The organism is Billgrantia zhangzhouensis (assembly GCF_021404465.1).
In the GTDB taxonomy this organism is placed as follows: domain Bacteria; phylum Pseudomonadota; class Gammaproteobacteria; order Pseudomonadales; family Halomonadaceae; genus Halomonas; species Halomonas zhangzhouensis.
On record NZ_JABFTT010000016.1, the window covers coordinates 1 to 57,671 of the forward strand.

Sequence of the window (57,671 nt, forward strand, 5' to 3'; positions counted from 1 at the left end):
TCGACGAAGGCCTCGATGGCTCGGACCGGGTTGTCCTCTGCGACGAAATCATCCAGAAGCTCAGGGAACAACGTGGCTTGCGATCGAGACTCTCCTGCAACGAATCGCTTCATCGGCACCTACACGAGCAGTCACAGGGAGAGTATAGCGGGAGCCGCGTTTTCACACAGCCTCGGCCGATTGCCGCCTTAATCAGTCAATACACGTATAGCATGTGCCGGGCCGGGTGATGATCCCCAATTTTGCTACGCTGGCAGAACGACAGCGGGCGAGACGACTGATGGCCTTCCATAACCCCGACCCAAAAATGCGTGACATCGAGCGGCGCAATGCCCGGCTGCGCGCCGCTTTTTTTGCCAAACTGTTTGGCGGTGCCAGGCGCGGATTGCGCAAGGCCATGTCATGTCTTCGGCTCCGTCACCGTCGGCGCCAACATCGAGGCTGAAGGGACAAACGCATGAATCGCCTAGACAGGGATGTTCAAGTATTCGAAGCCCGTGCAACCGATGCCGACCTCGACGACCTGCGCGCGCGACTGGCCGCGGCGCGGCTACCGGAGACCGAGACGGTCTATCGCGCCGCGCCCGATCCTCGCCGCTGGGATCAGGGTGTTCCTCTCGCCGATCTTGTCGATCTCGTGAACTACTGGCGCACCGAGTATGACTGGAGATCGTTCGAGGCGCGCCTTGACCGTATCGGCCAGTTCCGCACGACGATCGATGGCCTCGGCATTCACTTCCTGCACCGTCGATCCGCCCGTGCCGATGCCACACCTCTGATCCTGACGCACGGCTGGCCAGGCAGCATTGTCGAGTTCATCGATATCGTCGACGAGCTGACAGAGCCGAAGGAGCCAGACACGCCAGCTTTCCACGTCGTGGTCCCGTCGCTGCCGGGCTTTGGCTACAGCGACAAGCCGACCACTACCGGTTGGGGCGCCGGAAAGATCGCGGCCGCCTGGGTGGAGCTGATGGAAAGGCTCGGCTACGACAAGTTCGTCGCCCATGGCGGCGACTGGGGCGGTGTCATCACCACGGTCCTCGGTGGCAGGTTCCCGTCACAACTCCTCGGCATCCACTCGACGTTGGCGCAGGCACCACCCGGTCTGGTCATGGAGGGGCTGACAGCGGACGAGCGCAAATGGGCCGAGGACACCCGTGACTTCTGGCTCTACCGCGCGGCGTATGCGAAGCAGCAGGCGACCCGACCGCAGACCATCGGCTACTCGCTCGTCGACTCGCCCGTCGGGCTTCTGGCCTGGATCCTCGACAAGTTTGCCGAGTGGACGGATACCGACGATAGCCCCTTCGAGACGATTTCCCGAGACCGCATTCTCGATGACGTCACCCTCTACTGGCTGACACGGTCCGGCGCCTCGGCGGCCCGCATCTACTACGAAAGCCACGGCGGTGTTAATGCGCTCGACCCCGAGCTGCGGGTCGATGTTCCCTCAGCCATCACCATATATCCCCGCGACATCGAGAAGTGTCCGCGCCCCTGGGCAGAGCAGCGGTACCGGCAGATCGTGCGATGGAGGACGGCCGAAAAGGGAGGGCACTTTCCTTCGCTGGAGGTGCCGGGGTATTTCGTCAAGGACCTGCAGGAGGGCTTTGCGGCGGTGCTGGCTGTTAATCGGTAAAGCGGCGGGGGCGCGTGGGCCGTGAAGAGGCCGCCCAGAGCGGGGCGACAACCTGACACGACGAGAAGAGCCAGCGCACCGCGCTGGCTCTCGTCTTTTTGGGATTGCGTTGACGTAGGTCTCTGGTGTGGGGCGGGCCGGCGATCTGCGAGGCTCTGGTGTATCTATACGGCGCACGGAACCGTATTCATAAACCGTTGGCCCTGCGCTCCGATAATGGCCTCGTCTTCAGCAGCCGACATTATATCGCGACGGTGAGTACTACGGACTCACCAGGAGTTCATGACGCCCTACACGCCGGAGAAGAACGAGCTCGTTGAGCGCTTTTGCAGCCCTTGAAGGAAGAGCGCATTTGGCAATATCGGTTCGAGTCGTTGGGCTAGGCCCGAGCAGTCATCAGCCGCTGGATACAGCACTAGAGTCACATCAGTTGTTGGGCTGTGTGGCACACCGGGCATTAGCTGCGTAGGTGTGCAGAAACCAAGGGGCATTATACCTGCAAAAGGCCGGGTCGTAGTCACTAAATATTTGTAGTGTAACAATTTTTTGATTATAGCCAAATGGGCAACGAATAAGACTTAAACAGCCATGGTCTAAGGGTGATGAGACGGTATAGTTAATCCAGTAGATACCGTCTTGCAGACTTTGTGGAGTCATCAAGCAACCGTGATGACCCTTATACTTACATAGACGGATAGTCCTAAGACCAGCACGACCGGCAAACAGCACGCCCTACTGTTCAGCGCAAGGAGATTGGTTTACATGGATAATCATGATTACCGATTCAAGCCTTACACCCGCAACAGTATTAAAAGCGCACCGCAATGGAAACTATTAACGCCGTCACAGCAAGAGTCGGTTCTTGCAGTTTCACGCGTTCTACCTTTTCGAGTCAATGCTTACGTTCTAGATGAGCTTATTGACTGGAGCAATATTCCAGATGATCCCATTTTCCGCCTAACGTTTCCGCATCGCGAAATGCTGAAAACTGAAGAGTATGAATTACTTCGCAATATTGAAAGTGGGCGTTCCGCAGGAAGCGAGGGGGAGCTCATAAAACGTATTCGAATGAATATGAATCCCCATCCTGCTGGGCAGCTTACACACAACGTCCCCTATCTTTATGGACAGCCTATCAAGGGCCTACAGCATAAATATCGGGAAACCGTGCTTTTCTTTCCAAGTGCAGGTCAGACCTGTCATGCCTATTGCACGTTCTGCTTTCGCTGGCCGCAGTTCGTTGGTATGAACGAACTTAAATTCGACGCAAAAGATGCTCGGGCTCTTGTTGACTATTTGAAGGTTCACAAGGAGGTGACGGATGTTCTTATTACCGGTGGCGACCCGATGATAATGAATGCTCGTTCTCTGGCTGGCTACATTGAGCCTTTGTTGTCGGCTGATCTTTCTCATATACAGAATATTCGCATCGGCACAAAGTCCGTCGCGTACTGGCCACAACGCTTCGTTAGCGATCCCGATGCAGATGATGTCATGCGGCTGTTTGAAAAAGTCGTTGCATCAGGAAAGAATCTTGCTGTGATGGGGCATTACAACCATCCCGCCGAATTGCGCCCGGCGATAGCTCAACAAGCTGTTCGCAATATCATCGCTACCGGTGCAACGGTCCGAATGCAAGCACCGTTGATTCGCCATATTAATGAAGACCCAGCAGGTTGGGCAGAGCTCTGGACTGCCGGTGTAAAACTCGGAGCGACTCCCTATTACATGTTCGTCGAGCGAGACACTGGGCCTCGAAGCTACTTTGAGGTGCCACTGGTCAAGGCTTATGAAGTCTTTCAGCAGGCTTATCAGCAGGTGTCGGGCCTAGCGCGGACAGTTCGCGGACCATCAATGAGCGCTCATCCTGGAAAGGTGGTGATAGACGGAATCGTAAAGTTGGCCGGCGAGAAAGTATTCGCGCTGCAGTTCTTACAGGCGAGAAATCCTAATTGGGTGCGCCGGCCTTTTTACGCACGCTTTGATCCGCATGCAACTTGGCTAGACCAACTACGGCCAGCATTTGGCGAGTCACGTTTCTTTTTTGAGCAGGAAGCTCATGCCGAGGTCAGCAGTATCATTTCCTCCTCGGCTTGGGATGACTCAACTATTTCTAATGCAAGCAATAGTGGCGTCGATAAACGCGCTTCTGTCTCGTGAGGAATTGATATGGATTCGTCAATCTTTGAGGTATATGCGCTTCGCTACGCAATGCATGAGGGTCGCAAAGCCAGTGAGAATTTCTTATTCCACGAGGACCAACATAGCAGTCCGATGCCTTTGTCCTTTTACCTGTGGGCAATTAAGGGCCTTGGTCGCACTGTTGTTGTCGACACGGGATTCGACGAGAGTATGGCCCGCAAAAGAGGTAGGACGTTTTTGCATAGTCCGAAAGACCTACTCTCCGACATCGGCATCAAGGCCGAAGATGTCACTGACGTGATCATCACGCATATGCACTATGACCACTGTGGCAATCTTGGACTGTTCCCAAAAGCCAAATATCACATACAAGAAGCTGAGATGGCTTACTGCACAGGTCGCTCAATGACCTATTCGCTTCTACGGAGGCCGTTCGAGTCGAAAAATATCAAAGATGCTATTGATTGCCTCTTCCAAGACAGATTGATCGTCCATGATGGAGACGTTGATCTTGGGGATGGTATCCGCTTGCATAAAGTTGGGGGGCACACGAAGGGCATGCAGATCGTCAGCATCCCAACCCAGCGAGGGAACATAGTTCTCGCCAGCGATGCTGCCCATTTCTGGGAAAACATTCACCTGCGAAGTCCTTTTCCAATCGTTGTAGACGTCCAACGTATGTTCGCTGCCTATGACGTCATGGAGTGCTTAGCGGATGGCCCCTTTCACGTCATCCCCGGACACGACCCGAAGGTGCTTGAGATATTTCCGCGTCTTCCCAATAATGCGGATATTGCCATATTGCATGCGGAGCCTGTAGAAAATCATGGGTTGAGCCCGATTGCTAAAGGAGAGAACCAAGAGGCTGCAACGGTTAGTCGGATTGCCATCGTGGGGATGGGGCCGCGGGGCATAAGTGTGCTCGAGAAACTCATCAAGTATATTGATGAGGTCAGTCTAGACGGCCAAGAAGTAGAAATCATGATGATTGATCCAGGTCCCTGTGGTGAAGGCGCTCATTCTTCAGGTCAGCACGAGGATCTACTGATCAATACCGTGGCTTCACAGATCAGTATTTTCGGGCTTGATAGTCTGGTTAATGGGGCCCACGGCCCGTCACTTACTGAATGGGCGCGGCAAGCTGGGTATCGCCGCATCGGTAACCGCTATCGCATATCTAACTCCGGTGAAGGTGATGCAATTAGCGACGCGGACTATCTTCCAAGAAGATTGCTGGGTCAGTATTTGGGGTGGGCGTTCGAGCAAATGACATGTTCTCTACCGGAACGAATCCAAATTAGGCACATCCGCCGTCGCGTTCTTGATCTTCGAAAGATAGACGACGAAACCTTTTTGCTTGAACTCGACGAAGGGCCCCAACTCCTTGCGAATTACATAGTTCTTGCCACTGGTCATGGAACTCGATCGCCCACGGAAACTGATCTCAAGTACCAATCGTTTGCCAGCACAGCTGAAAATATTAATCCGAGTGCTGCTTATTACAGATCGCCATACCCCACTGAAAACCTGGCCACTATCCATGAGAGGGCGTGCGTTGCCATCCAAGGACTTGGACTGACTGCCTACGATGTGATTTCCTCCCTTACCAGTGCACGTGGCGGATGGTTTCGCGAAACCAAAGAGCGACTCGAATACATACCGTCCGGAAACGAACCCAGAATACTGCTTGTCTCTCGCAACTGCTTGCCATTTGCTGCAAGGGGGATCAACCAGAAAGGATTGACTGGAAGCCACCAGGCGGCATTCTTTACACTAAAATCTCTTGACTCTCTACGCCATACCGCGATCGTTGCTCGTGGTAGCCCTCGTCTGAACTTCGAACATGAAGTGCTACCACTCATTAAGCTAGAGATGGCTTATGCTTACCGCTTGGCCCTACAAGATGGAAAGGTCGACCCCGCAGAGTTCGTGCCATCCGACGAGGAATGCGAGGCTATAGATAGATTGCTTGATCCGCTCGCATACGAGAAGTTTTCGTCGCTAGAGCACTTTCGCGACTACTTCCGTCGGCAGGTCGAAGAGGATCTCAGGCATGCCTGTCTCGGGAACCTAACTAGCCCAGTCAAAGCGGCAGCTGATGTGCTTCGAGATACACGCGAAGCCTTGCGTGCTGCAGTGGAGTTTGGCGGCCTTACCCCTTCATCTCACCGTGTTTTCGTTGAGTCCTTCGTTCCAACAGCGAACAGAATTTCTTTCGGGCCACCCAAGCAGCGGAACGCCGAACTGTTAGCACTGATGGACGCTGGAGTACTAAGCGTAGCCGGCGGCCCTGGCAATGAAATTGAGTTGGATCGCGAGCGCGGGCAGTTTTGCATCGTTAGCCGGTTAGGAAAGGAACCAGCACGAGACTATGCTGATGTGCTGATTTCAGCCCGTCTAGATGTGTACTCACCGCTTACGGACTCCAGCCCTCTATCCAATAATCTGCTGGCTAGCGGCATCGCCCGGCCTTACCTCAACGGCGACTATCATCCAGGCGGGCTCGACATTAGCCAGGATCTCAAAGTCATTGACTCAAAGGGCTGCGTTCACGACCGCCTCTGGGCGATCGGAATCCCGATTGAAGGCCCGCATTTTTATACGCATGCCCTGCCGCGCTCCTCTAAAGCGTCCCGGTTTTCTCTCGACGCTGAGCAGTGTGCTCTGCAGATAGTGGAAGTGCTTTCACGCAGACATGCCTCGCCTTCGGTAATGAATCAGATGGAAGAGGAGCATAAGCAAAAGAACCAGTTACAACCGGCTCGCACCGAGGAAGTCACTAAGAAAATTGCTTGATAACCCATCGCTTACTATCGATAAGCGCAATAAGAGGGCTCCGACATGAAAACGTACCGGCCGTCCCATGCTATTGATAAACCGTTGCCGGCCCTACATGAGTTGCACCCCAGCTTGGCTGCCCTCACGTTGTCGTTGGCATCTGCAGTGGCATTGGGCATCACGCGGTTTTCCTATGGTCTGTTACTACCGCCAATGCGAGAGGACCTTAACTGGAGCTACACTCTAGCGGGGTCTCTGAACACAAGTAACGCTGTAGGATATTTGGCCGGTGCGTTGATTGCGCCCTTGGTATTGCGCTGGATTGGCGTGTCACGCTTGCTGACATTGAGCACAGTGTTAGCTGGCATCTTCATGCTCCTATCGGGCACCACTTTGGTAGCTGATGTGCTTCTTGTCTTGCGGGTATGCTCAGGGGTGGTGAGTTCCTTTATTTTTATAGCAGGAGGTGTATTGGCTTCCAGAATAAGTTCGATGCACTCTAAGCGCTCGGGCCTCCTATTAGGTATTTACTATGGCGGCACAGGGTTGGGAATTGTACTGTCTTCATTATTAATCCCTGTCCTTTTAAATGCTGCCCAGGTATATGGGCATGCCCATACGTGGCAATGGACGTGGTACGGGCTAGGCCTGCTTTGCTTTGTCGCAGCAGGGCTGATGGCACCGCTGGCTAAGGCGATCAGCAGCAGTCCGGGTAGCTCACCCCAGCGCCACCAATACGATCTGCGTCGCTTCAGCTGGGCGTTAGGGGGCTACTTCCTATTTGGGGTGGGCTGCATTGGGTACATGACTTTTGTGGTCGCGTTGCTGAAAGAGCAACAGATGCAACCCTGGCTCATAACTCTTTTTTATTCAGTATTGGGTGTTGCTGTGATGGCTTCTTCTCGCCTTTGGGCGGGTTTGTTAAGCCGATACAAAGGTGGTCAAGCGCTAGCCATCCTGAACGCGGTTTTGGCAGGCGCGACACTTTTACCAATCCTAGCTGGTTCTGTGCCATTGGCTTTCTTATCAGGACTGGTGTTCGGTGGCGTCTTCATGTCCGTCGTCGCTTCAACAACAGCCTTGGTGCGGCACAACCTGGATGAACAATACTGGTCGGCCGCTATAAGCGCTTTTACTGTGGTTTTTGCATTCGGTCAGATTATCGGGCCGCTGCTTGTTGGTTGGTTGGCTGATGGGCCCGGTGGACTAGAGCAAGGACTCGCTGTATCAGCTGGTGCATTGGCTGTTGGCGCCCTTTTGGCCTGGCGGCAAAAGCCACTGAAGTAAACGGCTCGAATAATATCGCATAAAACAAGAGAGACTTCCATGAAAGAACATACAGGCGGATGCTTGTGCGGTGCAGTGAGATACGCTTTTACCGGTGAGCCTCGATTTGTCTCATTATGCCACTGCACGCATTGTCAAAAGCTAAGTGGCGGAAGTTATACAATCAATCTCCTTATACGAGAACAAGATTTTAAGCAACAGGGAGCAACCGCGTTGTTTGAAGACAGTGGTGATAGTGGACACCCAGTGCAGCGCCATTTTTGCGGAGACTGTGGATCACACATCTTTGCAAAAATTGCATCAGCTCCAGGAAAAATCGTGCTAAAGGGAGGGACTCTCGATCACCCCAACGACTTTACCCCGCAAGCTGAAATATATACATGCCGAGCTTCTGAGTGGCTGTTGCCTGTTGAGAACACGCAACGCTTTGATCTAGGCATATAATCCAGCCGGCTATGCGCCGGGTTTATAAGCGACGAATCTGAAATGAATAAGGAGATGGTAATGAACGAAGCACAGTATGATGAAGAATTAAAGTCCGCGCTTACCGCTGCTGTTGGAACGACATACGTACAAGGTGGCATCAAGCGTACCGTCCTACAAAAAGCACAGTTTCCCGAGGGCTACACTATCAATTTTAATCTGATTGAAGTCCCGGCGGGTAATAGCGCAGCTCCGCATGTCCATCCTGGATTGGAAATTACCTATGTGCTTGAAGGCGAGTTCGATCTCGTTACACAAGGCAAGCCGGACCGCCGTTTTACTCCAGGTATGTCTTACATGGTCTCTGATCAAGATGTTCACTACGCCAGGGTGTTGAGTGATATTCCAATGAAACTACTTTGTGTTTTTGTCAACAAGGAAAGCGAGCCGGTAGCCCGAGTAGTCGGAAAGGCAGAGGCGCGTTAGTAGGTAGATCCCAAAAACCTGCCAATGCGGCAGGTTTTTGGGCAATTTGTTACGAATCATCCGGATAACGGATTCACCGTACGGAGTGCTAACATGATTCTGCACGACTACTTTCGATCCTCGTCCGCTTTCAGGGTTCGCATTGCTTTGAATATTAAAGGAATCGATTATGAAACTAAAGTCCAGGACCTAGATCAGCAGTCCAATCGATCAAAGGGTTATTTAAGAGTGAATGGCTTCGGATTGATACCTGCTATAGAAGATGGCGAAGTGCGTATTGCCCAATCAGGAGCTATCATCGAGTACCTTGAAGAAAAATTTTCCAGCCCGGCCTTGCTGCCTCTTGATCCAGCTGGGCGAGCCCGGGTCAGAAGCCTTTTTTATCAAATTGTATGCGATACCCATCCTCTCACGACTCGGAGAGTGGCTAGCTACCTCCAGCAGAATATTAATGCGACACAAAACGATGTTAGCATGTGGAAGTTGGCTTGGCTGCGTGACGGGCTTATGGGTATGGAGGAGGTGCTCGCTTCTAACTCCACCGGTGATTTTTGCCACGGTAACCAGCCCACACTTGCTGACATCGGGCTGGCTCCTCAAGTCTATTCGGCATTATCGCTGGGTCTGCGGCTTGACGACATGCCGACCGTCTCTCGGATTTACTCGATGTGCTTAGAGCTTCCCGCTTTCCAAAGGGCGCATCCGGACAACTGCTGAGATCAGCGACTACAGAGGGAAGCAGCGCCGTGCGGAAGATGACTAATGAGTATCGTGCAGGTGCCTACAGTGCCACACTTGTTTAACTCCCTGGCCAGACTCCAAACATTGTTGCGCTCATTGTTGCGCTCCGGATCAGACGTCGAAGCGTGCCCCTAACCCAGCGCGGCTTAGCAAGCACGTAATTCACCGTAGGTAGGGCGGCGATCGGTATGGGGTTCGTCATTATGCGAGTCCAATCGACGAAGCCGATCTATAAGACGAGTTAGAGTTGGTTCGGCCGGCCTGTCCCTCAGAAGTAAATATGTCGACAGTCGATATTGTGGGTCAGCAAGTGGTCGGCTGCGAATAAGGGTATCCCGGCTGGTTTGCATCTGCGACTCACCAATCAGTGCCAAAGCATAGCCAGCCGAAACCAAAGACATCATCAGGCTAAACGAAGCTACACGTTGCACAGGTAGAGGTAGTCCCAGAGAGTTCTGTAGAAAAAGCTTTTCAATTTGAGCGTTGTAGCCTGCGCAGCTTTCTGCATGCCCTAGCAGAAGCGGGTACCTCAACACATCTTCGGCACGAATCTGTTCGTAGGCTAGTAACGGATGATCAACAGGCATAGCTACATGCAATGGCTCTGTCCATGCCAGCTCAGTACGCAATCCATGGTTACGGTCGCTACTTTGACAAAGTCCGCAATCGTAAAGATCATCGCTTAAGCCCTTGACCTGATGAGCAAGCGATACCTCGTCAAAATGGATTCCCAGGTCAGGCTCTTCCAGACGAGTCAGAGCGACCAACGAAGCGAGCCTAGGTGTAGAAATCCCATCCGACAGCGCAATACGCAACCTTCCATCGCAACCTGCCGCTGCGGCACGTATCCCGTCGCGTGCCTGCTCCAAAAGTAAAAAAACCCGCGGGGCCTGCTGAAGCAACGAGGCGCCAGCTGGCGTCAAGCGCGTGCTACGCGTCGTACGAGTGAAAAGTTGTGCACCAACGTCTTCCTCAAGCTCCTTGATCGTCCTCGAAAGAGGAGATTGGTCTATGTGTAGCTTCTCTGCGGCTCGTGTGAAGTGCAATTCATTAGCCACAGCCAGGAAACAGCGCAGGTGTCTAAGCTCCATCACGATGTCCTTTGTCAGCAACCTAGTGCCAAGCTACGTGGGCTTGCGCAGTCTCAGCAATTGTCTAAAATGACAAAATAGATTCCATTTAGGACACTGCTTATGCAATTCGCAATCGCCGTACCGAAAGGGGCTCTTGCTGCCAGCGTTGGCGCTACGCTGGATGTTTTGACGGTGGCAAGCCGCTGTGCATGCGCTCAAGGGAAGCCACCGCTCACGTGGGGAGTGTTTTCTACTCAGAGACAGGTAGCGCTTTCAGCGGGCATGACTCTGCCTGCTCTGCCTCTCGAAGAAGTGAGGAACTTCTCGAATGCGATATTGGTGATTCCAGGCATTGGGCTGGATCATCCAGCACTCAACGCCGAAGCCGATATAGTGGATCGCTTCCGTGATTCTAATATTTGGCAAAGACTGCTTTTGGCAGATGCACATGTGTTCGCAAAGCTGGCACGTGCCCATCATGATGCTGGAGGTGCGGTCGCTGCGTCTTGCTCTGGTGTTTTGCTATTGGCTCAGGCTGGCATTCTCGATAGCCGAACAGTAACAACCCACTGGAGACTCGGCGGATTCTTCCAGAGACACTTTCCTAAGGTGAAAGTCGACACCCGACAGATGCTTATTGATGACAAGAACGTCATCAGCGCCGGTGCTGCTATGGCGCAGATGGACCTCATGCTTTACCTAATCCGTAAGCAGGTGGGGCGTAATATTGCTGATATGGCAATGAAATATTTTCTAATTGACTGCCGTCCCACTCAAGCCCGCTACAGGGTATGGGACCACTTACGGTCGGGTGAAGACGACGTGACTTCCCGTTTCGAAACGCTGATTGAAACTAGCTTGCCGGATGTGCCTACGATCGCTGAGGCAGCAAAAATTTTAAATCTAACCCATCGAACCTTGGCTAGGCGCATCGTTAAAGCAACAGGATCAAGCCCTCAAGTGCTTATCAATGCAGTCCGTATGCGTCATGCCCATCGCTTGCTGGCTACCGGTAGTCTCACGCTAGATGAAATTGCATACCGTGTCGGATATGCCAATGTTTCGTCGCTTTGGAAGTTGACACTTAAGATGGAGCAGACAACTCCGGCATCGCTTAAGCGAAAGGTATCGGTCTCGGGTGAGTAACTACCCGTTTGGCAAATAGCTCTGATTTTTGGACCTGCCATTCTTTCATCGCTGCAATCGGTGATTGGTGGTATAAAGGCTTCTGCGGGTTATGAGGGCCGGGGCAGGGCATCACTACCAGCTTCCTGACCAGCGTTGGCACCTCACGCCGCTTGAGCATGCGGTTCGTGCCAGCCTGGGTATGGTTACCGCTCCTTCCGTGAAACAGAAGCGGTAGCTACCATTCAGTAGTGGCCATGGAAGGTGGGACGGCTCACCCCCTGCGCCTTCGGATAGTCTGGAACAAAGTATTAACGGCTTCGATGTCCTGCAGAAGCTCGTCTGGTTGCGTGACAGCTCGCTGCTGGCCAGCTGCATGGGAATGAGCACGTACATTGCGACAACATCTATCATGTAAGCGCTGTACTTCGCGGTACTCTGCTTCCTGCACGATCATAACGCCATTGAGCCGGCCGACCGAGATGCCGTCGCGAAAACGCACTACCGTTTCATTGAGGACTGTATCCTCAATTCCTACCTCTATCGTGACGCGAAGATCATCATAGGCATTTCGGATAGCGAGTCGCTCCTCATCCCCAGGTGGATTGATAAAGTTTTCTGCAATTCGCTGATGGTCGGCACGATGTTGTGTAATGCGATCACGGTGCTTGCGCATGTCATAAGGCAATCCGGCATCAATGTAGCCAGGTCCTTCTGCACGGTAACTTATTGATTTTACGTTTGGTGTTAGCTGAGCGTCTGTGCCAAGCGTGATCAGCTCTCCAAAGAAGACCGCATCGTGTGTGAAAACAATGACTTGTCGGTTGGCGGCCTCCTCAATGATCCGTCGCGCGACGGCGGTCCGGTGGTTGTGGTCAAGGCTCGAAACCGGGTCGTCAAGTACAATCCCGGAAGAAGAGCCCGACTGGTGGAGTTCTGCAAAGAAGTACGCGAGCGAGCATATGCGTTGCTCTGCCTCACTTAGCACGAGATGCGGATCGAGCTGACTTGCATGGAGCAGGATTCCAAGTCGTACCGACCCTGCATCACCAGTGGAACTGATTCCGGCTCGAATGTGGTAAAGATCCAGCTTCCTAAGTTCTTCATTCATCCTGCTGGCCAGCGCTTCACTGACGTACTTCTTGGCGAGTTGGCCTGCAAATAAGCTAATTGGGCGGGAGTTGCCGATATCTGCAAGGCAGCTCTGAAGCTTCGCTTTGTGGGCGAGATTATCGACCACCTGAGCAATGCTCTCAATATGCTCAGAAAGTAGTCTCCGAGCTTCCAACTCCTTCAGGCGAAGTCGTTTGGCCGTAAGTGCTTCCGCATTGAGGTTGGCGCGCAATGCGGCCGCCTCGGCGCGTAAGATATTCGCGATTTGCTGGATCGAAGCAGTCGGATTCGCGCTGCGATACGCTGGTCTGTTCTGCCATTCCCCAGTCTCAATGGCGGTTCTGAGCCACTGAAGGCGGGAGACCAAGTCTTCCCGGAAGGTCCGAATGTCGTCCGGCAGCGTCGCTATGCGACCACCCAAGCTATCCGACATGACTTGAGAAACGGTGAAGGTGACGGTCGCTTGGCCGACGTCTCTTACGATCTGTTGCCAGGCGTTGCGCGCGGCCTGAGCGGCTTCGGCCGCTGTGTCCCGGACATAGCGATCGAAGCGGTGCAAGCGATCTTTCGCTTCTGGCGTCAACTCCTGCTGACAAAGCAGACATACCGCACCATTGTCGGTGACCGGAAAGGCTTGTCCAGGATACGCGATGCTAGTCGAGTATTCTCGGGCGGCGTTGAATAGAAGCGCCCAAGCGCCTTGGCCAGTTCCGGGAAGCAACGGTGCGGCATCTTCCGCCTGCAGAAAGGCAGATGCAGCACTCTCGGCCGTCTCGGCTTCCAACAGCCTTTGATGTGCCGTCCTTGCGGCGTCGATCGAGTCATTGGAGACAGTATTTGCGGCAGCGGTAATGTTGTTGGCAAGGTTCTCGACATTCGTCGCGGCGTTGTCCAGAAGTGTTGCTTTGACTGTGGGGTCTGCCTCGTTGATCTCTTTAGGTAAGCACGTTAGTTCTGCTTGCTCCTCTTGAGTAAGCGTGCCTAGTGCGCGCGCCTGTTCCAAATTCATGGTGGAGCTGATCGGATGAATTGCTTGGCCGGCCTCGGTGTCGGCGGGAATGATGTTGAAAGGTGTAACATCTACAGCAAGCCCTGCGATTTCTGCCTCAAGTCGTGGGCGTAGCGCCTGGTTGATGCCGTTAGCCAGCTGCTTGAGGTAGGTGAGGGCGACCGGCTGAAAGCTGGCCGCTTCCCGTGCCTGAAGATAATGGCGCGCGCAGTCGCCATCGAAGACGGAGATGGCCCTCAGTTCGGTGCGCGGAACATGGCTGCGTTGACCGCTCCAGAACTCTTGTTCGGAAGTGTCATCCACTTCGAAGTCGATGGTGGCGCTCGGCGTAAGCTTCTGAAAATCAGGGTCATAGGCGTTGGCGTAGACTGTGCCTGGGCTCCTTGCTCGGCACGCCTGCTTTAGCACGCGCGCATAGCCAGACTTACCGGTGCCGTTACCACCGTACACGATGGTGAGCCCATGTGGCTGGAACTCCAGAATTTGGTCGCTCGGTATTTTTCCAACGTTAAGAAGCGTATGTAGTGACGTGAGAGCGACAGTCCTGTCCTGATTCGCCTCGGCAGGAAAATGGTCTGCGGTGAACCGGATCGGCTGCGGAGTAGGCTCGATCTCGCTGCTGATTCCGTGGTGCTGCTTAGCGAGATCAAGGATCTCGTCCAGGTCTGCTTCGGTCCAGCCTCCCTGAACACAAAGGCGTCGCAAAGCATCTTGACGCCATGGCGGCAGCCTATCCGCCCATGGAAGCACTTCCTCGTATATAGCCATACCAAGCTCCGTATCCACAGAGGGTCAGCATACGGTTTAGCGCGCGATCAGACCAATTGTTGCATCCGGTTGGCCCGATCCAGCGGATTAGCTTGCCTCACCCCACCCGCACCCTCTCCCCAATCGCCTCAATAATGCTCTCGCAGAACCAGCGCTGTGAGGGGGAGCGGCTGGCCTGGGCCTGCCAGTGCAGGGCGACTTCGAATCCGGGTACGTGAAAGGGCAGTTCGTGGATGGTCAGCGGTGACTCTTCGGTGAAGCTGGCGGCGACCTGCAGTGGCATGGTCGCGATCAGATCGCTGTCGTGCAGCACCTTCGGCAGCACCGAGAAGTGCGGTATCTCCAGGCTCACCTTGCGCTGGATGCCGTGCTGACGCATCACCTCCTCGGCAAGGCCGTGCCCGGAGGAGGAGGTGACGGCGACGTGGCGGGCGGCGATAAAGCGCTCTCGCGTCAGGGGGCCTTCTCCGAAGCGTTCCTGGTTGAGCAGGCACACGTAGCGATCCCTCAAGAGTACGTGGCGCGCAATCGCGGCACCGGTCAGCGGCCGGCTGCAGATCAGCGCGTTGACCCTGCCGGCGGCGAGCCACTCCTCGGCGTGTTCGATCTCCAGTGGTACCACTTCCAGCTCGGCCTGGGGCGCCTGCTCGTGCAGGCGGCGCATCAGCTTCGGCAGCAGTGCCATTTCACCCAGGTCGGTCAATGCCAGGCGGAAGCGTCGCGTGCAGGTGGCGGGCTCGAAGTCGCGGCTGCTCTCGATGGCATCCTGAAGCTGCTGCAGGGCGTCGCGCAGGGCAGGGTAGAGCTGGCGAGCGGCAATGGTGGGTTCCATGCCTTGGCGGGTGCGCACGAACAGGCGATCCTCGAAGAGCTCGCGCAGCCGGGCCAGCGCATAGCTGACCGAGGGTTGGGTGACATAGAGGCGCTCGGCGGTGTGGGTGACGCTGCCGGTTTCGTACAGCAGTACGAAGGTGCGCATGAGGTTGAGATCGATCTGGTTCATTACATAGATAGCTTTTATTTTTGATAGAAAGAGTATCGATTTGCTTGATTGTAGCAGGCACGACTAGCGTGAAGGCACGCCCCGAACAAGGACAAGGATCCAGCATGCCGAGCGTTCACGCCGTCACCTATTCGCTCCTGCGTCATCAGGGAATCACCACCGTTTTCGGTAACCCTGGCTCCAATGAGCTGCCTTTTCTCAAGGGCTTTCCCGAGGATTTTCGCTATGTGCTGGGGCTGCACGAAGGCGTGGTGGCGGGGATGGCTGACGGCTATGCGCTGGCCAGCGGCCGACCCGCATTCATCAACCTGCATGCCGCGGCGGGCACCGGCAATGCCATGGGGGCGCTGACCAACGCCTGGTACTCCCACTCGCCGCTGGTGATCACCGCCGGGCAGCAGGCGCGCTCGATGATCGGCGTGGAGTCGATGCTGGCCAACGTGGATGCCCCGCAGCTGCCGAAGCCACTGGTGAAGTGGAGCTACGAGCCGGCCTGCCCCGAAGACGTGCCCCGGGCGCTGAGCCAGGCCATTCATAGCGCCTCGCTGCCGCCACGGGGGCCGGTCTATGTCTCGATCCCCCACGACGACTGGGATCGCGAAGCGGGTGATGACGCGGCACTGGTCATAGAGCGCGAGATCGCCCACGCCGGGGTGCCATCATTCGAGCAGCTCGAGCGCCTGGCGCAGCGGCTCAATGCTGCCGAGAACCCGGTGCTGGTACTGGGGCCGGAGGTCGATGCGCGCCAGGCCAACGGTCTGGCCGTGGAGCTGGCCGAGCGACTATGCCTACCGGTTTGGGTAGCGCCTTCCGCCTCGCGCTGTCCGTTTCCCAATCGACACCCGTGCTTCCGCGGCGTGCTGCCGGCGGCCATTGCCGGCATTACCGCCCATCTGGAAGGGCACGATCTGATCGTAGTGGTCGGGGCGCCGGTGTTCCGCTATCACAAGTACGCACCGGGGCGTTATCTGCCCGAAGGGGCGGGCCTGGTGCATGTCACCGGCGATGCCAACGAGGCGGCTCGTGCTCCCATGGGGGATGCCCTGGTGGGCGACGTTCACGCCACGCTTGAAGCACTTCTGCCGCGCATCGAACAGAGCGCACGGGCCATGCCCGAGCCGCTGCCCAGGCCGGCAGCAGTGGAAGACGGCGAGGGGTACCTGGCCCCGGCCAACGTGTTCGACACCCTGGACGCGCTGGCGCCGGAAGACGCCATCTACGTCAAGGAGTCGACCTCGACGGTGGAGATCTTCTGGGAGCGCGTGGGCATGCGTGAACCCGGCAGCTACTTCTTCCCCGCCGCGGGCGGGCTCGGTTTCGGCTTGCCGGCGGCGCTCGGCGTACAGCTCGCCCAGCCCCGGCGACAGGTGATCGGCGTGATAGGCGACGGCTCCGCCAGCTACGCCATCACCGCGCTGTGGAGCGCCGCTCAGTATCGCATTCCGGCGGTGCTGATCATTCTCAAGAACGGCACCTACGGCGCCCTGCGCGGCTTTGCTCGGCACATGAAGGTCGACGATGCGCCGGGTCTCGACGTGCCGGACATTGACTTCTGCGCCCTGGCCCGCGGCTACGGAGTCGAGGCGCGTCTGGCCGATACCCACGAGGCTTTGGTCCAAGCGCTGCAAGAAGGCTTTGCGATGGATCGCCCACTGCTGATCGAGGTGCCGACCCTGCCCACCTGAGCCCGCATCACATCACCACTACAACGATAAGAGAGGACACGCCATGAATCACGCCATCTCCCGCAGCCTGCTCGCCGCCTGTGCGGCGGGCATCGTCTTCAGCGCGCAGGCCGACACCCTGCGCATGTCCCATTTCTGGCCGGCCAACTCCGACGTCAACAAGGAGATCTTCGAGGCCTGGGCCAAGCACGTCGAAGAAGCCACCGGCGGCGAGCTGACCATCGAGAACTACCCCTCCCAGACCTTGAGTCGCTCCGAGCAGGCCTACCAGGGTACGGTGAACGGTATCTCGGATATCGCCATCACCATGCAGGGCTATACCGCTGGCCGCTTCCCGCTGTCGGAGATCGTCCAACTGCCGGGGGTTTCCGGCAGCGCTCCCCAGGGTGGCTGCATTCTGCAGACGCTGTACGACGAGGGGCACATCGCCGACGAGTACGACGACGTGAAGGTGCTCTACCTGTTCACCACCGGCCCCGCTTATCTGCACACCCGGGGCCATGCCATCGAGACGCCCGATGACCTGCGCGGCCTGCGCATCCGTCGTCCCAGCGACGTGGCCGGGGAGATCCTCGAGCGTCTGGGGGCCAACCCCGTTGGCATGCCGGCGCCGGACATCTATACCTCGCTGCAGCGCGGCGTGATGGATGGCCTGAGCTTCCCCTGGCAGGCGATGAAGACCTTCGGCATCAACGAGCTGGCCGATCATCATCTCGAGGTGCCTTACTACACCGGCGTGGCGGTGGCAGTCATGAATCATGCGAGCTACGAGCGTCTTTCGCCGGAGCAGCAGGCTGCCATCGACGAGGTCAGCGGCATGGCCTGGACCCGTCGGGCCGGCGAGGTGTATGCGCGGCTGGATCGAGAGGGGCGCGATGAGGCCGAGGCTCAGGGCGGCACCATCAACACGGTGGAAGACCCATTGAACGATCCTGAGTGGTCGGGTCCGTTCAACGAGGGAACGGAGGCCTACCTGGTTCGCCTCGAGCAGCGCGGTATCGACAATGCGCGCGAGGTCTACCAGCGGGCGCTCGAACTGCGTGACGAGTGCCCCGTGGAACCAAATTAAGTGCGCGACTAAAGTCCCAACCCGATACGGGAAAAGTCCAAGTAATCCCGCTGATATTGCCTTATGCAGCCGTTAGCTTCGGGGAAAATGAGAGCGGACAATGCTGAAAACAACGCAATGGAGTGACCCATGACGACTCTCGGATTGCTGATCGGCGGCCAGGCCAAGGCTGCCTCTGGAGAAAGAACGTTCGAACGTCGCAACCCGTTCACGGGTGAGGTGGCGACCACGGCGGCGGCGGCTTCGGTGGAAGATGCCAAGGCGGCGGCGGATGCCGCGGGCCGCGCCTTCGCGACCTGGTCGCAAACGGGCCCCGGCGAGCGGCGCGGCAAGCTGCTCAAGGCGGCGGAGCTGATGGAGGCGCGCCAGGCGGAGTTCATCGAGCGCATGGTGAACGAGACCGGCGCCACGCCGGGCTGGGCCGGCTTCAACGTGATGGTGGCCGCCGGCATGCTGCGTGAGGCGGCGTCGCTGACCACCCAGATCCAGGGTGACGTGATCCCTTCCAACGTGCCCGACAACCTGGCCATGGGCATTCGCGTGCCCTGCGGCGTGGTGGTCGGCATCGCGCCGTGGAACGCGCCGATCATCCTCGGCACCCGGGCCGTGGCCACGCCGCTGGCGTGCGGCAATACGGTGATCCTCAAGGCTTCGGAGCAGTGCCCGGCGACCCATCATCTGATCGGTGAGGTGCTGGTGGAGGCCGGGTTCGGTGACGGCGTGGTCAACGTGGTCACCAATGCGCCCCACGAGGCCCCGCAGATCGTCGAGACGCTGATCGCCCACCCCGAGGTGGCGCGCATCAACTTCACCGGCTCCACCGGGGTGGGGCGGATCATCGCCGAGAAGGCGGCGCACCATCTCAAGCCGGTGCTGCTGGAGCTGGGCGGCAAGGCGCCGTTCCTGGTACTGGACGATGCCGACCTGGATGCCGCGGTGGACGCGGCGATCTTCGGCGCCTTCTTCAACCAGGGGCAGATCTGCATGTCCACCGAACGACTGATCGTCGATGTCTCGGTGGCCGACGCCTTCGTCGACAAGCTGGCCGCGCGTGCCGCGGCGCTCAAGGCGGGCGACCCGCGTGGCGAGGGCAATGCACTGGGCACCCTGATCAACGCCGAGTCGGGCCAGAAGCTCAACGCGCTGCTCGACGATGCCGAGAGCCGCGGTGCGCGCCTGGCCGCCGGTGGCCGGGCCGATGGGGTGATCATGCCGGCCACGGTGGTGGATGGCGTGACCCCGGCCATGCGCCTCTACAGCGAGGAGTCGTTTGGGCCGGTGGTGGCGGTGATCCGGGTCGAGGGCGAGGGGGAGGCCATCCGTATCGCCAACGACAGCGAGTACGGCCTCTCGGCGGCGGTGTTCAGTCGCGACACGGCGCGGGCGATCAAGGTCGCCGGGCGCATCCAGTCGGGCATCTGTCATATCAATGCGCCGACGGTGCACGATGAGCCGCAGATGCCCTTCGGCGGCGTCAAGGCCAGCGGCTACGGCCGCTTCGGCGGCAAGGCGGGCATCGAGGAGTTCACCGAGCTGCGTTGGATCACGGTGCAGCTGGGGCCGCGGCACTACCCCATCTAGGCTCGCCCGAAAACTGGCTGCGCTCGGCCATACGGCGTTAAAAATCGGCTCAAAGTACACATTTACAGCACGTAAACTCGTGTGCGAGCCCAGTCCGTCTTCACGCCGATTTTTGCCTTGCGACCCACATGGATGTGGGAAGTGCGTTGGCCCGTAGGGAACGGGCCTAGCCCTGGCCTTCGCTCGCCGAGTTTTCAGACAGAGCCTTGTGTCTCTCCGGGCGCTTGCAGTGGGCATCAGCCTCCCTTGCGGGCAGCGATGATACGGTCGAGAAGGTCGAGCAGCCACTCGCGCTCGCCTTCCTTCATGAAGCTGTCGAAGCTGTCTTCGCCCGCGGAGACCTTGCGGTTGAGCCGCTCGGTGAATTCCTTGCCCTTGTCGGTGAGGTAGAGGGCATAGGAGCGCCGGTCGTTTTTCGACTTGCGCCGTTCCACCACCTCCATGCTCTCCAGCTTGTCGATGGCCGCCACCATGGCGGAGCGGTCCACGTTCAGGGCCGTGGAAACCGCCGACTGGGTCAGCCCCGGGTTGTGATAGATGATGGCTAGGATGCTGAACAGTCCCGGCGTGATGCCCTCCTGCGCACAGGCTTCGAAGAACACGTCGAAGTAGACGAGCTGCGCCCGGCGTAGCTTGTAGCCGAGGCGGGATTGCAGCATGGAGTAGTCGATATCGTTCTGGTCGTCGTTGCTCATGAATATTTGGGTCCTGACCTGGATAGCCACGAGGCGGCAAGCAGCAAACAGCCTATCGGATACCGGGCGACGAAGCCTGTCACGGTCTCCAACTTTAGTCGTGACTCGGCCATGGAAATCGTCAAGGCGAAACGGTGTTATGACCGTATCTTTTTGATACTGAATGCTTATTCCACCTTTCTTCGGCTCCTTGGAAATAATGTTATTGTGGCAAAATGTTTGACATGACAACAGTTTAAAAAAATACTGGACTCCATGTTACCAAGGCTCCCATGCCGAGGGTAGCGAGATGCCCCTTTCGATCCTGATAACGATCACAAACAGCAGGAGCGCCCATGTCTTCCTCCTTTCGCGATGTCCGTCTGGGCACTGCCACTGCCAAGCTGATCCTGCGCGATGATGGAACCCAACTTCTCACTGTCGAGGAACCCCTCGGCGACTACCCCGATACGCTGCTCGAGTGCCTGGAACGCTGGGCCGACGAGACGCCGGAGCGTACCTTCGTGGCGCGGCGCGACGGTGCCGGCGAGTGGCAGCGCCTGAGCTATGCCGAGACCCTGGCGCGGGTACGCCGCCTGGCGCAAGGGTTGCTGAACCACGGCCTGGGCGTCGAGCGGCCCCTGGCCATCCTCAGCGGTAATTCCATCGAGCACCTGCTGCTGTCGCTGGCGGCGATGTACGTGGGCATTCCCTTCGCCCCCGTCTCGCCGGCCTATTCGCTGGTCAGCCGCGACTATGGCAAGCTTCGCCATATCGTCGAACTGCTGACGCCGGGCCTGCTGATGGTCGACAAGGCCAAGGACTTCGCCCCCGCCCTGGCGGCGGCGCAGCCGGCCGACTGCGGCTGTGTGGCGGTAGAAGCCGAAGGCTTCCCCATGGGCACCTTCGACAAGCTGCTGGATACCCCCGTGACCGCGGCGGTGGAGGAGGCCCGTGCGGCCGTCGGCCCCGACACCATCGTCAAGTTCCTGTTCACCTCAGGCTCCACCGGCATGCCCAAGGGCGTCATCAATACTCACCGCATGCTCTGCGCCAACCAGGAGATGCTGGCCTCGCTGATGCCCTTCATGCGCGACGAGCCACCGGTGCTGGTCGACTGGCTGCCGTGGAACCACACCTTCGGCGGCAACCACAACGTCGGCATCGTGCTCTACAACGGCGGCAGCCTCTATATCGACGACGGCCGCCCTGTGCCGGGCGAGTTCGAGAAGACCATCGCCAACCTGCGCGAGATCGCCCCCACGGTCTACTTCAACGTGCCCAAGGGTTTCGAGATTCTGGTGGACTACCTGAAGCGCGAGGATGCCCTGCGCGAGACCTTCTTCTCCCGGCTCAACCTGATGTTCTTCGCCGCGGCGGGGCTCTCCCAGCACATCTGGGACGAACTCGACCGCCTGGCCATCCAGACCCTGGGCTGCAAGGTGGGCATGCTGACCGGCCTGGGCGCCACCGAGACCGCCCCCTCGGCGATGTTCGCCTCGCTGGAGGAGTCCCGTTCCGGCGTGGTGGGCCTGCCGGCGCGCGGGGTGACGATCAAGCTGGTGCCCAACGGCGGCAAGCTGGAGTGCCGGGTGAAAGGGCCCAGCGTGATGCCGGGCTACTGGCGCCAGCCCGAGGTCACCGCCAGGAGCTTCGACGAGGAGGGCTTCTACTGCCTGGGCGATGCGGTCAAGTTCATCGATCCGGACGACCCCCAGCGCGGCATGCGCTTCGACGGGCGCATTTCCGAGGACTTCAAGCTCGACACCGGCACCTGGGTCAGCGTCGGGCCGCTTCGGGCGCGTATCATCGAAGCCGGTGCCCCTTATGTGAAGGACGTGGTGATCGCCGGGCTCGACCGGCCCTATGTGGCGGTCATGGTGTTCCCGGACCTGGAGAAGTGCCGTGAGCTGGCGGGGCTGGGCAGCGAAATCGATGCCGCCACGGTGCTGGCCAGCGAGCCGGTGCACGAGCGCTTCCTGCAGATGCTGCGGGACCTGGACGCCCACAGCACCGGCAGCTCCACCCGGGTGCGGCGCCTGGTGCTGCTCGACGAGCCGCCGCGCCTGGATGCCCACGAGATCACCGACAAGGGCTCGATCAACCAGCGGGCCGTGCTGGAGAACCGGGCCGCCATCGTCGAGGCGCTTTATCGCGAGCCACCGCCGCAGGGCGTGTTGCGGCTCGATTGAATCTGCAGAGTAACGGCATGAGCGATACCCATATGAACAATAACAACAGCAAGGCATGTGGTTCCGCGGTCGATGCGAGGGTGCTGCAGCGCTTCAGCCACGAAGTGCTTGGCCTGGCCGAGATACCCAGATGCCCGGCATCGAGAAGCTGGCTGCACGAAGCCGTTCAAGGCTTCGCTAATGTCGTGAGCTTCGATACGGCGTGGTGGGGGCAGGTGTATGTGTCCGCACAGGACGCGCCAGCGAAGAACCTGATGCATGGCAGCCTGGGTCTGAGCCCTTCGTTCGCCGAGGAGTGGAACGACATCTCCACCCTCGACCGATTCGCGAACGCTTCGATCTCTCGGTTGGGCCAGGCCGTCAGGGAGTGTCAGGGCGACTGCCCGGAGGAGGCGAAAACGGCGGTGGGAGCGTTCTGCGAACGGCATGACATCTACCATAGCATGGCCGTGACGCTGGATTTCCCTCCCAGCGGGATGCTGTTTTTCGTGTCGATCAACCGAGGCAAGTCCCGATTCGGCTTCGACGATGTCGATGCTCTGCTGATGGAGGAGTTCGTCCGGCACCTGGCTCGCTGTTGGAAAGCCTATTTGATGGCGGTTCGTTCCGATGGCATGTCGAACTACTGGGACGACTATGCGCTCTCGAGCAGGAAGGGGGAGCTGCTCTACATCGGCAGGGAAGTGGGAGCGGCCCTCAACGAGGAGTATGCCGGCTGGCAGGGCTCCCGCCTGCCGGGCAATCTATCCGACATGCTGGGACATGCGCCCTGCACCTTGTCGCCGGGAAGTCGGAGGGGAATCGTGGTGCAGCCCTGCGGTGAGCTGGTCTCCCTGACGATGTGCTCCCGCCGACACGCTTCCCTGCTCGCTCCGCGGGAGCTCAGTGCCGCGAGGCTCTACTCCCAGGGCAGTTCCTACAAGGAGGTGGCCCGTACGCTGGGCGTCACTCCCGCCACGGCCAGGACCTACCTTCGCAATGCCTATGTTCGACTGGGGGTCAGCAACAAGGTGGAGCTGATCCGGCGCTTCGTCATCCCGGCGGCGAGTGAGCCAAGCGCTGCCTTCCCCCAGTCCAACCTTCCCGTACGGTTAGAAAAGCTTGGAGATGGACCCCACCAGCGTCGCCGAGCAGACGTTGCTGGCGCCGAAGGCGGAGGCGCACTCGGATCTGGAAAGGTCGGTGTCGATGTAGGCCAGGCGCCAGTCCAGTCCCCACTGGCGCTTGCCGATACCGATTTCCCAATCGTAATAAGTGCTGCGCCGGGAGCCGTCATCGTCGACATAAATATCGCGGCTTTGATCCGTCAGGCCGTAGCGGAAGCCCAGCGTCGTCTCGTGAGGGAGGCTGTGTTCATACTCCAGCCAGGCGATGGTGCGCTTGGCATCGGGCTTCATGTCGTCGCTGTACTTGACGCCAAGGGTGACGCCGTAAGCGCTGAGTGTCGCGATCCACTCGCCGAAGTTGAACTGGTTGTCCCGAGGGTATTCGAACTCGATCCGAGTGAAGGAGCCCAGCAAGTTCTCAGTGATGGGGCGGGTAATGCCGAGGTAATAGGCAAATTCCCGGTTGGCCTCCGTGCCGAAATCGATATTGGAGGTGAAGATGCCGGCATGACCTCCGCTCTTGCTGTGGACCAGGGTGGCATCGAGCCACAGGGCGGAGTCGTTGCTCGTCATCGAGACCCCGCCGGCGCGATAGTCACTGAGGGCCTTGATATCGAGATAGAGGGAGAAATCGTCATTGATTTCCCAGGCATGCGCAGAGAAGGAGGCGGCGCAAAAAACGCCGGTAGCCAGCCAGGCCGATGTCTTGTTCATGTCTTTCTACCTTGTTGTTGAAATTATCGGGTCGTGACAGGTCGAGAGCTTGTGGGGAGCACTGGGGAGTCTTGAGCCCACAAGGGGGCGAAAAGCCTCCCCGATAGAAGGCCTCCCGAATGCGTGGTGCTTCGCTGCAACTAAGGGGTGAGGTGTGAAATCTTCTCGAGGAAGGCCAGGGTGTCGTCTTCCCAGCCTTCGGCATCGGGCGTGTGGCTGAGTTTGACGATGACCGTTTGGCTCTGCGGGTCGATGTAGACGAACTGGTTGTAGATGCCGATGGCCGAGTAGGCGTCACGGTCAGGGAAGGTCCACCACTGGTACTGATAACCGATGGGGGCGTCTTCCGAGATGCGCTCGTAGCCGGGATCGGAAACGGTGGCGCTTTCCACCCAATCTCTGGATAGCACCTGGACGCCGTTGGCTTCGCCCATGTCGAGCATCATGAGGCCGAAGCGCCCGAGGTCTCGCAGCGTGGCGTTGAAGCCGGCGCCGTAGAACTCGTTCCCGACGGGCTCCGGGCCGTCCATGATCCAGTAGGCGTCGAACTCCATGCCGGCGGGCTGCCAGAGCTTCTCCGTCATGTAGTTGGCCACCGTCGTATTGACGGCACCCTCCAGCACACAGCCGAGCACGCTGGTATCGAGGGTGGAGTAGTTGAACCTTTCGCCGGGCTCGTATTGGCGCTCGGAGGATGAGGCCGCGTAGTCGCACCAGCGGTAGCGGTAAGCGACCAGGGCGTTGTCGTGCACCTCGGTGAGCTGGGTGCTGCCCCCGAATTCATATATCTCTTCCCAGGCCACCCCGGAGCGCATGCGCAACACGTCGACAATGCTGACATCCTCGTAGCCGCTGCCAGCCAGGGCCGGTACATAGTCGACCACCTTGTCGTCGAGGCTGGCGATGCTGCCATCCTCGACGGCAAAGCCGATCAGGGTAGCGAGGATCGACTTGGAGACCGAGAAGACGGCGTGCGGGGTCGCCTCGTCGAGACCGTTGCGATAGCGCTCGTAGGCGATCTTTCCATCCTTGAGAACGAGCAGGCCATTGGTTCTCGTCCCTTCCAGAAACGCCTCGAGGGAAACTTGCTCGCCCTCCAGCGTGAAGGTTTCGTCGATCTCCATCGGGCTTTCTTCCAGGCCCCATGGGGCGGGCGGGGCCTCCACGGCTCGCGTGGAGAACATCTTGTCCAAGGACTGGAACGTCAGGTGGTTGAGGTCGGGGTAAAACATGTTGGCCCGGGAGTTGACCAGCGTTTCCGTTGTCCACTCGCTGTCGGGCGCTTGCGAGGGGGATGCCAGGGCAACGGTCGAATAGAGTGCGGCCAGTGCAGCAAGGGCGATGACGTTGTTCTTGTAGGCGCTATGCATGGGTCGTCCTTTCTTGGGTGGAGGGGGACGAGGGTCATGCTAGGGAAGGGAAAGTCGAAAAAAACCTCTGCAGATGCAGGGGGAGTCGCCCAAGGGGATGCCGAGTGGCTCAACCAATTCTTTGAAGCAGGGTGGGTTTTCCAGCTTTTGAGAGAAAGAGTGGAGCGGGCTGCCGATGCTCACCGCGCCCCGCGCCCTCGGCGAGCATTATCTCGGGAAGCTGGTCTTGATACCGGGGTAATGATGGGCAATGCCTCAACTGTCATGTACGGAATGGCGCATAACTGTCTCTGTTGTGTTTCGCCTCGTTGGGCTAGCGTAGCTATATCGCGGCCGATAGCGGGGCGAGCCAATTCGGCGACGCGAATGGCATCCGACGAGAAGAGGGGAAGATGGACTACAAGGCGATCGATATCCGACAGAAGCTTGGCCTGCTCAACGAGCAGTGGTCACCCAGGGTTATTGCCGAGATGAACGACTACCAGTTCAAGGTGGTCAAGCTCGAGGGCGATTTCATCTGGCACGATCATCCCGAGACGGATGAGGTATTCTTGGTGATGAAGGGCAACCTGCGCATCGATTTCCGCGATGGCGCGGTCAATCTGGCCGCCGGTGAGATGTTTGTGGTCCCGAAGGGCGTCGAGCACAAGCCTTTCGCCGAGCAGGAAGCGGAGGTGATGCTGATCGAGCCGCGCGGGATTCTGAATACAGGGCAGGCCGGGGGCGAGCGGACCGCCGAGAACGACGTCTGGATCTGATGCCGCATTTCAGTCAATTTTATTCCGCATGAATTTGTAGATCCGATCAATCGTCTTCCGAACCTCCGGTAGGTTGCGGTCATCCTGATGGATGACCAGCCATTGCTCGTGCCTCAACTCGTCGATCGGAGGGTGAACGCGGCGTAAACGATCCTGCGCATCCCCGATAAAGGTAGGCAACAGCGCAATACCAACGCCTGTGAGTGCAAGGTCAAGAGCGGCGCGAGGCTGGCTGATTTCACAAACGATGTCTTCTTCACTGATTTCACGGTCCACCCAGCGCGCCGATGGTGTGTCCACAAGCACTTTGATCCAGCGTTCCGGAGCTTCGGCCGCCATGTAGGGAGCAAACTCGACAGGATTGAGCTTCCGCGCTACCAGAGTCTTCTCCGTGGGTCGCTGGTTTCGAAAGCCGATCACCGCCTCCCGGTGCCGTATGCTGAGTACTTTCTCGCTGGTAATGAAACAGGGCTTGATGTCAGGCGGCTGGCCCGTGATCAAGTGCAATCGTTCCATCAAAAAAAGAGCCGTCCAGCTGCCGGCGGATATCTTCACGGCTGGCTTAATCTTCGCGCGCGGCTGGGTCAGTCTTTCAATACGAGCCTCTACCTCTTCAAGCCCTCGCAGCAGGGTTTGGCCGTCATCCGTCAGGGAATAGCCCAGCCTGCCTCGTACAAACAATTGGCGACCCAGGCTTCGTTCCAAGGCGAGCATGCGGCGACTGAGAGTAGGAGCGCTCGTGCCGACCCGACGGGCTGCTGCGGACAAGCCCTGCTCACGCGCGACAGTTATGAATAGAGCCAGAGATTCCCAGTCAACATGCTTTTTATCCATGAAAAGGCCTTTTCATTTTTACACTCTAGTCTTGTGGGTAGTAGTTAATATAGTTTCCGGTAAGTGAGTTTTAAGACTTCTTGATGGTTCCTGGGTGGTGCCGAATTTATCACTCGTAGAGTAGTTTTAGGAATAAGAGAATTGATGATGCAACTTATTGTTCCCCTATGTCCAGATGCTAGTGGTCGGACCCTTATGGTCGGCTTTCAAATGATTGATTACACAGAGAAACCTGCGAGAGCAGCAGGGTTGCAGGAGGATCGGTTCTATGAGGAGCATGGAAACTGGCTAGGCCATCTGATTTATCGCTTTTTTGAGATCTGTACGACCTGATGTCTCGAAAACCTCTGTGAGGTCAGCTCAACCGGGAGGAGCGCTGCCAACATTTTGTTAGCCTTGGCCTGATTTTTCTTCAGTGCACGTCTAGCCCTCGTTCGTATACGTTGCTATTAGCCCCGCAAATCTTGTGGCAGAGAATAACTTTGCAATGTGAAGAGGTGCTATGTCTCCCCCCTTTGAAGGCATTCGTGTCATTGATGCCACCCACGTGCTGGCCGGCCCATTCGCGACGTATCAACTCGCTGTGCTGGGGGCGGATGTCATCAAGGTGGAGTCGCCATCGGACCCTGACCAGGCGCGCCTGCAAGGGTCTGACAGGGAGCTGAACGATATCGGCATGGGTACGGCATTCATGTCCCAGGCCAGCAACAAGAAGGCCGTTGCCATCGACTTCAAGAAGCCCGAAGGGCAACGAATCATGAAGAGGCTGTTGGCAACGGCCGATGTGTTCGTCGAGAACTACCGCCCGGGCGCCCTGGAAAAGCTTGGGTTGGGATATGAAGATCTGGCCGCCATCAATCCGGCGTTGATCTACTGTTCCATCTCTGCCTTTGGCTCCACGGGGCCGCGCCGGGAGCTCACGGCCTACGATAATGTCATTCAAGCCTTCTCGGGCATGATGGCAATGACAGGAGACCGTCAGACGGGGCCGCTCAAGAGCGGTGCACCGGTCGTCGACTATGCCACCGGTACGACAGCGGCATTTTCCATTGCCTCGGCGCTTTTTCAGCGTGAGCGGAATGGTGGGAAAGGGCAGTTCATCGATGTGTCGATGTTGGACACGGCCCTGATGCTGACAAGTCCCTATTTGACCGCACTGCTGTGGAACGGAAAAGAGCCGGAGCCAAAGGGCAATACGTTTCCTTTCGCCACGATCGGTTGTTACCACGCCTCCGATGAGCCGTTGATGATTGCTGCGTCCAACCTGACGCAGCAGAAGCGTCTGTGGACGGCGCTGGGGCGGGAGGACATGATCAAGGAGAACAACAACCAGCGCCTCGATAGCCATGAGGAAGAAGCCAAGGTCATTGCTGAAATCATCAGTACCATGACGGCGGACTACTGGGAGACGTTCCTGCAGGAGCGGCGCATTCCGGCGGCGAGGATCAGGCGCCTGGAGGAAACCCTGGCCGACCCTCACGTCGGCGCGAGGGGCATGTTGCACAGCCAGCCCATCGAGGAGAACGATGAGCGTGCGCTGGTCGTGCCGATCTCGGCGTTTACGATGTCCGCGGGTGAGCGGCGTATCACGTCTCCACCGCAAAAGGTCGGCGCCCAGACGGCGGAACTGCTCGCCAGCCTGGGTTATTCAGTGGACGATCTTCATGCCCTGAAAGCCGCTGGGGTCATTGGCGGTGCATTGGATGAGATTCGTTAGGTGACCGCAATGAACCATCCTATCGAATGCCTGGCACGGGTGGCAGACGAGTGGCAGCGCCGACCTTTGCCTCCTGAGGTGGATTGGGCGACACGCCGCGCGCTGTTGGATTGGTTTGCCACCACGCTACCGGGCACTCGCCACGCACCTGCCACGCTGCTCTCCAAGGCGTTTGCCAGCACGCGGGGCGGCGGCAAGGCAGTGTGCTATGTCGACGGGCTGCAGGGCGCGCCACGCCATGCTGCCCTGTTGAACGCCACTGCCAGCCATACGGTCGAGTTCGACGATATCTTCAAGGACGGCGGCTACCACCCCGGCAGCTCCACCATCTCCGCCGCGCTTGCAGTCGCACAGGATATCGGCGCATCTCGCGAGCAGCTGCACCGTGCCATTATCGGCGGCTACGAAGTCGGCTGCCGTATCGCGCTGGCCATTCAGCCAAGCCACTACACCTACTGGCATACCTCGGCCACCGTGGGCACCATCGGCGCGGCAGTCTCTACGGCGATGCTCCTCGGCGCCAGCCAGCCGCAAATCGGCCACGCCATCGCCCTCTCGAGCAGCTTCGCCGGCGGACATCAACAAAACCTGCAAGGCGAAGGCATGGCCAAGCCGCTGCACGCCGGTCATGCGGCGGATGCGGGAATCCTGGCCGGAATGGCCGCCGCCCAAGGCGTGACGGCATCGCTCGACAGCCTGCATGCGCCTAACGGCTTCGCCGCGGCAACCAGCGACTCCAGCGGAGATTGGAAAGCCGCGCTGGATGGCATCGGCAACTGGACGCCCATCACGCGCATGACGATCAAGAATCACGGCTGCTGTGGGCATATCTTCCCGGCGCTCGATGGACTGAAGGTGCTCAGGGAAAGAGAGAACATACCCCTTGACCAGATCCAGAGAATCCACATCGAGGGATATGGCGCTACCTACTCGATGTGCAATCGGCCCGTCCCGAACACGGCCCAGGAAGCCAGGTTCAGCCTGCAGTATTGCGTTGCTGCCTTTTTGCTATCAGGAAAAGTCAGGCTGCAGGCGTTCGAAAGCGCGATGCTGAACGATGCGCGAATGCGTGACCTGATGAAAAAGGTGACGGTGTCGGAGAGGCAGGACATTGCCAAAGCATACCCCGCGAAGCGGATGGCCAACATCATTGTGACGACCGCCGATGGGAAGGAGGTCTCCCATTTCCAGGAATCTCGCAAGGGAGACCCGGAAGATCCCATGTCGGATGATGAGCTGATCGAGAAATACGATGAGTTGACGACAGGCATCCTTCCACGGCCCGAACTCGAGAAGATCAAGGGCAACATCATGTGGGGTAATGAGCTGCCTGGCGGGCTTGGGTTGTCGATCTAGCATTCACTGAACCAAAGGTTGGCCAAGCACCAATTTATCGTCGGTGGAAGCGTTTTTTAGGTCATGCCAGCATTGGTCAGTGTTGATGCTTGGTTCTTGTAATTGATAAAAGTGAGGTGAAGAAAATGAACAATAACTTCAAGAGCACGGTTTCGAAAACGGTTTTTAACGTTGCCGCCATTTCGTTGTTGACCGTAACTTCTGCCGGTAACCTTGCGGTCGCAGACGAGGGTGACTGGCCGTCAGGTCCAGTGAATCTCGTCATGCATACTCAGGCGGGTGGTTCGGCGGACGTATTCATCCGAACGCTAGCTGAAACGATGGAACCCCAGATTGGGCAGCAGATCGTCGTTATCAATTCGCCGGGCGGCGCGGGTGCCACCCAGATGTCCCGTATTCGCAGTGCGAAGCCCGACGGCCTGACACTGGGCATCAATACGCTTTCCCACTTCACCGGGATGCTGACCAATCTCAACGGTGTTTTCGAGCTGGATGACTTTGCCTGGATCGCCTCGGCGCAGGAAGACGTGCATATCGTCTTCTCCAGAAGCGAGACGGGTATCGAGAGCGTTGGCGAGCTGCTCGAGAAAGCCGGAAATGGAAGCGAGAAAGTCAGCGTAGGAGGATTCGGCCCGGAAGGTTCCACGCAGCATATCGCCATTTCCATGCTCGAGAACGAGGCCGATGTCGAATTCGAGTGGATCGCCTATAACGGCACGCCCGACATCATTGCCGCTGTCATGGGTGGTCACGTGGACGTTGGGATCTCCAACCTCAGTGCGTTAAAGAGCTTTTTCGATGCCGATCGGATTCAAGGAGTCGGTGTCATTGCGGAGGAAAGACTGGAAGGACTGCCGGACGTTCCCACCTTCGCAGAGCAAGGAGTCGACATCGATACCGGTTGGGTTCAGGTTCGCGGCGTTTTCGGTCCCGCCGGCATCCCGATGGAGACGCAGCAGCAGATCGCCGATGCATTCCATGAGGCCATGCGCTCCGAACATTACCAAGCGTATGCACGTAATGCCGGGGTCACCGATTCATGGATGGGCCCGGAAGAGTATACGGAGTTTGCAAGAAGGATAAGTGAAGTCGCCAAGGGTGAATTGGAAAAGTCTGGCGAATAGAAGATTGATACCGTCGGTGCGGCAAGGTTGATACTTCTGCCACACTGATTTCCTCAGAGTTGCGTGTCCTGTTTTATGCCCCGTTCTTCTCCTGTGGCTCTTTAGGGGTTCCCCTTGGCCATGGGCGGGGCCTTTTCTTTCCTTTGATTGAAGTGCGGGCAGGCAATGGCCTGGGTTTTATCGGGAAAGCCGTTGGGCTTCATTCTTTAAATAACTTTTTACATGACGGCTGTCATTCAAGAGGGGTGTGTCATGAGCCAGAACGAGCTGGTCAACTTTACGCTGGATGACGGAATTGCCCTGCTGACGCTGAACCGTCCCGACAAGCGCAACGCCATGAGCGATGCCATGCGGGCCGAGCTGGTGGAGCATCTGCTTGCGATCCGCACCGATCGCGCCATTCGCGCCTTGGTCATCACAGGGAGCGGCAAGGGTTTTTGTGCCGGCGGCGACATCGCAGGCATGAAAACGCGGATGGAAGCCGACCCTGCCACGGTGGGATTCAACGGCTGGGAGCGACAGCAGGGCGTGCACTACGCCGCCAGCCTGCTGCTGAACCTGCCGATTCCCACCGTGGCGGCCGTGAACGGCTCGGCGGCGGGGCTGGGCGCGGACCTGGCCCTCTCTTGTGACTTCGTCGTGGCATCCGAGCATGCCCACTTCACCTGGGCCTACATCGCCCGTGGGCTGGTGCCGGATGGCGGCGGCATGTACTTCCTGCCCCGTCGTGTCGGCCTGGCGCGTGCCAAGGCGCTGATCTTCAGCGGTCGCCGTGTGAATGCCGAAGAGGCCCTGCAGCTGGGCATCGCGGATCGGCTTTGCAGCGCCGACGAGCTGTTGGGCTCGGCCCGGGCCATGGCGGACGAGATGAGCAGTGGCTCGCGTACGGCGATTGCCCTGACCAAGTCGGTCATCAACAAGAGCTACGAGATGTCCGAGCACCAAGTATTCGCCGAGGGCAGCAAGGCCCAGGGCATCTGTTACACCTCCGAGGAGCATCGCCGCTCGGTGCAGGCCTTTCTCGATCGCATGAAGGAGGCGCAGCAGTGAACCAAATACCAGCAGTGAACCAGATCGATGCCCTCCTCAATCCAAGAAGTATTGCGGTGATCGGTGCCTCTGCCGATCCGAAGAAAACCTCGGGCCTGCCCGTTTCCTACCTGATCAAGCATGGCTTCGGGGGGCCGATCTATCCGGTCAATCCCAAGGCCGACGAGATCCAGGGCCTCACCTGCTACCCGAGCGTGGAGGCGCTGCCTGAGGCCCCGGATGTCGGCCTGGTGCTGCTCAATGCCAGGCGCAGCATCGATGCGGTTCGCGGACTGGCGCAGTTGGGCTGCAAGGCCGCGGTGGTGCTCGCCAGCGGCTATGCGGAGGCGGGGGAAGAGGGCCAGGATCTTCAGGCGCAGCTGAAGGAGGCCGCCGGTTCCATGCGTATCCTGGGGCCGAACACCATCGGCCTGGTCAACCTGACGGCCGGCATTCCCCTTTCCGCCAGCGGGGCATTGGAGGTCAGCGAGCTGCCTGCCGGCAGCGTGGCGGTGGTCTCGCAGAGCGGCGGCATCCTGGGGGCGCTGCTCTCGCGTGCGGCGGGCCGCGGCATCGGTCTCTCCTCGCTCATCTCCACCAGCAACGAGGTGGATCTGGAGGTGAGCGATTTCGTCGAGTACCTGATCGACGATCCCAGCACCAAGGTGATTGCGCTCTATCTGGAGAGCATTCGCCACCCTGCGCGCTTCCGTGAGGTGGCGATGCGGGCCCGCGAAGCAGGCAAGCCGCTGGTGGTGTTCAAGATCGGGCGCTCCGAGGCGGGCGCCAGCGCCGCCAGCTCGCACACCGGAGCACTGGCGGGAGAAGACCACGTCTACGATGCCTTCTTCCGTGAGCTCGGCGTCATTCGCGTCAACACCTTCGATGAATTCCTCGACGTGCCCGCTGTCCTGGTGGCCGGCCGCCAGCTGGCGGGGCGCCGCGTCGCCGTGCTGACCTCCACCGGCGGTGCCGGTACCCTCATCGCCGACAGCCTGGGCATCAATGGCTTCGAGACGCCGCCACCGGATCAGGCCACCGCGGAGAAACTGCGCGCCCTGCAGGGCGATACGCCAACGGCACTAGACCGCAACCCCATCGACGTGACCCTGGCGGGGCTGCAGCCCGATCTGCTGCGGCAAGCGATTCGCATCCTGCTCGAAAGCGACAGCTACGACGCCCTGATCGTGATCATCGGTTCCTCGGGCCTGGCCATGCCGGACCTCGTGGTCGGGGCGATCAGCGATAGCCTCGATTCCAGCGACAAGCCGGTGCTGGCTTACGTCAGCCCCTATGCGCCGAATACGCTACAGCGCCTGAACCGGGCGGCGATTCCCGGCTTCAGCTCGCCGGAAAGTTGCAGTGCAGTGCTCGAAGCCCTGCACATCACCAGTCAGCCGCTGAAGGCTGGGGCCAGCCAGCCGAGCGTCCAACTGCCCGACGTGAGCGGCCTGCCCCAGGGCGCGATCGACGAGGCCGCCGCCAAGCAGCTGTTTGCCGAGGCGGGCATTGCCGTACCGCCGAGCCGTGTCGTGCACACGCGCGAGGAGGCCGAGCGCGCCGCCAGTGAAGTGGGAGCGCCGGTCGTGCTGAAGGTGCTGGACGCCAACCTGCTGCACAAGAGCGACATCGGCGGCGTGGCGCTGCACCTGAATGCGGACACGATCGGCGATCGCCTGGAGCAGATGACGCACCAGGTGAAATCCCACGTGGGGCGCCGTCCCGACGCCTACCTGGTGGAGGCGATGGTGTCGGGCGGCCACGAGCTGATCCTGGGGGCCAATCGCGATGCCCTGGGCACGGCCATCCTGCTGGGTGCCGGTGGCGTCACCGCCGAGCTATTCAAGGACACCGCCATCCGGCTGCTACCGGCCCAGGGCGGTCTCACGCTGGAACAGGCCAGGGAGATGATGCAGCAGCTGACCACCTGGCCCCTGCTCGACGGTTATCGCGGTGCGCCGCGGCGCGATACCGAAGCGCTGGCGCAGGCGATCGTCAACTTCTCCGCCCTGATGGCGGCGCTGGGCGAGCGCCTGGTGACCTCGGAGATCAACCCGCTGTTCGTCCTGCCGGAAGGAGAGGGCGTGGTGGCGGCGGACGCGGTGCTCGTCCTCGATGAGGGCGGCGGGGAGGGCGGCTCCCATGGCTGAACCGCGTACCGGCGGCCAGGTCCACCTGCGCCAGGAGGGGGCGGTGGCGGTCATCACCCTCGACAATCCTCCGGTCAACAGCAGCACCGACGCGGTACGCCGGGGCATCCTGGCCGCGCTGGGCCGGATCGACGTGCAGCGCACCACGGCTGTCGTGCTGACGGGGGCGGGCCAGCACCTGATGGCCGGCGCCGATCTGCACGAGCTGGAAAACCAGCCGACCGAACCGACGCTGCCGCAAGTGACGGCCGCGCTGGCTGGCTTTCCGCTGCCGCTGATCGCCGTGGTCAAGGGCCACACCCTGGGCGGCGGGCTGGAGCTGGCGCTGGCCTGCGATGTGCGACTGGCCACACCCACCGCCATGCTGGGGCTGCCCGAGGTCAGCGTCGGCGTCATCCCCGGTGCCGGCGGGACCCAGCGCCTGCCACGCGCCGTGGGACTGCCCAAGGCGTTGGAGATGATCGTCAGCGGCAAGCCCATCGCGGCCGCCGAGGCCAACCGGATCGGACTGGTGGACGAGCTGCTGACGGCGTCGGAAGAGGGCGCGGCGCTGCAGGCCGAAATCCTGGCCTACGCGAATCGCTACCGGGGCGGAAAACGGCCCCTGGCCGAGCGTGACGTCGCCCCCGTCGAGGAAGCGACGCTGCAGGCTCAGGCGCAAAGGCTGCTGGCACGTTCACGCGGCTTGCCGGCGGCAGCCGTGGCGGCCGAGGTGGTAATGAGTGCCGCCAAGTCGAGCTTTGCCGAAGCGGTGGCCAAGGAGCGGGGGCACTTCCTCGCCCTGCGTGGCAGCGAGCCGGCACGCGCACTGCGCTACCTCTTCTTCGCCGAGCGCGAGCCGCCCTTCACGCCGACCCAGGCCGTGGCGCCTCGCTCACTGGAGCGAGTCTCGGTGATCGGTGCCGGAACGATGGGCAGCGGGATCGCCCTCTGCGTGCTGCAAGCCGGTTATACGGTCGATCTGCTGGAGCGGAGTGCCGCGGCCCTCGAGGCGGGGGTGAAGCGGATCGCTCAGGAGCTGGAAGGGGATGTCGAGCGTGGGCGCATGACGGCCGAGCGGCGCGATGAGCTGCTGGCGAAACTGCGGCCTACCCAGGAGATCCAGGCGGTGGTCGGCACGGACCTGGTGATCGAAGCCATCATCGAAGATCTCGACATCAAGCGGGTGCTGTTTGCCGACCTGGCCGGTCTTGTCGGCGAGGACACGCTGCTGGCCACCAACACCTCCTATCTCGATATCGACCGGATCGCGGAGTGTATCGCCAACCCGGCGCGCGTGCTTGGGCTGCATTTCTTCAGCCCCGCGCAGCGTATGGCGCTGCTCGAGGTGGTGCGCTGCAAGACGACCAGCGAGCAGACGCTCAGCACTGCCATCCAGTTCTCTCGGCGCCTGAAGAAGAAAGCCATCGTGGTCGCCAACAGCTGGGGATTCGTCGGCAACCGGCTGTACGCGGCCTATCGCCGTCAGTGCGAGTTCATGCTGGAGGAGGGCGCCAGCCCCGAACGGATCGATGCCGCCCTGGAGGCGTATGGCTTTGCCATGGGGCCGTTCAAGGTGGCCGACATGTCCGGGCTGGATATCGCCTGGAGGATGCGCCAGCAAACCATGGCCACCCGGCATCTGCGCCGCTATGTCGGAATCCCCGATCTGATCTGCGAAGCCGGTCGCCTGGGGCGCAAGACGGGCAAGGGCTACTACCGCTACAGCGAAGACAAACGCCCCGTCCCGGACCCCGAGGTCGCCGGAATCGTCGCGCGCTACCGCCAGGAGCAGGGCATCGAGGCGAGGACGACCAGTGACGAGGAGATTCAGCAACGAGCGGTTCTCGCCCTGATCAACGAGGCGCTGCTGTTGCTCGATGAAGGCGTCTGCCAGCGACCGGCGGACATCGACATTGCGCTCGTGCACGGATACGGCTTCCCTCGCTGGCGGGGCGGGCCCCTCTTCATTGCGCGCCAGATGGGCCACGAGCGACTCCTGGCAGCACTCGAATGGCTCGCCGAAGTCAGTGGCAAGGGCCATGAACGGGGCGATGCCAGTCTGGTGGGACGTCGATATTCTCCTTTCGTCTAGTTTGGCCCTAACGTTTACGTCGGTCGAGACTGAAGAATAGTCAGTTTCTGCGGATATGTTTCTGCGCCATGATGATGAAAAGGCTTGGATGAGCTGTTGAACATTACAAGAATTCTGGAGAGCGCCAATGAGTGATTTGTCACATGACTCTGAAGCCAAGGACGATGTCGTTTCGGAGGTCAAGATAAGCAAAAAATGGTTTGAGGTTTTTGTTTATATCGTCCTTTTCCTGGTCAATGCCTTTTACTTCAAGGAGTCCTTGGGCCTGCCGGGGTCGCCGCGTGGTATTGGGGCCGGTGGATTTCCCTTCCTCGTCTCCCTGATCATCGGGGCATCGCTGATCGCGCTTCTCGGCGTGTCATTGGTTGCGCCAAGAAAGGGGGAAGTGGAGCCCTTCATTGCTGTTCGTCGCCCGGTGCAAGTCGTGTCGGTTATCGTCGTCATGCTCGCCATGGTTCTGTCTCTCCCGTGGACCGGGCCTCTTGTCGGTATTGCGCTACTTTCGCTGCTGGTGATGTGGCTGGGGGGCGAAAGACGTTATCTCCTGTTGCTTGGCCTACCGCCGCTGTTGTCCGTGGGTATTTATGTCCTCTTCGTGCTGGTACTTGGCGTCTATTTCGATTGAGGTGTGATCATGATTGACAATCTCCTGATAGGCCTGGATGCCTTTGCGAATCCGATGGTTCCCCTCGGCCTCGTCGCGGGCGCCCTCATCGGTTACCTGATCGGCGCCATTCCAGGCTTGGGGCCAAGCCTGGGTATCGCCCTGATGATCCCCTTTACCTATGGCATGGATCCCATCGTTTCCATCGTCATGCTGGTTTCCCTGTTCGCCGCGGCCGAGTACGGTGGCGCCATCTCCGGCATCCTGCTCAACTCCCCAGGTACGGCGGCGGCGGTTGCGACAGCCTGGGATGGCTACCCGCTGACCAAGCAGGGAAAGACGGGCATTGCGCTGAATATCTCCATCATCTCTTCGGGTGTGGGTATCTTTGCCAGCGCGGTTCTGCTGTTCCTTACCGCGGTGCCGCTTTCCGAATATGCGCTCAACTTCGGGCCTACTGCCTACTTCGCTCTCGCTCTTCTCGGCCTGAGCCTGGTCTCCAGCCTCTCCTCCGGCTCGCTGCTGAAAGGTGCCCTGGCCATGGGTATCGGGCTGGCCCTGGCCACGATCGGCCTGGATACCCAGACGGGGGTGCCTCGCTTCAGCTACCACGCCGATTTCTTCGAGGGCTTGCCCCTGGTGCCCGCCTTGCTGGGTCTGTTCGCCCTTTCCGAGGTGCTGTACATGATCGAGGCGGGGGCTAGCCATAAGACCAAGAACCAACCCATGAGCGGGATCCTGGCCGTACCTTTCAAGACGTTCTACAAGATGAAGACGCTGTTCCTGAGGAGTTCTCTCATCGGCTACTTTGTCGGTGTGATACCCGGTGCAGGCGCTTCCGTCGGCTCCTTCGTCTCTTACGCCGTTGCCAAGCGTTTTTCCAAAAATCCTGAGCTGTTTGGCAAAGGCAGCTACGAGGGCATTGCGGCTTCGGAAACGGCGAACAACGCCTCGGTATCCGGGTCGCTGGCTCCAATGCTGGCCCTGGGTATTCCGGGCTCTGCCACCACGGCCATCATGATCGGTGCGCTCATGATCCACGGCATACAGCCGGGACCCTTGCTGTTCACCACCAACCCGCAGATCCCCTATACGGTCTTTGTCTCGCTGTGGATCAGTGTGCCGATCATGGTGTTCATCGGCCTGGCCGGCGCCAGGTTCTGGGCGAAAGTGGCCGATATTCCGCGCCCGGCGATAGCCGCCATCGTTGCCTCGATCAGCCTGATCGGCGCCTACGCATCCGAAAGCTCGATGTTCCCGGTCTATGTGGCGCTGGCATTCGGTGTCATCGGGTATGTACTGCGCAAGGCCAACATTCCCTTGGCTCCCGTCATCCTGGCTCTGGTACTGGGCGATATGCTGGAAACGAACCTTCGCCGTGCCCTTTCCATGTCGAATGGCGATGTGATGACATTCGTGACGAATCCCCTGAGTGCCACGCTGCTGGCGGTTGCGGTGCTATCGTTCGCCTTGCCGGCGCTGGGCGCTTTCCGTAACAAGATCAAAGGATTTCGTCGACAGCGCCCGATCGTCAGATAGCGGTGAACTGAAAAACTGTCGATAACGCTGGGGCGGGCGCGATGGGTGCCCGCCCCTTTGAGTTTTCCGGTTCAATCGGCTCCAGCACTATCTCAGGAGCTTGGCACAAAGGGACAGCATGCGATGCGGATGGAGTTTGCGTGTATTTGCCTGAGCTTGAGCATCGCCTTCCTCGTGCAAACGATGCTGCTGGTGGCGGTGCCGCTATCCGCCATCGAACTCGGCGCAACGCCCTTGGCCCTGGGGCTGCTGGTCAGCGCGCCCTACGTTCTTCCGCTGTGTCTGGCGCTATCGTTTGGTTCTGTTGTTGCTCGCTGGGGGAGTGCACGTCCCCTGAAGCTGGGCGCAGCAGGCATGGTGCTGGGCGCATGGCTGCTGACTGCACTGCCGGGTTTTCAAGGGCTGATCGCGGGGCAACTGGTGATCGGTCTGGCGCAACTGATGATGATCATCTCGGCGCAAACTGCCGTTAGCTACTTCGGGAAAGGTACCAAGCTGGAGCGATACTTTGGCTGGTACACGACTTTTCTGTCTGTCGGTCAAATGCTCGGGCCTTTGCTGGCCGGATGGATAATCGATCATCGAGGGGGAACGTCGAGCGCAATTCATGCTGCTTTTCTGCTGTCTTTAGTCTCGTTGGTGGCGATTTTTATCTCAAATAAAAGAAAAGGCCATGGTGGCGATAAGACAAAATTAGGATTGAAGGTGGGGCTGGCAAGGCAGTTGGCACTGATAAAAAACACGCATGGCGTTCAACTGTCCATGATCGTTTCGCTTGCGGCGATGCTGGCGTTGGGAGCGCACTCCAGCTATCTACCCGTGTACCTGGAAAGCCTGGCACTCTCAGGCACCACGATCGGTCTCATCGTCAGCCTGCGCGCTCTTTCCTCGATGGCCATCAGGCCATTCACAAGCATGACCGTCCGTCTCCTTCGCGGACGTTATGCCACCATGGCTTTGACCATGGCATTCATGGCGTCAGGCTTGTTGCTGACCGGTTTCGCAGGCAACTTCTACCTGCTGTGTTGCTTTTCGATTCTGGTTGGGGTGGGGGTAGGGCTGTCGCAACCGCTTTCGATGGTGGTGATTGCCGAGGAGGTGGTCGAAGAGCAGAGAGCGCAAGCCTTGGCGATGCGCCTCATGGCCAACCGAGCGATGCAGTTCCTCGCGCCTTTGCTTCTCGGGTTTGCCACACAGCTTGGTGGCTTTACGGTGGCCTATTTCATCTGCGGCGTGTTGCTGTTCTTGCACCTGGCACTGTTTAACTGGCTGCGGCGTCGCCATGACAGGAATCTTGTTCGGCAATTTTCTGAATAACGGCCAGGTTGGCTGTCATAGCGGCTGCTCTATCAGTCCTCTCATCCATTCCAGAAACTTCAGCAGAGCATCCGAGGGGCGGGCGTCCTTTGGCCAGGTCAAGTAGTAGGCTTCGCCCGTTTTGCAGACGAAGTCCGATAGTGCCACGAAACTGCCATCCTGTAGCTGGCGCTCGATAAATACCTTAATGGCGATGGCGCAGCCAATATCCATCGAAGCCGCTTCATAGGCTAGGGCAGAGTTGTCGAACTTTATTCCCATCTCTGGGTCAGCCTGGCTCCCGCTTGCTTCTATCCATTTCTTCCAGTCATCCGGGCGTGCCATCGAGTGCAATAGGCGAACTCGTGAAATATCACCTTTTGCCAGGTGTTCTGTCGCCCACAGGGAGGCTGATACGATCGGAATCAGCTCGATGTCGACCAGCTTTTCTGCGTGCAGCCCCGGCCAGTCTCCGTGCCCCGAGCGGATGGCGGCATCCACGTTCTGTGAGCTGAAGTCGACGGGCTTCAAGGACGAAGACAGTTTTACCTCAAGCAGCGGATTTTTCTTGTGGAAATCGGCCAGTCTTGGGATCAGCCATCTCTGGGAAAACGTGGTGTAGGACTGTATCGAAAGCGTGTCTCGCTGATTGCGTCGCGATACTTTGCGTGACGCTTTTTCAATGTCCCGAAAGGCGTTTTTTATCCCATCGTAGAGTTCCGCGCCTTCCTGGGTGAGTTCTATTCCTCGATGCAGGCGCGTAAATAGAGTTACGCCAAGATAATCTTCCAATACCTTTACCTGCCGGCTGACGGCCACTTGGGAAACATGCAGCTCATCGGCGGCACGAGTGAGGCTGCGTAAGCGAGCAGCTACCTCAAACGCTCTTAGCGGATTTAGAGGGGGTAGTGGATGGCTCATATCGTTACCAAGGAAACTTCGAAGCGTTATGTTTTATAGAATCCGCCTTTTCCTGAAAGGTACGATTCCGAGAGACCAACCGCTACATTCAGGAGTGTATCGCCCCCGATTACTACCTGCAACGATCATCACTGGCAGCGCGGGTCAATCAGCGTGACGTGCTCGGAAAACGTACCGTCATTGCGAGACATTCGCGAAAATGAAGAGCCGAACCTCCACCGGTGGAGGGGGCTCGATCACGGTAATGAAGCTGAGTGGTCGGAGACGGTACCTTGTGCGTCACACCGCCCAAGGATGAAGAAGTCCCTCCTGGCTCGGTCCCGGGGCGGAACCCTTGCGCCTGGCGAAGCGGCTAGTGACGGGGCCTATACCAAAGTCGGGTATCGAGAGGGGTTGCTGACTGGACTATAATCGGCTCTCAGATAGATGATAAAGACCATTGTTTTATACACAAACAAATATAAGCCCCGAGGTAACCCCATGACACGTCGCACGCTGCTCAAGTCTCTTGCCGTCGTCGCTACCGCCGGTAGCCTGGTGCTCGCCGGCCAAGCCCAGGCCCGCGAGCTGCGCATGGCACCCGGTGTACCGCCGGCGCATCCCGCCTATGATCCGATGTTCACCGAATTCGCCGAGCGCCTGGCCGAGAAGACCGATGGCGACTTGGCGGGCAGCCTGCTGGGGACCGAGGTGGCCAACATCGGCAACATGCGCAACGCCATCCGCAGCGGCCTGGTGGAGGTCGGTCTCTTCCTGCCGGCCTACTTTCCGGCCGACCTGCCCGAGATCAACCTGGTCGGCGACCTGGCCTTCCTGGGCACCAACCCCCATGCCATGGGGGCGGCGGTGACCGAGTACATCGTCACTTGTGACGAGTGTCAGCAGGAGCTCAAGAAACTGGGCATCGTCTACACCAGCTCTCATGCTTCGGATCTCTACCGGATTCTGAGTACCGAGCCGGTACGCTCTCTCGACGACCTCAAGGGGCTGCGCATGCGCGTGGGTGGCCCCCAGTATTCCCGCTGGGCCGAATCGGTGGGCATGTCGCCGGCATCCATCCCGGTGGGAGAGACTTACGAATCGCTCTCCCAGGGCGTGATAGAAGGCACCATCGCTTCCATTGCCGATATCATCTCCTTTCGCCTGGATGACGTGCTGAATTATGTCACCGATGTCGAGCTGGGCACGTTCCATAGCACCATTTCCCATGCGGTCGGTCAGCAGGCCTGGGACTCTCTCTCTGCCGAGCAGCGTGAGGCACTGGTGCATGCCTCGGTCGAGGCATCCGCCGCCATCACCCAGCGCTGGGGCTACGAGATGGCCGACGAGGCTCGTGAAGTGGCCCGAGAGAGCGGCATCGAGATGCTGGAACCCGAGCCCGAGCTGTTGGAGGCCATCGAGGCGTTCCTCGAGCAAGACCTGGCCTATGCCGCGGAGCAGGCGGAGAGCCGCCACGGCGTGGAGGATGCCGCAGCCAAGATCGAGCGTTTCCAGTCGCTGGTAGAGAAGTGGAACGCCATCGTCGAGGAGGTCGGCGAGGATCCCGAGGCGGTCGCCGAGGCCATGAATCGCGAGGTCTGGGACGCGGTGGATTTCTCCAGCTACGGAACCTGATCTCACGCATCCGAAGGCCGCCATGCCGGCCTTCGGTTATTGCCCTTGCCGGAGATTCGTCATGGATGCGCTCTATCGCCTCACCAACCGGGCCGCCGTCGGTCTGGCATTGCTGGGAACGCTCGGCATCCTGCTGATGGTGATTCATATCACCCTGGATGTGCTGCTGCGCGCGACGCTGTCCGTATCGATTCCCGCCACCGTGGAGCTGGTGACCCGCTACTACCTGGTCACACTGGCCCTGCTGCCGCTGGGCTGGGTCGAGTGGCGCCGGCAGATGATCGCCGTGGAAGCCCTGGAGGGGCTGATGAAGCCCTGGCTGGTGCGCCTGTCCGACGTGCTGGTGTCGCTGCTCTCGGCCGCGGTCTATGCCGTGCTGGCCGTGGCCACCTGGGGCAAGGCGATGGAGCAGTACGATATCGGCTCCTACGTAATGTCGCTGAACTTCCCCATGCCGGTCTGGCCGACCTACTTCGTCCTGCCCGTCGCCTTCGCCCTGGCGGCGGTCGTCTGTGTGGCGCGGTTGCCGTTTCTGGCTTGCGGCGCGGCCCATCCTTCCAGCACGCCAGATGAAAGGTGATCTCCATGTCCGTTGACGTCGGCTTCTACGGCCTGGCCATTCTGATGTTGCTGCTGGCGCTGCGGGTGCCGGTGGCGCTCGCACTGGTCGTGGTTTCGCTGGGCGGCATGACGATGATGTTCGGCTGGAACACGGCCATCGGCATGCTCTCCTCGACGCCCTACGAGTTCATCGCCAAGTGGACGCTCAGCGCGGTGCCGATGTTCCTGCTGATGGGCTTCGTCTGCTATCACACCGGTCTCACCAACGGGCTGTTCAGTGCCGCCAAGGTGGTGTTTCGCTGGCTGCCCGGCGGAGTGGCGATCTCCAGCATCATGGCCAGCTCCGGCTTTGCCGCGGTGAGCGGCTCGAGCGTGGCCTGTTCGGCCGCCATGGGCCGCATCGCCATTCCCGAGATGGTGCGTGGCGGCTACAAGCCGAGCTTCGCCTGCGGCACCATCGCCGCCGGCGGTACCATCGGCGCGCTGATTCCCCCCAGCATCCTGATGATCGTCTATGGCGTGTTCGCCCAGGTCTCGATCACGCAGGTGTTCCTCGGGGGCATCACCATCGGCCTGCTGACGGCGCTGAGCTACAGCCTGGTGATTCTTTTGGTCAGCTGGTGGCGACCCGACATCGTGCCGCGGGAGGCCGTGGGGTCCCGCGACATCACCGCCCGACAGGCACTGCTCGACATCTGGCCGGTGCTGGTGCTGGGCGTGCTGGTGTTCGGCGGTCTCTTCTCGGGTTTCTTCACCGCCACCGAGGCGGGGGCGGTGGGGGCCGCCGGGGCAATTCTCATCGGCCTGGTGCTCCGGCGCCTGAACGGCCAGGCGATGAAGGCCGCGCTGCTCGAGACCCTTTCCACCACCTCGGCGCTGCTGATCATCGGCGTGGGGGCCAGCATGTTCACCCTTTTCCTGAGCCTGAGCGGCCTGGCCGGCTACGTCACCGGGGCGGTGACCGGCTGGGAACTCTCCTATCTCGAACTGATGCTGGTGGTGGTGCTGATCTACCTCTTTCTGGGGCTGTTCATGGAGCCCTTCGGCGCCATGCTGGTGACCTTGCCGGTGCTGCTGCCGGTTTTCGAGCTGTATGACGTGAGCCTGATCTGGTTCGGCGTGCTGCTGGTGAAACTGCTCGAGATCGGCATGATTACCCCGCCGGTGGGCATGAACATCTTCGTGATCAAGGGCGTGGCGGGCCAGTACGCCTCGCTGATGGACATCTTTCGTGGCGTGTCGACGTTCCTGGTCGCCGACATTGCCGTGGTGGCGCTGGTGGTCTTCTTCCCCCAGATCGTGCTGGTGCTGACCGGCGGCTGATCCACCACAGGGATGGCGGCGCGGCCAATCGTCAGCCTCCCTTCGATTCAAATGGTTTGTTTATTAAACAATATGTTTAGTTCTCAATCACAATTCCTCCCAAGGAGGCCGAGAGAGTGAACAAGGTCATCGACAGCACCACTGCGGCGGACCTGATCCGGGATGGCGACACCGTCATCTGGACCACCGCCGGCCTGAGCGGCTTCGCCGAGGCCGTGGCCACGGCGCTGGAGCGGCGCTTCCTGGAGACCGGCGCGCCCCGCGATCTCACCGTGGCGCACAGCTGCGGCTGTGGCGACGGCAAGAGCCGCGGTATGAACCACCTTGGCCATGCCGGGCTGGTCAAGCGCCTGATCAGCGGCCACACCGGTCAGGCCCCGCGCATGGGCGAGCTGATTCGCGAGAACCAGATCGAGGGCTATCTGCTGCCGCAGGGCGTGCTGGCCCATTTATGGCGCCACATCGCCGGCAACAAGCCCGGCGTGCTCAGCAAGGTAGGGCTGGGTACCTTCGTCGACCCGCGCCTGGAGGGTGGCAAGGCCAACGCGGCGGCCGTCGAGGACCTGGTCAAGCTGATCGAGCTCGAGGGCAAGGAGTGGCTGCTCTACCGCACCTTCCCGGTGAACGTGGCGGTGATTCGCGCCACCACCGCTGACGAGCGCGGCAATTTGAGCATGGAGCGCGAGGCGTTGTTCCTCGAGCAGCTCTCCATGGCCCAGGCGGCCAGGAACAGCGGCGGCATCGTTATCGCCCAGGTCGAGTACCTGGCCCAGCAGGGCAGCCTGCATCCCCAGCGGGTCAAGGTGCCGGGCGACCTGGTCGACTACGTGGTGGTGGCCGAGCCCGAGCACCACATGCAGACCATCACCACCACCTACAACCCGGCCCTGGCCGGCGATCTCAAGGTGCCGCTGGGCGGCATCAAGCCGCTGCCGCTGGACCCGCGCAAGGTGATCGCCCGGCGCGCCGCCATGGAGCTGGTGCCGGGTGGGGTGGTCAACCTCGGCATCGGCATGCCGGAAGGGGTCTCCAGCGTGGCAGCCGAGGAGGGCGTCAGCGACCTGATGACCCTGACCACCGAGCTCGGCACCTACGGCGGCGTGCCCGCCAGCGGCGGCGACTTCGCCACCGCCTACAACGCCGAGGCGATCATCGACCACGGCTACCAGTTCGACTTCTACGACGGCGGCGGGCTGGACGTCTGCTTCCTCGGCCTGGCCCAGACCGACCACGAGGGCAACCTCAACGTCAGCAAGTTCGGCGACAAGGTGGTGGGGCCGGGCGGCTTCATCAACATCAGCCAGAACGCCCGCAAGGTGGTGTTCTGCGGCACTTTCACTAACGGCGGCGAGCTGGCGATCGAGGAGGGCCGCCTGCGCATTCGCCAGGAGGGCCAGCGCCGCAAGTTCGTTCAGCGCGTCGACCAGATCACCTTCAGCGGCCGCTACGCCCAGGAGACCGGCAAGCCGGTGCTGTTCGTCACCGAGCGCTGCGTCTTCGAGCTGATCGACGGCGAAATCACCCTCACCGAGATCGCGCCGGGCCTCGACATCGAACGCGACATCCTGGCGGCCATGGACTTCGTGCCGCGCATCGCCAGCGAGCTGCGCGAGATGCCGGAGGCGCTCTTCCAGCCCCGCTGGGACGGCCTGCGCGAGCATCTGGCACGCGACTGAGCATCAGGAGATCAGACATGTTCAAGAACGCCTACATCCCCTACGGCGGCTACTACTCCAGCCCCTTCTGCAAATGGATGGGCAGCCTGGCCAACGCCAACGCCATCGAACTGGGCGCGGCCACCAGCAAGCGCTGGTTCGCCAGCCGCGGCATCGACCCCACGCTCATCGACTACCTCTACCTGGGGGTGTCGGTGGGCCAGAAGTCGATCTTCTACGGCGCGCCCTGGGCCGCGGCCATGATGGGGGCCGGCCAGGCACCCGGCCAGAACATCACCCAGGCCTGTGCCACCGCGACCACGGCGGTGTTCAATGCCGCCCTGGCGGTAGATGCCGGCAGCTTCGAGACCACCTACTGCCTGCTCGCCGACCGCCCCTCCAACGGCCCGCACACCATCTGGCCCAACCCCAACGGGCCGGGCGGCGAGGTGATCGCCGAAAACTGGAACATGGACAACATCGCCGCCGACCCGGCCACCGGCAAGGACATGCTGACCACCGCCGAGAACGTCGCGCGTGAGCATGGCTTCAGCCGCGAGCAGGCCGACGAGCTGACCCTGCGCCGTTACGAGCAGTACGCCGAGGCGCTGGCTAACGAGCGTGCCTTCCAGAAGCGCTACATGTTTCCCGTCGAGGTGGCGGTCTCGCGCAAGGAGACCAAGCTCGTCGAGGCCGACGAGGGCGTCACCGCCACCAGCGCCGAGGGGCTCGCCAGGCTGCGGGCGGTGCAGCCCGATGGCATTCATACCTATGGGGCCCAGACCCATCCGGCCGATGCCAACGCCGGCATCGTCGTCACCACCCGCGAGCGAGCCGTGGAGCTCAGCCGCGACCCGCAGATGGCGGTGCAGGTGGTGGCCTACGGCCATGCCCGGACCAAGCCGGCGCACATGCCCATGGCCCCGGCCACCTCGGTGCAGCGCGCCCTGGATCAGGCGGGCCTGACCCTCGACCAGATCAAGACGATCAAGAATCACACCCCGTTCATCGCCAACGACCTGCACCTGGCCAAGGCGCTGGGGCTCGACGCCCACAGCTTCAACAACTACGGCACCTCGCTGGTCTACGGCCACCCCCAGGCGCCGACGCTGGCTCGCCTGCTGATCGAAGCCATCGAGGAGACCGCACTCAAGGGCGGCGGATATGCCCTGGTGACCGGCTGCGCCGCCGGCGACTCTGCCGCCGCGCTGATCGTCAAGGTGGGCTGAGTTCTTTCCGGTCATTCCAACCGGGAGCGCCCGTCAATGGAGCCGGCGGGTGTGCAAGCAAGAGAGCAAGGGACAAGGGTTGCACAACTTAGTCATCGAACTAGAACAATACGGAGATCTTAAAGATGTTGAACAACAAAAGACTGGCCATGGCGATCGCGATTTCAGCCGTTGCCGCACAGGCCCATGCCCTGGATCTGGGTGAATTCGGTGGGGCGAATCTCAGCATCGGAGGCTATGTAAAGGCGGAGGGAATCTTTACCAATCCGGATGAGGGAGACCGGAACTTCGATGCAAGTGCTCGCCAGTCGCGCATCAACTTCCAGGTCGACAGAGAAGTCCAGGGTCATAGCGTGACGGGCTTCATAGAGGGCGACTTCTGGGATAACGCGACGGATGAAACGGATACGAGCTACGCCATGCGCTTGCGCCATGCCTACATCCAGGTCGACGACCTGACCCTCGGGCAGACCTGGTCGGGCCAGTTCTTTGCCAACGCGCCATTCGACGTCGAGATCCTCGATTTCTACGGCACTGGGGTCGGCAGTGTTTCCGGTAGTGGGGCGGTCGTACGACCCGATGTGGTGCTGCACTATACGCCGGGTGGGTTCCGCTTTAGCCTCCAGGACCCGGTCTACCAGGATGCCGACTACCCGGACATGGTGGCATCCTATACGCACCGCACCGAGGCGGGACACGCCTTCAACGCTGCCGTGACCGGGCGGGAGGTCGAGACCGGCATCGATGAATCGAAGTTCGGCGCCGCGTTCTCCCTGGCGGCAAAGTTTAAATTCGGCGACACCGCTCTCGCCTTGAGCGGCTACACGGGGAAAGGCAACAACGTCTACTCCGGCTGGGGGTATAACGGCGCGACGAACCCTGCCAGCGTGGCCGCGAGTGGAGAGGTCAATGCCGATGGCGACCTGGTGAGCACGACAGGCTATACGGCAGGGGTGAGCCATCGATTCAATGAGCAGTTCCGCGGCAACATTCGCTACGCCCAGGTGGAAGCGGATGAGGTGGCACCGACCGTCGCCGACGACACGCTCAAGATGATGAACGTCAACCTGATCTACACCTACCTGCCCAATCTGGAATTCGGCATCGAGTGGCGTGACCGTAATGCGACGACGATGCCGCTGCGTCCGGGCGGGCAGCAGGTGGAATTGATGGCGATGTACAAGTTCTAACGAGAGTTTATCGCCAACCGTTCGTTCCTTGTTTCGATCGTCATCGTTGGGGCGAATCACCGATGGGTGTCGATGATTCGCTCCTTTTTGTTGGCAGCTGAATGCTGGATGAATACGAACTAGACGTTCACTTTCAACGCCGACTCTAGCGTGTCGACATCGCCGTAGAGGGCGCTCGAGTTCACCACGCGAGCGCCTTTTTCATCACTGACGACCAGGGTGGGAACGCCGTTGGCGCCAACGCGGCGCATCCACGCCTTGCCCTCGGCAATCCGCGCCTGGTTGCTCGTGATCAGCTCGTCATCCTGCGCGTGGAAGCGGCGTGCCGCGTCTGCCAGGTCCAGCGACTCCAGCACGGAGGCCACGATGGCCGGATCGGCGTTGTTGCGACCTTCGACATAGCGTGCGCGCTGGAGGGCGTGAAGCGCGGCGAACTCCCGGGTTGGTTCGGTCAGGCGTACGGCGGTGAGCGCCAGCGTTGCCGGTCCGGAATCGACCCGCCACTCACGGTTACCCAATACCCCATCGCGATAGGCGTCGCTGAATGGCTGGCCGGTGAGTCGCGCGATGCGCTGATCGGCCGCCCAGGCATGAGCGGCGAAGCCATCATTCATGGCAAAGGCGCCCTCGCCGGCAAAGAGCCCGGTGGGGACCAGTTGGACATCGTGCTCGGCTCGTTCCAGCAGCCTTTCCATTACCACTGCCGCACCGTAGCACCAGCCGCACTGTGGATCGAACAGGTAGATGAGGCGAGTAGGGGCGGTCATCGGCTTCCTCGGCATGGTGTTGGCGTGAACCGCTGATCTAATCCCATCGAGGAACGGACCACAAGAAGTCAGCGCCCGGTGAGCAGGTCAGCGCGATGTGACCTTTGCCTGTGGGCGAGAGGCACAGCGGCGGCCGATGTCTGTGCGTTTCTCGTGCGCGTAGGCTCAGAGCCTTCTCTCTCACAGCCCTCTCTCGGGAAAGCGGGCCAGCACTGCACCGGCGTGGCGCAAGGTATGGCCATGGGCCTGAGCCTGGGGTGCCTGGGTGGCGAGATAGAAGCGGGCCAGTTCGCTCAGCCCTGTCAGGTAGTCGGGGTCGCCTTCGCCTGCTGCGCGGCGGGTTTCGGCGGCCAGCGCCAGACGGGCCATCTGCCAGGCGCCGCAGGCGATGCCGAGCAGGTGCAGCAGGGGCACGGCGCCGGCGTAGAGTTTGGCGGTGTCGGCCTGGTGGGCCAGCAGCCAGTCGACGGTTCCGTCGAGCAGGGTGGCCTGGTCGTGGAGCGGCTGCGCCAGGTCGTTCAGGTGTTCATGACCGTCGAGCCGACCGGCCGTCTGACGAATATCTGCGATCAGCTCGCGCAGGGTGGCGGCGTCCTCACGCAGGATCTTGCGCCCTAGCAGGTCGTTGGCCTGGATGCCGGTGGTGCCCTCGTAGATGGTGATGACACGGGCGTCGCGGAACAGTTGGGCGACCCCGGTCTCCTCGACGAAGCCCATGCCGCCGAACACCTGGATCGCCTCGTCGCACAGGTCGTTGCCCACCTCGGTGCACCAGCCCTTGGCCACCGGCATCAGCAGGTCGACGTAGTGGCGATGCTTGTCGGCGACCTCGGCACCGGGGTGGTGGCGGGCGAGGTCGAACCAGCCGGCGGCGCTGTAGAGCAGGCCGCGCATGGCCATCAGCCGGGCGCGCATCGACACCAGCATGCGCTTGACGTCGGGGTGGGCGAGGATCGGTAGGCCGACTTCGCCGGTGACGATATCGCGCCCCTGCACGCGCTCTCGGGCGTAGGCGAGGGCGGCTTGGTAGGCGCGCTCACCCAGTGCCACGCCCTGAACGCCCACGTTGAAGCGGGCCTCGTTCATCATCACGAACATGGTGGCCAGACCCTGGTGCGGCTCGCCCACCAGATAGCCCAGGGCGCCGCCGTCGTCGCCGTAGCTGAGGGTGCAGGTGGGGCTGCCGTGGATGCCCATCTTGTGCTCGATGGCGATGCAGCGAATGTCGTTGCGCGGCCCCGGCTCGCCCCGTTCGTCGAGCAGGTACTTGGGCACCAGGAACAGCGACAGGCCTTTCACCCCCGGCGGGGCGTCGGGCAGCCGGGCCAGCACCAGGTGCACGATGTTGGGGGTGAGCTCGTGTTCGCCGTAGGAGATGAAGATCTTCTGGCCGAACAGGCGGTAGGCGCCGTCGCCCTCGGGCTCGGCGCGCATGCGCGTGGCGGCCAGGTCGGAGCCGGCCTGGGGCTCGGTGAGGTTCATGGTGGCAGCCCATTCGCCGCTGACGATCTTTGCGAGCCAGGTGGCCTTCTGTTCCTCGCTGGCGGCGATCATCAGTGCCTCGGTCTGGCCCACGTTGAGCTGGGGCAGCATGGCGAAGGCCATGTTGCTGGCGAACCACATCTCCCACACCGGGGTGGAGACCAGCTTGGGCAGCCCCTGGCCACCATGCTCAGGGGGCAGGGAGAGGCCGATCCAGCCGGCCTCGCGGAACCGGTCATAGGCCGCCTGCCAGCCCTCGGGGGTGACCACTCGCTCACCTTCCAGGCGACAGCCCTGGCGGTCGCCGACGGTATTGAGCGGCGCGAGCACGCCGGCGGCGAACTTGCCGGCCTCTTCCAGCACGGCGCTGACCAGATCCGGAGAGGCATCTTCGCAGCCGGGCAGCTCGCCGATCCGCTCGAGACCGGCCAGCTCCTCGAGGATGAACTGCATATCGCGCAGCGGCGCTTGGTAATCGAGCATGGCGATGAGGACTTACCTTGGTGCCATACGGATCGCCCCATCTACTCGAATGGTTTCGCCGTTGAGCATGGGGTTGTCGACGATATGGCAGGCCAGGCGCGCGAATTCGCCAGGCTCGCCCAGCCGGTTGGGGAAGGGGATGGACGCGGCCAGGGACTGCTGCGCCTCTTCCGGCAGCGCCTCCATCAGCGGGGTCTTGAACAGCCCCGGGGCGATGGTCATGACGCGAATGCCGTGGCGCGCCAGCTCCCGGGCGATGGGCAGGGTCATGGCGACGATGCCGCCCTTGGACGCCGCATAGGCGGGCTGGCCGATCTGGCCGTCGTAGGCCGCCACCGAGGCGGTGTTGATGATCACCCCGCGCTCGCCGTCGGCCTGGGGCTCGCCCTTGGCCATGGCGGCGGCGGCCAGGCGCAGCATGTTGAAGCTGCCCAGCAGGTTGATGTTGACGATGCGCGAGAAGGCTTCGAGCGGCAGGGGCTCGCCGTGGCGATCGACGACCTTGGCGGGGTCGCCGACTCCGGCGCAGTTGATCAACCCCTGCAGGCCACCGAAGGTGTCCACGGCCAGCGTCACCACGGCCTGGGCATCGGCCTCGCTGGTGACGTCGGTGCGCTGGAACAGCGCGCGGTCGGTGGCGCTCCTGGCGTTCAGCTCTTTCGCCAACGCCTCGCCGCGCTCGGCATTGAGATCAGCGATCACCACGTTGCCGCCGGCGTCGTGCAGGGCGCGCGCGGTGGCTTCTCCCAGCCCCGAGGCGCCGCCGGTGACGATGAAGGTATTGTCCTGAAATTTCATGATGCTCTCCTCAGGTGCGTGGTCCCTGGCCCTTCTGCTTGAAGAAGCTGCCGATGCGCTCGGCGACCTCGGGGCTGGTCTGGGTCAGGGCGGCGGTCAGCGACTCGACGAACAGGCCGTCGTCGCTGGACATGTTGTCGATGCGCGAGATGGCGGAAACCATGGCCCAGTTGGCCATGGGCGCGTTCTCGGCGATGCGGGAGGCCAACTGGCGGGCCTTGTCGAGGCTCTCTCCCTCGCCGACCACGTAGTGGGAAAGTCCGAGGCGCTGGCCCTCTTCGGCAGCCATGACGCGGCCGGTCAGCATCATCTCGCACATGCGGCCGGGGCCGATGATGCCGGCGACCCGCACCGAGGCGCCGCCACCGACGAAGATGCCGTGGCGTCCTTCCGGCAACTGATAAACGGTGCTGGATTCGGCGACCCGTACATGGGTGGCGGTGGCAAGCTCCAGGCCGCCGCCGATCACCGCGCCCTGCATGGCGGTGACTACCGGAATGCCACCGTTCTGTAGCCGATCGAAGATGCGATGCCAGCCACGGGAGTGCTGCACCACGCCAAAGGGCTCGCGATGCTGGTGCTCGGCCAAGTCGAGGCCGGCGCAGAAGTGCTTGCCTTCGGCCGCAAGAATGATGACCCGGGTCTCTTTCGGGGTGGCAACCAGTGCCTCTTCCAAAGCGCTTAGCAGGTGATCGCTGACGGCGTTACGCTTCTCCGGCCGTGCCAGCGTGATGGTGTAGATGCTGTCGTCCAGAGTCGTCTTGACGAGTGTTTCGGTCATGGGGGCCTCGGCAGTCATTCGTCAGGCTGAGCGCTTGTTGGTCATAGATACTGTTGTGAGTATAAACAGTATAGAGGCTACAGCACCACCCCCAGCGGGTCATTCTCTGGGTGATACGTCTTTGGTCTAGTGTGAGCTTCGGCGTGGGACGAAACGAAAAACGGCGGCCCGAGGGCCGCCGTAATGGGAGGGATAAGAAGTTCGACGTGACGGTCAGGCAGAACACTCGGCCTGCAGGGTCATGGCAGCTTCGTAGATCTCGCCAGCCTCGCCGCCAACTTCCTCCAGGTAGCCATCGATGGTTTGCTGTAGCACCGGGCCCCACTCGGGATGGTCGAGCGCGTCTTCGATGACCAGGAACTCGTGGCCAGCCTCCTCGGCATCCTGGCGGCCCTGGCGGATCAGCTCGTCGTAGACCGCCGCGGCACGCAGCGACCACTCCATGCCGCTATGGTCGTCGATCACTTGCTGCAGGTCCGCGGGCAGGCTGTCGTAGGTGCGCTGGTTCATGGTAGCGAACAGCGACAGATCGTAGAGGGGCACTTCGGTGTGATAGCTGGCCAACTCGTTGAGGCGGAAGGTTTTCATGCCCTCCCAGTTGAAGCTCAGCCCATCCACCACGCCGCGCTGCATGGAGGTGAAGACCTCGGGAGCCGGCATGCCCACGGCCTGGGCGCCGAGGCGGGTGAACATATCGCCGACCACCGGCGTGGGGCGGCGCAGGCGCAGGCCTTCCAGGTCTGCCGGCGTCTCGATCAGGCGCTCCTTGGTGTGCAGGTAGCCGGGACCGGTGGTGAACATGAACAGCGGCCGGGTATCGGAATACTCCTCGTCGAAGTGGCCCTGGTCGTAGAGCGACTGCAGGATACACGAGCCCTGGCGGCTGCTGGCCGAGACGCCGGGCAGCTCGACTACCTGGGTCAGGGGAAAGCGGCCGGCGTTGTAGCCCTGGGCAGTGGCGCCGATGTCGGCGATGCCGTTGACCACACCCTGGTAGGCACTGTCGGCTCCCGTCAGGGTGGCACCGGGAAAGACCTGCACCTGCAGGCGGCCATCGGATGCCTCCTCGACGCTCTCCGCCCAGGCCTGGAAGAGTTCGCGGTCGATCATTGAACCGCCGGGCCAGACGTGGGCGATGCGCAGGGTGGTGGCCTCGGCCAGGGCCGGGGTGGCCAGGAGGGCCGCGGCCAGGGCGCCGGTGAGGGCGCTCTTGTAGACGCTCTTCAGGCCACTCTTCGGGGAAAGCGCGGTCACGATCTTGCTGAGTGTCATGGGGATTCCTCTTGTCGTTATGGGGTGCAGCACTTACAAGTCCAGAACCAGAACCTTGCTCTTGGCCCGTGAGCAGCAGGGGGTGAACTGGTCGTTGGCGGCATGCTCGTCGTCGTCCAGGTAGAGGTCGCGGTGGTCGGGCTCGCCCTCCAGCACCCGGGTCAGGCAGGTGCCGCAAACCCCCTGCTCGCAGGAAACCATGATCTCGATGCCATTCTCGGCCAGCACCTGATGCACCGTCTTGTCGGCGGGCACGGCGAAGCTGGCGCCGCTACTGGCGATCTTGACCTCGAAGCTGTCGTCGTCGGCGGTGTCGGTCACGGCGCCGGCGAAGTACTCGGTGTGCAGCCGCTCGCTGGGCCAGCCTGCCGCCTTGCAGGCCGTCAGCACCGCTTCGATGAAACCGGTAGGGCCGCAGACGTAGACCCGGGCGTCGGGATCCGGCGTGGCGACCAGCGCCTCGAGGTCCAGCTTCTGCTCCGCTGCGCCATCGTCGAAGTGGAAGTGCACCCGCTCGGCGAAGCCGGACTCGGCGATGCGCTGACGAAAGGCGGTGCGCTCCGGCGAGCGCGTGCAGTAGTGCAGCTCGAACTCGGCATCGGTGTGGGCCAGGCGCTCGGCCATGCACAGCAGCGGCGTGATGCCGATACCGCCGGCCAGCAGCAGGGTGCGCGCTGCCGGCTTGAGCGGGAAGTGGTTCTTGGGCGCGCTGATCTGGATCAGGTCGCCCACCTGGATCTCCTCGTGCATGGCCACCGAGCCGCCCCGGGAGGCGGGATCGCGCAGCACGCCGATCAGGTAGCGGTCGCGCTCCTCGGGGTGATTGCACAGCGAGTACTGGCGAATCAGGCCGCTTTTGACCTGCACGTCGAGGTGGGCGCCGGCGCTGAACGCCGGCAGTGGCCGACCGTGGGGATCGGCCAGCTCGAAGGTGACGATGTCCCGGGCCTCGTCGTGGCGCGCCTTGACCTCGACGATCAGCGAGAGGGGAACGCTGCTCATGGGGTGACGCCCTCCCTGGCGGTTCGCTCCTCGGTGAGGATGCGGTCGATGATGCGCCTGGCCTGTACGCCGCCGCCGTCGATGTTGAGCTTGAGCAGCTGGCGCTCCGGATAGCGCAGCAGGTTGCGCTGCTGGGCCTCGAGCATCTCCAGGTCTTCGGCGAAGATCTTGCCCTGGCCCTCGCGGATCTTGTCGGTGAGTTCGCTGTCCTCCGGCTTGAAGTTGCGTGCCATGCCCCAGAAGTACCAGATCGAGGTATCGGTTTCAGGAGTGATGAAATCGACCACGATGCTGGACGCCTTGACCGCCGCCGGCGCGTCGTAGCCGCCATTGCCGGCATGGGCCACGCCCACGTCGATATGCACGTGGCTCGGCGGGGTGAAGCGGCAGATCTGCCAGCGGTCCACCGGCACGTCGTCGGCCAGGCCGCAGCCGCGCAGCGCCGCCTGCCAGAAGGGCGGCGCCGGAATGTTTTCCATGTGACGGCTGGTAATCACTTCGTCGCCCTGGACTGTCGTCTCGGGAGCGGCCTCCTCGATCTCCGGCTGGCCGATGCTGGAGGCGTGCACGTAGGTCTCATGGGTCAGGTCCATGAGGTTGTCGATCATCAGGCGATATTCGCAGCGGACGTGATAGAGGCCGCCGCCGTAGGCCCAGTCGGGACTGTTGGCCCAGTGCAGCTCGGGGATCAGGCTCGGGTCGGCCTGTTCGGGATCTCCCGGCCACAGCCACACGAAGCCGTGGCGCTCCACTACCGGGTAGGCGCGGATGCTGGGGAAGCCACGCACGCGCTGGCCAGGCATGCCGGCGCACTTGCCGTCGCAGCCCATCTCCAGGCCGTGGTAACCGCACACCAGTTTGCCGTCGCGTACGAAACCCAATGACAGCGGGGCACCGCGGTGGGGACAGAAGTCCTCCACCGCGGCAACGCGGCCTTCGTCGCCGCGAAAGAGTACGATGGGCTCGTTGCAGATGGTACGTCCCAGCGGCTTGCTCTCGATCTCGTCCGGGGTGCAGGCGACGTACCAGGTGTTCTTGGGGAAGGGAGCCTGTTTCGTCATGGTGTCTCCTCGGCTGCGTCGGCGTGCTTCATGGCATGACGCGGCACTCTGGTCTCGGTCAGGAATGTTATGATTGGATCCAAAGTAGAGCTTTAGGCTTTCGTTTTGGTCAATATATGCTTTAGTTGGATCCATTCGCGATCTCGAAAGGTGCTACTAGGAATGGGGGACAGGCGTGAGCAGCAGCGACAAGAGCGTGGTGAGCCGGTTGCGCAAGCTGATCGGCGAGGGCTTCTATCAGCCCGGTGAGCGCATCGGCGAGGTGGCGGTGGCAGAGCAACTGGGCGTTTCGCGCACCCCGGTACGCCTGGCCTTCCGTACTCTGGAGCAGGAGGGGCTGCTACAGCAGGCTGGCAAGCGGGGCTTCATGGTACGCGAGTTCACCGAAGCGGACGTACTCTGCGCGGTGGAGGTTCGCGGGGTGCTGGAAGGGCTGGCAGCCCGTCGTCTGGCCGAGCAGGGGTTGTCTCAGGAGCTGGATGCCGAGCTGCAGGTTTGGATCCAAAAGGGAAAGGAGCTGCTGGCCAAGGGGTTTCTCGAGGAGCGCGACGTCGATACCTGGAGCGAGCTCAACCGCCACTTCCATGAAACCATCGTCGGCTCGGCCGGCAGCCCGGTGATCGGCGATGCCATTGCCCGCAACAACCATCTGCCCTTTGCCGCCGCCGACTCCATCGTCATCGACAGCGAAGCGCTCGACCGGGAATACCGCAAGCTCCAGCTTGCCCAGACCCAGCACGAGCTGGTGGTACAGGCGCTGCGTCATGGCGAGGGCGCACGAGCCGAGATGCTGATGCGCGAGCACGCCTTCATCGGCCTGCGCTACGGCGAGCTGCTGGGGCTGTAAAGGCCAGTCAAGTGGACTGTCACACGCAGCGGGTGATTTTCGAAAAGTCCAAGAAAGTGCATCGATAATCCTAATGGATGGCTGGCATCCGCCAGTCCCTGTGCAGAAAGGGGAGAAATCCAGGTCCCATAGACTAATGTCGATTATCGGGTATTCCGGGAGTGGAGTAGTTTAGCTGTTAATTCGAACGTAAATTCGTATAGCGAACAAGCGATATGTCCATTAT

General features: G+C 60.7%; 44 protein-coding genes and 2 pseudogenes. 30 read left to right on the forward strand and 16 right to left on the reverse strand.

The window, feature by feature from the left end; genetic code table 11:
• The first annotated feature begins 457 nt into the window (after positions 1-457).
• From HOP51_RS18210 to maiA, 7 genes are all read left to right on the forward strand, one after another.
• Positions 458-1,639 (forward strand): epoxide hydrolase family protein, encoded by a 1,182-nt coding sequence (locus tag HOP51_RS18210; RefSeq protein WP_234261168.1) that lies wholly within the window; start codon positions 458-460, stop codon positions 1,637-1,639.
• 762 nt (positions 1,640-2,401) lie between these two features.
• On the forward strand, positions 2,402-3,799 hold the full coding sequence (locus HOP51_RS18215) for a KamA family radical SAM protein (protein WP_234275307.1): 1,398 nt from the start codon (positions 2,402-2,404) through the stop codon (positions 3,797-3,799).
• A 9-nt stretch (positions 3,800-3,808) separates the two neighbouring features.
• Positions 3,809-6,577: an FAD/NAD(P)-binding protein gene (locus HOP51_RS18220; protein WP_234275308.1), complete on the forward strand. Its 2,769-nt coding sequence runs from the start codon at positions 3,809-3,811 to the stop codon at positions 6,575-6,577.
• A gap of 45 nt (positions 6,578-6,622) precedes the next feature.
• Positions 6,623-7,846 carry a YbfB/YjiJ family MFS transporter gene (locus tag HOP51_RS18225; protein ID WP_234275309.1) on the forward strand — a complete coding sequence of 408 codons (1,224 nt, stop codon included), beginning with the start codon at positions 6,623-6,625 and terminating at the stop codon, positions 7,844-7,846.
• A gap of 39 nt (positions 7,847-7,885) precedes the next feature.
• Positions 7,886-8,290, forward strand: coding sequence for a GFA family protein (locus HOP51_RS18230; protein ID WP_234275310.1), 405 nt, complete (start codon positions 7,886-7,888; stop codon positions 8,288-8,290).
• Positions 8,291-8,350: 60 nt separating this feature from the next.
• Positions 8,351-8,755 (forward strand): cupin domain-containing protein, encoded by a 405-nt coding sequence (locus tag HOP51_RS18235; RefSeq protein WP_149327328.1) that lies wholly within the window; start codon positions 8,351-8,353, stop codon positions 8,753-8,755.
• Positions 8,756-8,848: 93 nt separating this feature from the next.
• Complete coding sequence (maiA, locus tag HOP51_RS18240; protein ID WP_234261173.1) at positions 8,849-9,472, forward strand: maleylacetoacetate isomerase; 624 nt, start codon at positions 8,849-8,851, stop codon at positions 9,470-9,472.
• Between the two features lie 170 nt (positions 9,473-9,642).
• Here the strand turns inward: maiA and HOP51_RS18245 are convergent, their stop codons facing one another.
• Positions 9,643-10,587, reverse strand: a complete 945-nt coding sequence (locus HOP51_RS18245; protein WP_234275311.1) for a LysR family transcriptional regulator — start codon at positions 10,585-10,587, stop codon at positions 9,643-9,645.
• A 102-nt stretch (positions 10,588-10,689) separates the two neighbouring features.
• Between HOP51_RS18245 and HOP51_RS18250 the strand changes: the two genes are divergently transcribed.
• Positions 10,690-11,715, forward strand: a complete 1,026-nt coding sequence (locus tag HOP51_RS18250) for a GlxA family transcriptional regulator (protein WP_234275312.1) — start codon at positions 10,690-10,692, stop codon at positions 11,713-11,715.
• Here the strand turns inward: HOP51_RS18250 and HOP51_RS21100 are convergent.
• From HOP51_RS21100 to HOP51_RS18260, 3 genes and pseudogenes are all read right to left on the reverse strand, one after another.
• Positions 11,684-11,809, reverse strand: a pseudogene (locus tag HOP51_RS21100) (IS481 family transposase); the annotation flags it as partial. The gene HOP51_RS18250 and the pseudogene HOP51_RS21100 overlap by 32 nt on opposite strands.
• A 159-nt stretch (positions 11,810-11,968) precedes the next feature.
• Positions 11,969-14,584, reverse strand: a complete 2,616-nt coding sequence (locus tag HOP51_RS18255) for an AAA family ATPase (RefSeq protein WP_234275313.1) — start codon at positions 14,582-14,584, stop codon at positions 11,969-11,971.
• A gap of 97 nt (positions 14,585-14,681) precedes the next feature.
• Positions 14,682-15,587, reverse strand: coding sequence for a LysR family transcriptional regulator (locus HOP51_RS18260; protein WP_234275314.1), 906 nt, complete (start codon positions 15,585-15,587; stop codon positions 14,682-14,684).
• A gap of 104 nt (positions 15,588-15,691) precedes the next feature.
• Here HOP51_RS18260 and mdlC point away from each other — a divergent pair, with 104 nt between their 5' ends.
• From mdlC to HOP51_RS18275, 3 genes are all read left to right on the forward strand, one after another.
• Positions 15,692-17,272, forward strand: a complete 1,581-nt coding sequence (gene mdlC / locus HOP51_RS18265) for a benzoylformate decarboxylase (RefSeq protein WP_234275315.1) — start codon at positions 15,692-15,694, stop codon at positions 17,270-17,272.
• A gap of 43 nt (positions 17,273-17,315) precedes the next feature.
• Complete coding sequence (locus HOP51_RS18270; protein ID WP_234275316.1) at positions 17,316-18,341, forward strand: TRAP transporter substrate-binding protein; 1,026 nt, start codon at positions 17,316-17,318, stop codon at positions 18,339-18,341.
• Positions 18,342-18,470: 129 nt separating this feature from the next.
• Positions 18,471-19,922, forward strand: a complete 1,452-nt coding sequence (locus HOP51_RS18275) for an aldehyde dehydrogenase (RefSeq protein WP_234275317.1) — start codon at positions 18,471-18,473, stop codon at positions 19,920-19,922.
• Positions 19,923-20,158: 236 nt separating this feature from the next.
• On the opposite strand, the gene HOP51_RS18280 is transcribed toward HOP51_RS18275, so the two are convergent.
• Positions 20,159-20,617 carry a MarR family winged helix-turn-helix transcriptional regulator gene (locus HOP51_RS18280; RefSeq protein ID WP_234275318.1) on the reverse strand — a complete coding sequence of 153 codons (459 nt, stop codon included), beginning with the start codon at positions 20,615-20,617 and terminating at the stop codon, positions 20,159-20,161.
• Between the two features lie 335 nt (positions 20,618-20,952).
• Here HOP51_RS18280 and HOP51_RS18285 point away from each other — a divergent pair, with 335 nt between their 5' ends.
• Complete coding sequence (locus HOP51_RS18285; protein WP_234275319.1) at positions 20,953-22,788, forward strand: feruloyl-CoA synthase; 1,836 nt, start codon at positions 20,953-20,955, stop codon at positions 22,786-22,788.
• Positions 22,789-23,627: 839 nt separating this feature from the next.
• Positions 23,628-23,801, forward strand: a pseudogene (locus tag HOP51_RS21105) (response regulator transcription factor); the annotation flags it as partial.
• 78 nt (positions 23,802-23,879) lie between these two features.
• On the opposite strand, the gene HOP51_RS18290 reads toward HOP51_RS21105, so the two are convergent.
• Positions 23,880-24,608, reverse strand: a complete 729-nt coding sequence (locus HOP51_RS18290) for a TorF family putative porin (protein ID WP_234275320.1) — start codon at positions 24,606-24,608, stop codon at positions 23,880-23,882.
• 140 nt (positions 24,609-24,748) lie between these two features.
• Positions 24,749-25,978 carry a serine hydrolase domain-containing protein gene (locus HOP51_RS18295; RefSeq protein ID WP_234275321.1) on the reverse strand — a complete coding sequence of 410 codons (1,230 nt, stop codon included), beginning with the start codon at positions 25,976-25,978 and terminating at the stop codon, positions 24,749-24,751.
• Between the two features lie 392 nt (positions 25,979-26,370).
• Between HOP51_RS18295 and HOP51_RS18300 the strand changes: the two genes are divergently transcribed.
• Positions 26,371-26,736 (forward strand): cupin domain-containing protein, encoded by a 366-nt coding sequence (locus HOP51_RS18300; RefSeq protein ID WP_234275322.1) that lies wholly within the window; start codon positions 26,371-26,373, stop codon positions 26,734-26,736.
• 9 nt (positions 26,737-26,745) lie between these two features.
• On the opposite strand, the gene HOP51_RS18305 is transcribed toward HOP51_RS18300, so the two are convergent.
• Positions 26,746-27,570 (reverse strand): LysR family transcriptional regulator, encoded by an 825-nt coding sequence (locus tag HOP51_RS18305; protein ID WP_234275323.1) that lies wholly within the window; start codon positions 27,568-27,570, stop codon positions 26,746-26,748.
• Between the two features lie 502 nt (positions 27,571-28,072).
• On the opposite strand from HOP51_RS18305, the gene HOP51_RS18310 reads away from it, so the two are divergent.
• From HOP51_RS18310 to HOP51_RS18350, 9 genes are all read left to right on the forward strand, one after another.
• Positions 28,073-29,287: a CaiB/BaiF CoA transferase family protein gene (locus tag HOP51_RS18310; RefSeq protein ID WP_267957797.1), complete on the forward strand. Its 1,215-nt coding sequence runs from the start codon at positions 28,073-28,075 to the stop codon at positions 29,285-29,287.
• 9 nt (positions 29,288-29,296) lie between these two features.
• Positions 29,297-30,643 (forward strand): MmgE/PrpD family protein, encoded by a 1,347-nt coding sequence (locus HOP51_RS18315; protein WP_234275325.1) that lies wholly within the window; start codon positions 29,297-29,299, stop codon positions 30,641-30,643.
• Between the two features lie 125 nt (positions 30,644-30,768).
• Positions 30,769-31,767, forward strand: a complete 999-nt coding sequence (locus HOP51_RS18320) for a tripartite tricarboxylate transporter substrate binding protein (RefSeq protein ID WP_234275326.1) — start codon at positions 30,769-30,771, stop codon at positions 31,765-31,767.
• Positions 31,768-32,019: 252 nt separating this feature from the next.
• Positions 32,020-32,817 carry an enoyl-CoA hydratase/isomerase family protein gene (locus HOP51_RS18325; protein WP_159555028.1) on the forward strand — a complete coding sequence of 266 codons (798 nt, stop codon included), beginning with the start codon at positions 32,020-32,022 and terminating at the stop codon, positions 32,815-32,817.
• Entirely contained in the window at positions 32,814-34,946 is a 2,133-nt protein-coding gene (locus tag HOP51_RS18330; RefSeq protein ID WP_234275327.1) for an acetate--CoA ligase family protein, read from the forward strand. Before HOP51_RS18325 ends, HOP51_RS18330 begins: the two co-directional genes overlap by 4 nt.
• Positions 34,939-37,020 (forward strand): 3-hydroxyacyl-CoA dehydrogenase NAD-binding domain-containing protein, encoded by a 2,082-nt coding sequence (locus HOP51_RS18335; RefSeq protein ID WP_234275328.1) that lies wholly within the window; start codon positions 34,939-34,941, stop codon positions 37,018-37,020. The genes HOP51_RS18330 and HOP51_RS18335 overlap by 8 nt, the downstream gene beginning before the upstream one ends.
• A gap of 127 nt (positions 37,021-37,147) precedes the next feature.
• Positions 37,148-37,645 carry a tripartite tricarboxylate transporter TctB family protein gene (locus HOP51_RS18340; protein ID WP_234275329.1) on the forward strand — a complete coding sequence of 166 codons (498 nt, stop codon included), beginning with the start codon at positions 37,148-37,150 and terminating at the stop codon, positions 37,643-37,645.
• 9 nt (positions 37,646-37,654) lie between these two features.
• On the forward strand, positions 37,655-39,163 hold the full coding sequence (locus tag HOP51_RS18345) for a tripartite tricarboxylate transporter permease (RefSeq protein ID WP_234275330.1): 1,509 nt from the start codon (positions 37,655-37,657) through the stop codon (positions 39,161-39,163).
• Between the two features lie 123 nt (positions 39,164-39,286).
• Positions 39,287-40,480: an MFS transporter gene (locus tag HOP51_RS18350; protein ID WP_234275331.1), complete on the forward strand. Its 1,194-nt coding sequence runs from the start codon at positions 39,287-39,289 to the stop codon at positions 40,478-40,480.
• Positions 40,481-40,495: 15 nt separating this feature from the next.
• On the opposite strand, the gene HOP51_RS18355 is transcribed toward HOP51_RS18350, so the two are convergent.
• The gene (locus tag HOP51_RS18355; protein WP_234275332.1) at positions 40,496-41,380 is read right to left on the reverse strand and encodes a LysR substrate-binding domain-containing protein; all 885 of its coding nucleotides are present in this window, start codon (positions 41,378-41,380) and stop codon (positions 40,496-40,498) included.
• 480 nt (positions 41,381-41,860) lie between these two features.
• On the opposite strand from HOP51_RS18355, the gene dctP reads away from it, so the two are divergent.
• The 6 genes from dctP (at position 41,861) to HOP51_RS18385 (ending at position 48,952) form a co-directional block, all read left to right on the forward strand.
• Complete coding sequence (dctP, locus tag HOP51_RS18360; RefSeq protein WP_234275333.1) at positions 41,861-42,994, forward strand: TRAP transporter substrate-binding protein DctP; 1,134 nt, start codon at positions 41,861-41,863, stop codon at positions 42,992-42,994.
• A gap of 61 nt (positions 42,995-43,055) precedes the next feature.
• Entirely contained in the window at positions 43,056-43,574 is a 519-nt protein-coding gene (locus HOP51_RS18365; protein ID WP_234275334.1) for a TRAP transporter small permease, read from the forward strand.
• Between the two features lie 5 nt (positions 43,575-43,579).
• Complete coding sequence (locus HOP51_RS18370; RefSeq protein WP_234275335.1) at positions 43,580-44,878, forward strand: TRAP transporter large permease; 1,299 nt, start codon at positions 43,580-43,582, stop codon at positions 44,876-44,878.
• Positions 44,879-44,994: 116 nt separating this feature from the next.
• Positions 44,995-46,554, forward strand: coding sequence for an acyl CoA:acetate/3-ketoacid CoA transferase (locus HOP51_RS18375; RefSeq protein WP_234275336.1), 1,560 nt, complete (start codon positions 44,995-44,997; stop codon positions 46,552-46,554).
• A 17-nt stretch (positions 46,555-46,571) separates the two neighbouring features.
• On the forward strand, positions 46,572-47,762 hold the full coding sequence (locus tag HOP51_RS18380) for a thiolase family protein (RefSeq protein ID WP_159555014.1): 1,191 nt from the start codon (positions 46,572-46,574) through the stop codon (positions 47,760-47,762).
• 125 nt (positions 47,763-47,887) lie between these two features.
• Positions 47,888-48,952: a hypothetical protein gene (locus HOP51_RS18385; protein ID WP_234275337.1), complete on the forward strand. Its 1,065-nt coding sequence runs from the start codon at positions 47,888-47,890 to the stop codon at positions 48,950-48,952.
• 119 nt (positions 48,953-49,071) lie between these two features.
• Here the strand turns inward: HOP51_RS18385 and HOP51_RS18390 are convergent, their stop codons facing one another.
• From HOP51_RS18390 to HOP51_RS18420, 7 genes are all read right to left on the reverse strand, one after another.
• Positions 49,072-49,719: a DsbA family protein gene (locus HOP51_RS18390; RefSeq protein WP_159555012.1), complete on the reverse strand. Its 648-nt coding sequence runs from the start codon at positions 49,717-49,719 to the stop codon at positions 49,072-49,074.
• Positions 49,720-49,899: 180 nt separating this feature from the next.
• A complete protein-coding gene (locus tag HOP51_RS18395) occupies positions 49,900-51,684 on the reverse strand; it encodes an acyl-CoA dehydrogenase (protein ID WP_234275338.1) in 1,785 nt (594 codons plus the stop codon).
• 12 nt (positions 51,685-51,696) lie between these two features.
• Entirely contained in the window at positions 51,697-52,482 is a 786-nt protein-coding gene (locus HOP51_RS18400; protein ID WP_159555008.1) for a 3-hydroxyacyl-CoA dehydrogenase, read from the reverse strand.
• Positions 52,483-52,492: 10 nt separating this feature from the next.
• Positions 52,493-53,263: a crotonase/enoyl-CoA hydratase family protein gene (locus HOP51_RS18405; RefSeq protein WP_234275339.1), complete on the reverse strand. Its 771-nt coding sequence runs from the start codon at positions 53,261-53,263 to the stop codon at positions 52,493-52,495.
• Between the two features lie 213 nt (positions 53,264-53,476).
• The gene (locus tag HOP51_RS18410; RefSeq protein WP_234275340.1) at positions 53,477-54,535 is read right to left on the reverse strand and encodes a TRAP transporter substrate-binding protein; all 1,059 of its coding nucleotides are present in this window, start codon (positions 54,533-54,535) and stop codon (positions 53,477-53,479) included.
• A 33-nt stretch (positions 54,536-54,568) separates the two neighbouring features.
• A complete protein-coding gene (locus HOP51_RS18415) occupies positions 54,569-55,537 on the reverse strand; it encodes a PDR/VanB family oxidoreductase (RefSeq protein WP_234275341.1) in 969 nt (322 codons plus the stop codon).
• The gene (locus HOP51_RS18420; RefSeq protein WP_159554996.1) at positions 55,534-56,598 is read right to left on the reverse strand and encodes an aromatic ring-hydroxylating dioxygenase subunit alpha; all 1,065 of its coding nucleotides are present in this window, start codon (positions 56,596-56,598) and stop codon (positions 55,534-55,536) included. Before HOP51_RS18420 ends, HOP51_RS18415 begins: the two co-directional genes overlap by 4 nt.
• Positions 56,599-56,773: 175 nt before the next feature.
• On the opposite strand from HOP51_RS18420, the gene HOP51_RS18425 reads away from it, so the two are divergent.
• Complete coding sequence (locus HOP51_RS18425; RefSeq protein WP_234275342.1) at positions 56,774-57,445, forward strand: GntR family transcriptional regulator; 672 nt, start codon at positions 56,774-56,776, stop codon at positions 57,443-57,445.
• Positions 57,446-57,671 lie beyond the last annotated feature (226 nt).

Excerpts from the sequence above, each read along its gene's own strand:
- HOP51_RS18210 (WP_234261168.1), top strand. The coding sequence starts at position 458 with ATGAATCGCCTAGACAGGGATGTTCAAGTATTCGAAGCCCGTGCAACC.
- HOP51_RS18215 (WP_234275307.1), top strand. The coding sequence starts at position 2,402 with ATGGATAATCATGATTACCGATTCAAGCCTTACACCCGCAACAGTATT.
- HOP51_RS18220 (WP_234275308.1), top strand. The coding sequence starts at position 3,809 with ATGGATTCGTCAATCTTTGAGGTATATGCGCTTCGCTACGCAATGCAT.
- HOP51_RS18225 (WP_234275309.1), top strand. The coding sequence starts at position 6,623 with ATGAAAACGTACCGGCCGTCCCATGCTATTGATAAACCGTTGCCGGCC.
- HOP51_RS18230 (WP_234275310.1), top strand. The coding sequence starts at position 7,886 with ATGAAAGAACATACAGGCGGATGCTTGTGCGGTGCAGTGAGATACGCT.
- HOP51_RS18235 (WP_149327328.1), top strand. The coding sequence starts at position 8,351 with ATGAACGAAGCACAGTATGATGAAGAATTAAAGTCCGCGCTTACCGCT.
- maiA (WP_234261173.1), top strand. The coding sequence starts at position 8,849 with ATGATTCTGCACGACTACTTTCGATCCTCGTCCGCTTTCAGGGTTCGC.
- HOP51_RS18245 (WP_234275311.1), bottom strand. The coding sequence starts at position 10,587 with ATGGAGCTTAGACACCTGCGCTGTTTCCTGGCTGTGGCTAATGAATTG.
- HOP51_RS18250 (WP_234275312.1), top strand. The coding sequence starts at position 10,690 with ATGCAATTCGCAATCGCCGTACCGAAAGGGGCTCTTGCTGCCAGCGTT.
- HOP51_RS18255 (WP_234275313.1), bottom strand. The coding sequence starts at position 14,584 with ATGGCTATATACGAGGAAGTGCTTCCATGGGCGGATAGGCTGCCGCCA.
- HOP51_RS18260 (WP_234275314.1), bottom strand. The coding sequence starts at position 15,587 with ATGAACCAGATCGATCTCAACCTCATGCGCACCTTCGTACTGCTGTAC.
- mdlC (WP_234275315.1), top strand. The coding sequence starts at position 15,692 with ATGCCGAGCGTTCACGCCGTCACCTATTCGCTCCTGCGTCATCAGGGA.
- HOP51_RS18270 (WP_234275316.1), top strand. The coding sequence starts at position 17,316 with ATGAATCACGCCATCTCCCGCAGCCTGCTCGCCGCCTGTGCGGCGGGC.
- HOP51_RS18275 (WP_234275317.1), top strand. The coding sequence starts at position 18,471 with ATGACGACTCTCGGATTGCTGATCGGCGGCCAGGCCAAGGCTGCCTCT.
- HOP51_RS18280 (WP_234275318.1), bottom strand. The coding sequence starts at position 20,617 with ATGAGCAACGACGACCAGAACGATATCGACTACTCCATGCTGCAATCC.
- HOP51_RS18285 (WP_234275319.1), top strand. The coding sequence starts at position 20,953 with ATGTCTTCCTCCTTTCGCGATGTCCGTCTGGGCACTGCCACTGCCAAG.
- HOP51_RS18290 (WP_234275320.1), bottom strand. The coding sequence starts at position 24,608 with ATGAACAAGACATCGGCCTGGCTGGCTACCGGCGTTTTTTGCGCCGCC.
- HOP51_RS18295 (WP_234275321.1), bottom strand. The coding sequence starts at position 25,978 with ATGCATAGCGCCTACAAGAACAACGTCATCGCCCTTGCTGCACTGGCC.
- HOP51_RS18300 (WP_234275322.1), top strand. The coding sequence starts at position 26,371 with ATGGACTACAAGGCGATCGATATCCGACAGAAGCTTGGCCTGCTCAAC.
- HOP51_RS18305 (WP_234275323.1), bottom strand. The coding sequence starts at position 27,570 with ATGGATAAAAAGCATGTTGACTGGGAATCTCTGGCTCTATTCATAACT.
- HOP51_RS18310 (WP_267957797.1), top strand. The coding sequence starts at position 28,073 with ATGTCTCCCCCCTTTGAAGGCATTCGTGTCATTGATGCCACCCACGTG.
- HOP51_RS18315 (WP_234275325.1), top strand. The coding sequence starts at position 29,297 with ATGAACCATCCTATCGAATGCCTGGCACGGGTGGCAGACGAGTGGCAG.
- HOP51_RS18320 (WP_234275326.1), top strand. The coding sequence starts at position 30,769 with ATGAACAATAACTTCAAGAGCACGGTTTCGAAAACGGTTTTTAACGTT.
- HOP51_RS18325 (WP_159555028.1), top strand. The coding sequence starts at position 32,020 with ATGAGCCAGAACGAGCTGGTCAACTTTACGCTGGATGACGGAATTGCC.
- HOP51_RS18335 (WP_234275328.1), top strand. The coding sequence starts at position 34,939 with ATGGCTGAACCGCGTACCGGCGGCCAGGTCCACCTGCGCCAGGAGGGG.
- HOP51_RS18340 (WP_234275329.1), top strand. The coding sequence starts at position 37,148 with ATGAGTGATTTGTCACATGACTCTGAAGCCAAGGACGATGTCGTTTCG.
- HOP51_RS18345 (WP_234275330.1), top strand. The coding sequence starts at position 37,655 with ATGATTGACAATCTCCTGATAGGCCTGGATGCCTTTGCGAATCCGATG.
- HOP51_RS18350 (WP_234275331.1), top strand. The coding sequence starts at position 39,287 with ATGCGGATGGAGTTTGCGTGTATTTGCCTGAGCTTGAGCATCGCCTTC.
- HOP51_RS18355 (WP_234275332.1), bottom strand. The coding sequence starts at position 41,380 with ATGAGCCATCCACTACCCCCTCTAAATCCGCTAAGAGCGTTTGAGGTA.
- dctP (WP_234275333.1), top strand. The coding sequence starts at position 41,861 with ATGACACGTCGCACGCTGCTCAAGTCTCTTGCCGTCGTCGCTACCGCC.
- HOP51_RS18365 (WP_234275334.1), top strand. The coding sequence starts at position 43,056 with ATGGATGCGCTCTATCGCCTCACCAACCGGGCCGCCGTCGGTCTGGCA.
- HOP51_RS18370 (WP_234275335.1), top strand. The coding sequence starts at position 43,580 with ATGTCCGTTGACGTCGGCTTCTACGGCCTGGCCATTCTGATGTTGCTG.
- HOP51_RS18380 (WP_159555014.1), top strand. The coding sequence starts at position 46,572 with ATGTTCAAGAACGCCTACATCCCCTACGGCGGCTACTACTCCAGCCCC.
- HOP51_RS18385 (WP_234275337.1), top strand. The coding sequence starts at position 47,888 with ATGTTGAACAACAAAAGACTGGCCATGGCGATCGCGATTTCAGCCGTT.
- HOP51_RS18390 (WP_159555012.1), bottom strand. The coding sequence starts at position 49,719 with ATGACCGCCCCTACTCGCCTCATCTACCTGTTCGATCCACAGTGCGGC.
- HOP51_RS18395 (WP_234275338.1), bottom strand. The coding sequence starts at position 51,684 with ATGCTCGATTACCAAGCGCCGCTGCGCGATATGCAGTTCATCCTCGAG.
- HOP51_RS18400 (WP_159555008.1), bottom strand. The coding sequence starts at position 52,482 with ATGAAATTTCAGGACAATACCTTCATCGTCACCGGCGGCGCCTCGGGG.
- HOP51_RS18405 (WP_234275339.1), bottom strand. The coding sequence starts at position 53,263 with ATGACCGAAACACTCGTCAAGACGACTCTGGACGACAGCATCTACACC.
- HOP51_RS18410 (WP_234275340.1), bottom strand. The coding sequence starts at position 54,535 with ATGACACTCAGCAAGATCGTGACCGCGCTTTCCCCGAAGAGTGGCCTG.
- HOP51_RS18415 (WP_234275341.1), bottom strand. The coding sequence starts at position 55,537 with ATGAGCAGCGTTCCCCTCTCGCTGATCGTCGAGGTCAAGGCGCGCCAC.
- HOP51_RS18420 (WP_159554996.1), bottom strand. The coding sequence starts at position 56,598 with ATGACGAAACAGGCTCCCTTCCCCAAGAACACCTGGTACGTCGCCTGC.